Raw genomic sequence first — 57671 nt, forward strand, 5'->3', positions numbered from 1 at the left:
GCACGGACAGGTCAGCGTGGGCGCGTTCGTGGGCGGGGTGATGCTGGTCGCCAACACGCTGGGCTTGAGCTGGGTCAACTGCGCGGCCGACTACACCCGCTACCTGCCCCGCACCGCCGGCAAACGCGCGCTGGTCGGCTGGATCACGTTCGGTGGCACCGCTCCCGCCCTTGTTCTGATGGGACTCGGCACGGTGCTCGCGGCGGGGGATCCGGACATCGCGGCGACGGCGGCCACCGATCCGATCAGCGCGCTGTCGGCCCACTTGCCCACCTGGTTTCTGGTGCCCTACCTGATCCTGGCGCTGGTGGGCTTCGTGTCGGGCTCCATCATCGGCCTCTACTCCTCCGGGCTCGCGCTGCAGACGTTGGGCGTCCGGATATCCCGGCACTACACCGTTCTGGTCGACGCGGCCCTGATCGCCGCTGCCGGCGGCTATGTGGCATTCGCGGCCCCCGGGTTCTTCGCTCCGTTCCAGGCGTTCCTGACCACCACCGGTGTGGTGATGGCCGCATGGACCGGAATCTTCGTGGTCGACCTGTGGCAGCGTCGCCGCGTCGGCTACGACCGGACGGCCCTGTACAGCCCGGTCGGCGGCTACGGCAAGGTGAACCGCGTCGGAGTCGGCTGTCTGATCGTCGCGACCATCGCCGGGCTCGGCTTGGTCACCTCGCCCGATCCGCATGTCGGCCCGCTGCTCGGCTACCTGTTCACGCCTGCCGCCCGCGCGGGTGGCCTGGGCAGCAGCAACCTAGGGGTATTCGTCGCGCTGGTCTCGGCGAGCGTGGGATACGCGGCGCTGCATCGGGTAAGTCCGCTCGCGCAGGCGAGCGCGACCGAGCGGGTCGAGGACCGCGAACCGGAACCGGATCGAGTCCCGGTGTAGAAAGAACGCCGTATCGACTGGTGGTGCGGGCTTTTCGCCGCGACGGTCACACGTGCGCGGCGATCCGCCGATCGATCACCGACAGCGTGAACTCTCCCCATCGGATGTTCTCCTGCTCGAAGGAGATTCCGCGCAGCAGTGTGAGATAGGGGCCGACCCGCTCGGCCTCGGCCAGGTACGCCTGCTCGCTGCGGCCGTCCAGCAACCGGGAACGCAGGCGTTCGTAGCGGGCCAGTTTCGACTTGGACCACTCCAGCTTGTCCGCTACCGCGGCACGCACGGCGGGGGCGTCCTCGACGTCCATGCCCTGCACCTTCACCATCATCTCGTCGCGGATGGCGGTGGGCTTGGCCGGCTTCTCGACGAATTCGTGGAGAGCCGCGCGCCCGGCGGGGGTGATGGCGTGCAGGCGCTTGTTGGGCCTGCGTTCCTGCTGCACGACCCGGGTCTCGATGAGGCCATCGGCCGCCATCCGCTCCAGCTCCTTGTACAGCTGCTGGGGCGTGGCCATCCAGAAGTTGGCCACCGAGGCGTCGAAGCTCTTGGCCAGGTCGTAGCCGGAAGCCTCGCCCTCCAGCAGGGCGGCCAGCACCGCGTTACGTAGCGCCATCGGCTCAGGCTACCACTCGAGAAGATTAATCAAATATCTGTCCTTCGAGCTATGGACAGGTCGACTCGACCTGGATACGGTTCAAGTTACCTATTAAATTTCTTGAGTATAGGAGGTGGGAGATGCACCCCTTCCGCGTAGCCGTGGAAGCTCGTGACGAGGCCGCCATCGAGGCGCTGCTGGCCGACAACGTGGTGTTCACCAGTCCGGTGGCATTCCAGCCGTACCCGGGCAAGGCGATCACCGCGGCCATCCTGCGCGCGGTGATCCGCGTGTTCGGAGATTTCCGCTATGTGCGCGAGATCGCCGACGCGGACGGTCGTGATCACGCGTTCGTGTTCGAGGCCACCGTCGACGGCAAGCGGCTGACCGGCTGCGACTTCCTGCACTTCGACGAGGACGGCAAGATCGACGACTTCATGGTCATGGTGCGTCCGCTCTCGGCGGCACAGGCCCTCGCGGCGCGTATGGGTGAGCAGTTCGAGCGGATCAAGGCCGAGGCCGCCGCGCAGCTCGAGCGGGAAGCCGCCGGAGCGTGAGCGACTACGACGCCATCGTCATCGGCGCGGGCAATGCCGGGCTGACCGCCGCCGCGACCCTCCAGCGCGCGGGCGCGCGAACCCTCCTGCTCGAGCGGCACAATATTCCCGGGGGCTGCGGAACATCCTTCCGCCGTGGACGTTTCGAGTTCGAGGTCGCGTTGCACCAGCTGTCCGGCGTTGGCATCGATGGTCAGCCGATGTCGTTGCGAGAAGGGCTGTTCCAGCAACTCGGCATCGCCGACAAGCTGGAGTTCGTGCAAGAACACGACCTCTATCGTGCCGTGATTCCCGGCCGGCTGGATCTCACCTTGCCCGCGGACTGGGACGGCGCGGTCGCCGCCATCGAGGCCGAGTTCCCCGGCAACCGCGACCGGGCCGCGAAATTCTTCGACCTGATCCGGCAGGTGAGCTTCTGGCAGATCGCCGCCATGCGGAGGATGCCGGTCGAGCAGATCGACCCGGTGCTGTTCGAGTACGGATTGCGGCCGTTGAAGGACGTGCTCGACGAGTTCTTCGATGACGACCGCATCAAGGTCGCGCTTGGCATGTACTGGACCTATCTCGGGCAGCCGCCGTCGAGACTGCGATTCCAGGATCTGGCGCTGACACTGTTCGCCTACTTCGAGTTCAAGCCCTGGCATGTGCGCGGTGGGTCGCAGGCGATGTCCACCGCCATCCTCGACGCCTTCCTCGCCGCGGGGGGCGAAGTGCGGTTCAACACCGGCGTCGAGGCCGTTCTCACCGAATCCGGCCGGGTTCTGGGTGTGCGGCTGGAAGACGGTTCGGAGGTCACCGCTGCCGACGTTGTCTCCAACGCGTCGCTGCCGACCACCTACGGCATGCTCGAAGGCATCGACGTGCCCGCCGAGGTGCGCAACGATCTGGCCACCAGGCGAATCGGTGTCTCCGGCTTCGTGCTGCACATGGGTCTGGACGCGACTCCGGCCGAATTGGGTTTCACCACCAGCACGACGTTCGTCAACATGGACGCCGACGACGACCGCACCTACCGGGCGTGGAAATCGTTCGAGCCCGCGCGGGGCATCTGCGTCAGCTCCTACGATGTCGCGCCGATCGGATTCGCGCCCGCCGGCGCCACGCACGTCAGCCTGATGACGTTGCAGTACGCCGACATCTGGAAGAACATCGCCGCATCGGAGTACGCGCGCACCAAGTTCGCCTACGCCGAAACCCTGCTCGACCTGTGCGAAACCATCACCCCCGGCATCCGCGACGCCATCGAAGAGGTCGACGTCGCGACACCGTTGACCATGATGCGCTACCTGGGGCATCCGGGCGGCGCGATCTACGGCTACGACCAGGACGCCACCGAAGGCTGGCTGTTCCGCGACAGCGAACGCCGAACCCATGTTCCCGGACTCCATCTGGCCGGCTCCTGGGCCGGGATCGGCGGATTCCAGCCCACCCTGGAGGCCGGTGCGCGCGTCGCCCGCCGTCTCCTGCGCTCCAAAGCCGCCTGATCGGAGGACACTACGTGAAGCACCCACTCGCAGAACGGTTCGACGGGGCGGCGGAGATCCTCGCCGAGATCGATGCCCGCGTCCCCGATACGCGCGACTACTCCGCAGAAACACGCGCAACCATCGACGCCTACCACCCCAAGCGGCTGCGGTTGGTGGTCACCGCGATCATCGAGGAGACCGCCACCGCCAAGACCTTGCGACTCGAGCGCGCCGACCGGTTCGAGCTGCCGCCCTTCCTGGCGGGCCAGTACGTGAACGTCTTCATCGACGGCACCAGCCGCCCGTTCGCGATCTCCTCCAGCCCGTCCCGGCTGACCCACTACGACCTCACCGTCCGCCGTGTCCCCGGCGGACGCGTCAGCAACCTGCTCGTCGACACCGCCGAGATCGGGCAGGTGCTCACCACCACCGGCCCGATGGGCACCTTCCACCACAACCCGCTTTTTCACGGCAACGACGTGGTGTTTCTCGCGGGCGGTTCGGGCGTGGCTCCGGCCATGAGCATGATTCGTGAGATCGCCGATCTGGGTCTCGATCGCGCCTTCCACCTGATCTACGGCTCCCGCGACGCCTCCGACATCATCTTCGGCGCGGAACTGGACGAGATCGCCGCCACCCACCCCGGCATCGACGTGGACCATGTCATCGCCGAACCCGCCGCCGGCTGGACCGGAGCCACCGGCTTCCTCACCGCGGAAACCATCGACCGGCTGGTGGGCGAACTCGACGGCCGTATGGTCTACGTGTGCGGCCCGCAGGCGCTGTACCCCTACGCCCTCGGGCAGCTCACCGCGCTGGGCCACCCGCGCAAACGCATCCGTTTCGAGGCCAACGGCGCGCCCAGCGATCCCACCGCCCAATCGCACTGGCCCGCCGGTATCGATCCGGCGCAGGAGGTCACCGTCACCGTCGGCAACACCTCCTTCCGCACCCCGCGCAACCGTCCACTTCTGGACGCTCTGGAAGACAACGGTATTCGTCCCGAGGCCGCCTGCCGTTCCGGCGAATGCAGCCTGTGCCGGGTGCGGATTCTGAAGGGTGAGGTGCACAACGCCGAGGAGGCGAAACTCCGGCTCTCCGACGCTCGATTCGATTACACCCATTCGTGTGTGGCCTACCCGATCACCGATGTGGAGCTGGGCTTGTGACCTACCGAACCTATGTCGCGCTCGGTGACAGTCAGACCGAGGGCGTCGGCGACGGCGACGACCGGACCGGATTGCGCGGCCTGGCCGACCGGCTCGCCGAACGCCTCGCGCAGGCCGATCCCGGCCTGCTCTACGCCAATCTCGCGGTTCGGGGCAAACTCGCCCGGCAGATCCGCGCCGAGCAACTCGATGCCGCCCTGGCGCTGCGACCGGACCTCGCGACCGTGGTCGCCGGAGTCAACGACCTGCTGCGGCCGAATTTCGACGCCGACGAGGTCGCCGGACACTTGGACGCGATGTTCGCCGCCCTCACCGCCAACGGCGCGGTCGTGGCGACGTTGACCTTCCCCGACCTCGCGCGCATCACCCCGCTCGCGCGCCCGCTCGGCGGTCGCGTCACCGCGCTCAACCAGCGCATCCGCGCCTCGGCGGCACGGCACGGCGTCGTCCTCGCCGAAACCGCCCACCACGCCGCCGTCACCGATCCCCGCCTGTGGAGCACCGACCGGCTACACGCCAACTCGCTCGGACATCAGCGCATCGCCGACGCTCTCGCCCACGCCTTGGGTCTACCCGGCGCCGACGAAAGCTGGGCCGCGCCCTTGACGCCGCCGCTGCCCGCCGACACCCGAATGGCGACGGTGAGGAGCGAAATACGTTGGGCCGCAACCTTCCTAGGTCCTTGGCTCGGTAGGCGGCTCACCGGACGCTCCTCCGGCGACGGACGTACCGCCAAACGCCCGCACCTCCTCCCGGTGCACGGCCGCACGGCGACCGCCGCGCCCACGGAACGGTTCCAGCCGTGACCACAGTGTCGGGGCGCTCTGTGCGGGCTCGTATTGCCGCTCGTCGGTTCCCCAGCACTCTCCCGCGAGACGAGCGCCGCTTACCCGGCAGGTAATCGACTGTGGTCGATCGCCATGCCACGATCACGCTATGACCGCTTACGCCATAGCTCACCTGCAGGACGCCGCCGCGCACCCGGAGATCGCGGACTACATGGAACGTCTTTCGTCGACCCTCGAGCCGTATGGCGGCCACTACCTCGTGCACGCGACACCGCACGAGGTGAAAGAAGGCAGCTGGCCCGGCGCCGTGGTGATGCTGGGCTTCCCCGGGATCGCCGAGGCGCGAGCGTGGTGGGACTCGCCCGCGTACCGGGAGATCGCACCGCTGCGCACGCGGCACATCGAGGGTGACCTCATCCTCGTCGAAGGTGTCCCCCCCGGCTACGCCCCGACCGCCGCCGTGAAAGCCATCCGGGAGGCCGTGTCCGCCGACTAGCCGCTTCCCGCACCGGGCAGACGCACGGTGAATGCGGTGTGGCCGGGTTCGCTGGCCACCGAGATGTCACCGCCGTGCGCCTTGACGACCGCCGCGACGATCGCCAGACCGAGGCCGGTGCTGCCCGCCCGCCGTGAGCGCGACGAGTCGCCGCGCGCGAAACGCTGGAACACCGTCGGCTGCAAGGTTTCCGGGATTCCGGGTCCGTCGTCGGTCACCCGCAGCACGGCTCCTCCGTCGCCGTGGAATTCCAGCGAGGTGAGCACCGTTGTGCCAGGGCCGGTGTGGACCCGCGCGTTGGTCAGCAGGTTCGCCAGCACCTGATGCAGCCGGGCCGCGTCACCGGTGGTCACCACCGGCTCGTCGGGCAGCTCCAGATCCCAGTGATGTTCTGGTCCCGCGATGTGCGCGTCGCTCACCGCGTCCACCGTGAGCTGGGTCAGATCCACCGGTTCGTGTTCGAGCCCGCGCCCGGAATCCAGCCGGGCCAGCAGCAGCATGTCCTCGACCAGACCCGTCATCCGCCGGGACTCGGACTCCACCCGGGCCATCGCATTGGCCACCTCGCCGGGCACCTCGGCTCGTTTGCGTTGCGCCAGTTCGGCATAGCCGCGGATGGCGGCCAGCGGGGTGCGCAGCTCGTGGCTGGCGTCGGCGAGGAATTGCCGGACCCGGGTCTCGCTGTCGTGGCGTGCCGACAACGCACCCGTGATGTGATCGAGCATCCGGTTGACCGCCGCGCCGAGCTGTCCGACCTCGGTGCGCGGATCGGCGTCCGCTACCGGAACCCGGACGGGCACTACCACCTCGCCGCGCCGCAGTTCGAGTCCGGCCACCCGCGCGGCCGTCGCCGCGACCCGATCCAGCGGCGCGAGAGCGTGCCGGATGAGCCAGATGCCGACCAGTGTCGCGACGATCGAGACGACCGCCGTGACGATCGCCAAGATCAACAGAACACGCAACAGCGTCGCGTCGACGGCGGTCAACGGCAGGCCGGTGACGACGATGTCGCCCGACCAGGTGGTGTCCGCGACCACTCGATACCGGCCTTGGCCGCGGAGATCGACGTCGACCGGCTTCCCGTTGGCCGCCACCGCGGCGAGCTGCTCTTGCGCGGCCCGCGACAACGCTTCTTGAGTGCCGTCGGCCGCGTTGCGGCCCGCCTTGGCGACGTTACCTTCGTGGACGATGGCGCCGATCATGTCGGGCTGGATACCGCGCCGGTTGAGGAAGTCGGGTCCCGGGCCGTTGTTCGGCGGCGGTGGCGGGGGTGGAGGCAGCGGCGGCGGCTGCTCACCGCTGGGGCGGGGGCCCAGGCTCGGGCCACCGCCGACCTCGCCGAGCGAACGCTTCTGCACATCGATCAGTTCGGTGTCGAGTTGGTGTACCAGGAACTGGCGCAGCGCGAATTCGGTCGCGGCGCCGATACCGACGACCACGATCACCAGTAACAGCACCTGCCCGACCAACAGCCGTGCCCGCAGCGACCAGCGCCGTGGCATCAGCACCCGGCGCGCCGCCTCAGCCTGCGGGCTTGAGGACATACCCGGCACCGCGCAGGGTGTGGATCATCGGCGCGCGTCCACTATCGATCTTCTTCCGCAAGTAGGAGACATACAGCTCGACTATGTTGGACCGGCCGCCGAAGTCGTAACTCCACACCCGATCCAAGATCTGTGCCTTGCTCAGTACCCGTTTCGGGTTGCGCATGAAGAACCGGAGCAATTCGAACTCGGTGGAGGTCAAGACGATCACATCGCCCGCTCGGGTGACCTCGTGACTGTCTTCGTCCAGCACGAGATCACCGACCACCAGCTGCGCGTCACTGTTCTCGGTGGCGACGCCGGTTCGGCGCAGGAGCGAGCGCAGCCGCAGCACCACCTCCTCGATGCTGAAGGGCTTGGTGACGTAGTCGTCGCCGCCCGCGGTCAGCCCGGCGATGCGGTCCTCGACCGAGTCCTTGGCGGTCAGCAAGAGCACCGGCAGGTCCGGATATTGTGCGCGTAGTTTGCCCAGCACCTCCAGCCCGGTCATGTCCGGCAGCATCACATCGAGCACAACCACATCGGGGCGGGCCCCGCGGGTCTTGGCGACGGCGGTCCGGCCGTCACCCGCGGTAGTGACCTCCCATCCCTCGTAGCGCAACGCCATCGACATCATCTCGGCCAGAACGGGCTCGTCGTCGACCACGAGCACGGTGATCGGGCTGCCGTCGGCGCGGCGCATGACAATTCGTTCGGCCGGCCCGTTCCCGGTGGTCGTCGCGGACATCGTTTCACCATGGCGAGTAACGCTTGGGGTCCGCTGTGGTGCGGCTATGTGTTTGCTGTGAGGGTGCGACCAGCGGAAACGGGCTCGCGCGGCGGAGGTGCGGGTATGCGAAGCCGGTCGGTTCACAGCTGGCCCATAGCTTCCGCCAACGAGGGACAAATGTTGAGACTCAACGATTCTCGCGTCGGCCGCAGAGCAGTGGCCGACGGTTTCGGACCTGATCCGACAACAGGAGGAACGCAGATGAGTTTCACATCGAAGCTGGCAATGAGCGCCGTGGCCGGTGCGCTCGCGCTCGGCGCCCTCGGCATCGGAGCCGGTGTGGCCGGCGCTGATGCGCCCCAGGGCCAGGGACCGGTGCCCGGACAACAGTGCCCGCTTCCCGGCGATCACCAGGGTCCTCCGCCCGGTGATCACCAGGGCCCGCCTCCTGGCGATCACCAGGGTCCTCCGCCCGGTGATCACCAGGGCCCGCCGCCCGGTGACCGTCAGGGTCCTCCGCCCGGTGATCACCCGGACGGCCCGCCGCCGCAGTGCCAGCCCGGACAGTGATCCGCTGCACCTCACAACACATGAGCTGAACAACTGAACAGATCGAGCGCGGCGGCGGACCGAACGTCCACCGCCGCGCTCGCGGTCCACTGTGGCGCCCGCCTGCCCGGGACGAATGCGGCTCGGTGCACACCTGGTGGAGCAGTGCGTCCCGATCGCGGTGCACCGATGAGCGGGCAGAAGATCGCGGGTGCCGATCAGCGATGGTCATTCGAATGTTCAGCCGTTTGATCACATCGACTGCCAGGGCCTCTCGATTCGGCGGATAATCCTGCTGTGGGTTGGCATTGGGGGGTTGATGACCGCAAGCAGAGACGATGAGGCCGGTCGCGAGCCGGGTGGGACTCGCTCGGATCTGTCGGGCAGCGCCGGCGATGTGGTGCAGGCCCGAGACATCGCCGGTGGGATTCACTTTCATCCTCCTGGCCGAAGCGCGGGCGGTGAGACTGTGCCCGTTCCCGCCCAGTTGCCGGCGGATGTCCGCGGTTTCGTCAACCGACTCGGAGACATCGAGCAGCTGGACGGCCTGCTCGAGAATGGCTCAGAGAGGATTGGATCAGCCCGGGTGTGTGTGCTGACCGGGACTGCGGGGGTGGGGAAGACCTCGCTTGCCGTGCACTGGGGGCATCGAGTCCGGGGCCGGTTTCCCGACGGTCAACTGTATGTCAACCTCCGCGGATACGACCCTGGTGAACCGATCACCGCCGGCCAAGCGTTGGAACGATTTCTGACCGCATTGGGAGTTGCCCCGGCGGCGTTGCCACCGGATCTGGAGACGCGGAGCGCGTTGTTTCGCTCGCTGCTCGCGCAACGCCGGGTGCTGATCGTTCTCGACAATGCGGCCACGGTCACACAGGTTCGTCCCCTGCTTCCCGGTGCCGGGCGCTGTCTGGTCTTGGTTACCAGCCGTTCCCGGCTCTCGGGCCTGGTCGCCCGCGACGGCGCGCATCGACTGACCCTCGACCTTTTCGACGAATCCGCGGCCGTCGCACTCCTGTACGAGACCGTCGATGGATATCGTTCCGGCGATACCGAACAGGACATCGCCGAACTCGCCCAGCTGTGTGCCCGGCTGCCGCTGGCGCTGCGGATCGCCGCCGAGCGCGCGGCGGTGCGACCGCATATGCCGATGGGTGAACTGATCGGCAACCTTCGAGACGAGTCACATCTATGGTCCGCGCTGTCGGCCGAGGATGACGATGAGGCCGACGCGGTGCGGACGGTATTCGCCTGGTCGTATCGAGCATTGCCTGCCGAGGTCGCGCGCATGTTCCGGCTGCTCGGATTGCATCCCAGTCCAGAATTCTCGGTCCATGCCGCGGCGGCCATTGCCGCTGTCCCTGTCGCCGAGGCGAGCCGGCTCTTGGACGTACTTGTCGGAGCGCACCTACTCGATCAAATCGGCCACGACCGTTACCAGTGCCATGACCTTTTGCGCGCCTACGCAGTAGACCAGGTCGGGCACGAGGACACCACCGAGGGCCGTGACGCCGCCATCGAGCGAGTCCTGGCATGGTACGTGCACACGATCGCGAACTGCTTGACCAATCTACCGATCCGCCTCGTCGAACCGATTCAGGATATCCACCCCGACGCGCCGCCGGACAGTGTTCAACCGTTGGTATTCACAGACTCCGGCGTGGCGTCGGCCTGGTTCGATGCCGAACGCGCCAATTTCGTTGCTTGTGTGCGACTGGCCGTCAAGAGCGGCAAGAATCGAACGGCCTGGCAGATCCCGATCTTGCTTCATCGGCTGTTCCCTGTGATCAACGCCTTCGACGACTGGTTGCTCACCACGGAACTCGGGCTCGAAGGCGCGCGACGGCTGAACGACAGCGCGGCCGAAGCGCTACTTTTGGAGTCGTTGAGTATGGCGTATCGGCAGAGTCATCATCTGGACGAAGCCGAAGCGACGGGCCGGTCAGCGCTCGAGCTGTTCCGGCAGATCGGCCATCACCGGGGCGAAGCACTGACCTCGAATCTGCTGGCACTCGTGAGCATCTCCGCTCGGCGACCGAATCTCGCCTACGCGTATCTCGATCAAGCGGAGATGCTAGCCGAACAGTACGACCACTCCGACATCGTCGTGATCGTGCTGGCAAACCGACTGTGGGGTTACATAAATTTCGACCAGTTCCAGGAAGCCTACGATAGTTCGAAAGAACTCATCGGCTCAGGCCGTTTCTCAGACCACCCTACACATGAAATTGTCGCCCTGATAAGCGTCATGCGCGCCGCTCACAAATTGGGCCGATATGACGAGGCTGCTCGCTGGGCTGAGACAGTACTCACGAAGTCGCCTTCGAAACTGGGCGAAGCGACCATCCTTCTTTATCACGGCGACATCCAGAAGGACAGCGGTGACCTCGAGTCGGCGCTGGTCACGTATCACCGTGTGGTGGTCACCAGTCGGCAATTCGGCGATCGCAACCGGGAAGCGGATGCGCTCGATGCTACAGGCGTCACCTACGGGCTGCTCGGCCGGTGGGATGAAGCGGCGAGCTTCCACCTAGAGGCGATTGCGCTTTACCGCAGTATCCACAGTAGGTGGGGTACGGCAGTGGCGCTCGACCACCTCGCTCACGTGTCGGTCGAACTCGGGAAGCCGGATGATGCGGCGCGTTACTGGAGCGAAGCATTGTCATTGCTAGACGAATTCGACGATGCGGCTGCGGCATCATTGCTCGACTCGATCGAATCATCCCTTCGGGGGTCCCCTTCGCCGAATCATGGATCAGACGGTCCGGTCGACGCATAGACACAGGAACATGGCGCCCGATGCTCTGCATCTTCGAGCCCCGATACATGTAGGAGGACAGATGGACCCGATTTCCTTGAGCGTGTTGCTCGCATTGATCACGCAAGCGGCGGCGGGGGAGGCCGGTAAGAGTGCGTGGAACGGGCTGGCGCGTTTGACGCGGCGTGCGTTCGGTGACGAACATCGCGCGGATCGCGCACTGCAGCGAGCGCAGGACGATCGCGACGGTGCGATCGACTTGGCCGGGCATTTGATGAACGGTGCCGCTGCTGATCCGGTTCTCGCAGACCTCATTCGCACCTGGATCGATCACACTCAGCAAGCCGCTGCCGACGAGGCTGTGATCAACACGATCGGCGGGCAAGCCCAGGTCCACGGGCACGTCGTACAGGCGCGCGATATCGGAAACGTCCAGCTCGGCGGACGCGACAACCCCGCTGTGTAGATCCTCTCCTCGGCGTGATCGGTCGTTTTCTTCGAGATCCATATACCGCAGCCGAGTGCCGGACCGTCACTTACGCGGTGGATCGCGGCCTCCCCATAGGGTTGTGACCGACGGGCGGTCCGCCGAGAGGAGTTGCCGATGGACGCCGAACACTTCCTGCCTTTCCGTAAGAGCGCGGTGATATCGCTGTGTGCCGACGAACTCCCCGAAGCGGAGCGCGAGTCGTTCGTGGAGTTCGCGCGTCTGCTGGCGGCGTTGGTGCACAACGAGTTCCATGTGCGCGGTGAGGCTGTGCTCGATGCCTATCAAGTGGTCGATCCAGCGGAGGACGAACGGGCGATCCGTGTTGCCACCCCCGAGCACCGGGCCGCCGCGCGGGCGCGGGTGGAGAGCGAGCTGGTCGCGCTGGCCGAGTCGGCGGATTTCACGCGCATCGATGCCGCTGAGATCGATCGCGCGTTCGCCGAGCACTCGCTGGTGAAGGTGCGATTGGAAGTCGACGCGGACGACATCGAAACGGCGATGTTCTTCCGCCGCGGGGTCGCGCAGCGCACCGAGCAGGTGCGGTGGCTGTTCGGTCTACGGCGGCGCAGCATCGAATTCACCAGCTACGGCAAGGTTCTGGTGTACGTCGCGTTCACCGAGCGCGCGGAGGCGGTCGCGGATCGGCCCAACGGCGGTGTGCTGCTGAAGTTGTTCCAGAACGTCCCGAGAAACGACCTCGAGATGCTGTATCCGAGCGTTCGCGTGCGGATGCGGCCACTGGACAAACTGCTGATCGGTGTGCCCGCGGTGGTCTCGGGGATCGTCGTGGTCGCCACCAAGCTGGTCGCTTCGCTGGGGCCGCTGCTCTTGCTGCTGGCGTTCTGGGTGGGGTTGCGCGAGGAATCCGTGCGGCTGGATCAAGCCACGCTGGTGACCCTCGGCGCCGGGTTGGCTGCCTTCGGCGGCTATCTGGTGCGTCAGTTCTCCAAGTTCAAGAACCGCAAGATCAAGTTGATGAAGACGCTGTCGGAGCATCTCTATTTCCGCAACCTCGACAATGATGCGGGAGTGTTCCACCACCTGCTCGGTGCCGCCGAGGATTCGGAGGTGAAGGAAGCCGTGCTGGCATACCACTTCCTGCGCACCGCCGATCGGCCGCTCACCGCCACCGAACTCGATCGGCGCGTGGAGGACTGGTTCCGGCGGCAATGGGGGACGACCTTCGATTTCCAGATCCGCGACGGACTGCGCAGACTCCGGAGGTGGGAACTACTCGTCGAGGACGAGCACGGCACGCTGAGCGCCGTGCCGCCGACCGAGGCGAAACAGCGGCTCGACCATCACTGGGACAACCTTTTTTCCATGTCCGCCAACCGGCTGACGAAGGCGTGAGCCTGTGCAACCAGGCCGCCGAGCCGACGGTGTCGGCGGCGAGTTCGGCGAGCTTGTTCGAATGCTCAGTGAACTGCGGCTGACGCGAACACAGGCCTATTCAGGAAACCGGCGGCCAACCGACCGGCACAGTTCAACCACTGCTCACGGAGTGGCACGGTTGTCTCGACAACGTCGAGCCCGTCGAACATAGGTTTCGTCGATGCGTCTACCGGCGAGCGCATTTCGGGATCATGCCGTTATGGACGTGCCCTCGAGCGCGTCTACACGATGCGCGGCGAGGATGACGGCACCCAGTCGAGCGGAGTCAGGGCCGTTTGATCACCGCCGCGGGCAAGGGCTTGACATTGCCCCTGGGGCAGGGTTCGAGTATGGTGGCATGAACGAGATGAACACGGAATTGGCCGAATTCGTCGCGGCGTCGGCCGGAACGTTGGGCGTACCGGGTGTCGCGGTCGGGGTGACGGTCGGCGGTCGAGAAGACTTCGCTTGCCACGGGGTTACGAGTGTGGTCAATCCGCTTCCGGTCGACCGGGACACGATGTTCGTGGTCGGGTCGGTGAGCAAGACGCATACGGCGACCGCATTGCTGCGGTTGGTCGCCGAGGGACGGGTGGAGTTGGACGCGCCGGTGCGGCGGTACGTCCCGGAATTCGCCCCTGCCGATGCGGCCACGGACGAGATCACTGTGTTGCGGCTGCTCAACCATACGGCCGGGCTGGAATGGAAGCTCGGCGTCGACACGGGCGAAGGAGACGACGCTTTGGCACGGCACGCGGTGAAACTCGCCGAGGCGCGGCTGATCGCGGAACCGGGAGGGCGGGCGTCCTACAGTCAGGCGGGGTTCAATCTGGCAGGCCGGGTCGTCGAGAACGTCACCGGGTCGACCTTCGAACGGGCGGTCGCGTCGCTGTTGTTCGAACCGCTCGGGCTGACACACAGCTGTTATTCCGTCGACGACGTCATGACCCGGCGGTTCGCGGTGGGTCACAACGTCGACGCCGACGGTGTGCTCGCCGTCGCCCGGCAATGGAAGGACAACCGCGCGAACAATCCCGGCGGTGGCGTGGCGACGTCTGTCCGCGATCTGCTGCGCTGGGCGCGGTTCCACCTCGGCGACGGCCGGACCGAGGCAGGCGAGCGCATCCTGCCCGCCGAACTGCTGCACCGGATGCGGGAGCAGACCGTGGAGCTGCGCGGGAGCACCCTGGGTGACGCGCTCGGGATCTGCTGGTTCCTGCGCGAGGTGAACGGTGTCGCGACCATCGGGCACGGCGGGTCGGGCAACGGTCAGTTCGCCGACTTGCTCATCGTGCCGGAGCGCGATTTCGCCGTCGCGGTGACGTCGAACGCGGGCCCGGACGCGGGGCTGGCGTTCAACCGGACCGTGGTGAAATGGGTGCTCGAACACTACCTCGGTGTGGTCGAACGCGATCCGGAGCCGCTGCCCTACGACGTGGCGCGGGCAGGGGAGATCGTCGGGCATTACGAGAACGAGATGATGCGGCTGACGCTCGACACCGACGGGGCAAGGTTGACGATCGAATGCGCCATCAAACCCGAGATCCGTGCCGCCGCGGTGACCGATCTGCCGCCCGACCTGCCACCGGCTACCCTCGGCCTGCTGGCCGGCGACGCGGACGAGTACATCGTCACCGAAGGCGGTCTGCAAGGACAACGCGGGTTCTTCACCCGTGACGATTCCGCCGCCGTGACCGGAATCGATCTCGCCGGTCGCTTGTTCGCCCGGGTGCGATGACGGCGGCGGGCACCGAAGGGAGACAGGCGTGATCACGATCGGGCAGCTCGCGCGGTATGCGGGCGTGACGATCAAGGCCGTGCGCGTCTACCACGAACGCGGCCTGCTGCCCGAGCCGCCGCGCGACTCCTCCGGCTATCGCCGCTACAGCGCCGAGGACGCCATCGATCTGGTCAAGATCAAGACATTGGCGCGATCCGGCGTGCCCCTGGCGCGGATCAAGGAATTGCTGACCGCGAATTCCGACGAGTTCGCGGCGGCGATCGCCGAGATCGACCGCATGCTCGCCGAACGCGCCGAGGAGATCCGCCGCACCCGCGAGCAGATCGCCGAACTGGGCTCAGGCGATCGTCTGTTCGTGTCCGCCGATGTCGCCGAATACCTCGCGCGCCTGCGCGAACTCGGGTTGAGCGACCGGGCGGTCCGGATGGAGCGCGACATCTGGATTCTGCTGCAATCGGTCGCTCCGGAACAGGCGTCGGACTGGGTCGCCGACAAGCTCGACGCCATCGACGATCCGCGATTCCGGGCCATCTACCTCGACTACGACGCGGCATTCGACTGGTCCCCCGACGACCCGCGGCTGGTGGACCTCGCCGACCGCACCCGCCGGTGGATCATCGGCAGACGCACCGGAGCCGGCCGGACCACCCCGGCGCTGGATCCGAAACTGGTCCGCCTGGTGAACGAATCCGTCGGAGTCACCTCGCCCGCCTGGGAACGGCTGACGAAGATCGCGCAGAAGGCGACCACCGAGTAGCAACCGCCCGGATCGGCTCGGCAATCGCATTGCGGTACAGCTGTTTCGAGAGTGCGTTACTGTCCTGCGGACCCGTGCGCCGGCGATCCGGCTGCTCGGGCGGTCATGTCGTACTCCGGAATCGAGGCAAGCGTATGAACCACAAGCTCTGGTTGCTCGGACGGTCCGTCACGGTCGGTGCTCACATCATCGGCGAGAAAGTGTTCCGGCCGAAGGCGCGCGACGTCGAGGACGTCCCGGTGTCGGGTGAGACGCTGACCCCACAGTGGCTGACGGCCGTGCTGTGCCGCGATGTCCCCGGGGCCGAGGTGCTCTCGTTCGAAACCGCGAACGGCAGCCGCGGAACATCGACCCGCGTCGCGATTCGCGTCGACTACAACGACGCGGGACGGCAGGCGGGCTTGCCGACCGACCTCTTCGCGAAGACGACGACGGCCTTCTCGCAACGCATCCTGCTCGGTGGCGGGAAGATGATCGACGGCGAAACCCGTTTCTTCCGTGACTTCCGCCCCCAGGTCGACATCGAAGCGCCGATCGGCTACTGGGGTGCCGCCGATTCGGCGTCCTGGCGATCGATCGCCTTGATGGAAGACATCGCCTCGACCCGTGGTGCGCAGTTCGTCGAGCCGAACGCCCCGGTCGCCCGGGACCAGATCGAAGACCTGGTGCGCAATCTGGCTCGACTCCACCGGACGTTCTGGAATCACCCGTCGATCGCGGACCTCAAGACCACCACCGAGGCGCTGCGGGCATACCTCGCCGCCATCGACATGAAGAAGCGTTGCGAGGTCGGTCTGCGCCGCGCCGCGGCGGTGGTCCCGGAGGCCCTGCACGACCGAGCCGACCGGCTCTGGGCCGGTGTCGAGCGGGCGATCGACAACGCGACGAACGAGCTTCCGCAGACTCTGTTGCACGGTGACCCGCACATCGGGCAGACATATCGAACCGCCGCCGGGCGAATGGGATTCGTCGACTGGCAGGTGGTGATGCGGGGAGGCTGGGCACACGACTTCGCCTATACCGTGAATTCGGGATGCGAGCCCGAGGACCGGCGTGCTTGGGACCGTGAACTGCTGGCGGCCTACCTGGACGAACTCGGAGCCCTCGGCGGCCAGGCGCCGTCGTTCGAGGACGCGTGGCTGGCGTACCGGCAACAGTCCATGTTCGCGTACGCGGCGTGGGCGTTCACGATCGGCAGGGCGGCGTATCAACCCAAGATGCAGCCGGTGGAGACTTGCCTGACGCTGTTGAAGCGAATCACCACGGCCATCGACGACCACGACTCACTGGACGCTCTCGGCGTCTGACCCCGAGTTCGTCCACTGCCTCCGTGTTGTCGCGGCCGGGTCGATTCCGGCCGCGCAGCGGATCGGCAGGCATTCTGCGAAGCTGTTCTCGTCCGCGGTGAGGGTCACGGTCCACGCGCGCTATACCATCGCTTGGTTCCGGCACAGTCGCCGTGAGTTCGCTCCAGTGCAGTGTCCAGGCAGGGAGCGGTAGTTCAGCAGTCACGTTGTGCAACACCAATGTTTGGAGTTCGCTCTTTGAGTACGCCGCAATCTCATGCTCCGGCTGGGTCGTGCCCGGTCCTCCACGGCTCGCCGATCGAATCCGACGAACAGCGAGTGCCCATGTACTCGCCCGAGTTCGCGGCCGATCCGCACCGTGTGTACCGCGAGATGCGCAGGCGCTATGGGTCTTTGGCGCCGGTGGAGTTGGCCCCCGGCGTCCCGGCGACCTTGGTGATCGGCTACGGCACCGCGGTGCGGATCCTCAACGATCCCGACCATTTCCCGGCCGACCCGCGCGCCTGGCAGAAGAACATCCCCGCGGATTGCCCCATTCTTCCCCTGCTGGAGTGGCGGCCCATGGCCAGTCGCAGCGCCGGGACCGACTTCACCCGCTACCGTGGGGCGATCACCGCCAGCATCGATGAGGTCGACCTGTATGCCCTCCATTCCGTCGTGGAAGGACTGGCCACCCCGCTGATCAACTCGTTCTGCGAAGACGGGTCCGCCGAGCTGATCCGCCAGTACGTGTTCCCGCTCGTCTTCCAAGCGGTGAACTATCTGCTCGGCTGCCCGCCGGAGATCGGGGCGCAGGTCGCCGCCGGTACGGCCGCCCTCCTCGAGGGTGTCGACGCCGAGAAGGGCAATCAGATGCTCGGCGAGGCGCTGATGAGCCTCGTGACACTCAAACGCGCCGAACCCCAGCGCGACATCACCTCGGTACTGCTGCGGCATCCCGCCCGGCTCGACGACGTCGAGGCGTCGCACCACGTGTCCCAGGTGTACGGCAGCGGCATCGAATTCCAGCTGAACCTGATCACCAACACCCTGCTGCTGATCCTCACCGACGAGCGCTTCGGCGACAGTATCCTCGGCGGAAACCTGTCGTCCCGCGATGCCATCGACGAGGTCTTGTTCAACGACCCGCCACTGGCGAACCTGCTGATCACCTATCCCCGTCACCCGATCCTCATCGACGACGTCTGGTTGCCCGCGCATCAGCCCGTCGTCATCAGCATGGCCGCGTGCAACAACGACCCCGCGATCCGCACCGGCGACTTGACCGGCAACCGCTCCCACCTGGCCTGGGGTCTCGGCCCGCACGCCTGCCCCGCGCGTCCGCTGGCCTACCTGATCGCGCAAGAGGCCATCGACCAACTCCTCGACGCACTGCCGGAGATCGAACTGAACCTGCCGAACCGAACTCCCGAGTGGCGACCGGGCCCCTTCCACCGCGCCCTGACCGAATTGCCGGTCACCTTCCCCCCGACCTCTCCGCTGAACATCTGACAAGAATTCCTGGGCGCGGTGCCCAGAATTGTCGAGCATCCGCCCAGGCAAGGTCAGTCAGCCCCGAATCGGGAGTGCAACCGGCATATCGCTGTCCCGAGCCGGTGGCTGGTGCGACAGTGATAGAAAAGTATGAGAAGCCCGGCAGTCCAGTCGGCGCTGTCCTGGAGCCGCTTGCGTGCAGCGGATCGGAGGGGAAGCGGTCATTATGCTCGAGCGTGGTGACAGGTTGGCCGGATTCAAGATCGAGCGAACGCTGGGAGCGGGAGCCCAGGGCACGGTTTACCTGGCGTATGACGACGGATCGTCGCCTGTCGCACTGAAGGTTCTCGAGGCTGAGCCCGGCCGAACTCGCAAAGAACTGGATGAATTTCGTGTGGCTGTCGAGAGATTTCGGCTCGAAGCCGAGCTCGCGGCAACGCTGCATCATCCCAATATCGTCGATATTCTCGGCCATGGCGACGATGGCGGGCAGCTGTGGATAGCAATGCGGTTCATAGACGGCGTCAACTGTGAGGAACTCGCCAGCAACTCGGGATTGACTCCGGACCGGGCGGTCGGCCTGCTGATACAGGCATCCAGCGGTCTCGACTATGCGCACCGCGCGGGAATTCTGCATCGCGATATCAAGCCCGCTAATTTCCTCATACAGTCCGATTCCGGCGTAGAGCGGCTTTGGATTTCAGATTTCGGCATAGCGCGAAATCTGCTCAGTCCCACAAACCTCACGGCCACGGGGACGGTCCACGGCACTATGGCCTATATGGCACCGGAGCGGATCCTCGGGGGAGAGGTGGACAGCAGAGCGGACGTCTACTCTCTCGGCTGCAGCTTCTTCCGAATGATCACTGGAAAAGTTCCTTTTCCGCGAGACCATGATCCCGCGGTCATGCACGCTCACATCTACGAGCCGCCACCACGGCCGAGTCGAATCAATCCGGCGATCCCGCCGGCGCTGGACGGCATAATTGCGAAAGCAATGGCAAAAGAACCCGTTGACCGTTATCCGGATTGTCGATCCTTGGCCGACGCCGCACTACAAGTGCTCCGGGTCGCGTATGCGCCTACGCGAGTCGGCACTGTCGGCGGTCGTCCTCCAGTCGTCGTACACAACAGGCCCGCCCCGGCGTCACGCCGCGAACGGAGAGAGCATGCACGCCGAGTAGAAGTCAGGAATCGTCCTTCGGCCGAGTTCGGTCTGTTGGATGCATTTCGCCGCCGAAGGTCTGCAAAGATGATCGAACGTCTGAGTCACCTGGCCGATCAGGTCCTGGCTACTTCGCCGGAGATGGAAGCGCTTGCGGACGGCGAGCTCCGCGAAAAGACGGACGAATTCCGCGATCGGTACGACTCCGGAGAAACTCTCGATGAATTCTTGATGGAGACTTTCGCTGTCGGCCGCGAAGCGTCCAGCCGAGTTCTGTCTTACCGGCAGAGCAAGCTCCAGATCATGGGCGCGGCGGCCGCTTATATCGGAAATATGGTAGAGATGAAGCCGCGTGACAGTACTCCGGCTCTGATCTTGTCGGTGTATTTGAGGGCCATTGCTGACGAGGGAATTCATGTCGTGACGAAGAACGAGGAGATCGCCATTACTGCCGCGGCATGGGCCGGTCGGGTGTACCACTTTTTGGGTTCTAACGTGGGCGTCAACCTTGCCGGGCAGCCTCCCGAATCTCTACGTCGAGGATATGATTCCGAAATCACTTACGGCACTGTCAACTTCGGGTTCGACTACTTACGTGCCGGTATTGCGATCGGCTCCGCGCATCCGTTGAAATTCGGAACCCGAGCAGCGGTGTTCGTCGATGGCGCCGGATCTCTGCTTGCGAGTGAATCTACTGCGCGACTGGCCCTGCTGAGCCTCGGCAACGATCCGAGCAACCTCGAAGCATCTGTCCTCCAGGGGGGCCGCGTACCTGACAATCGACGTGAGGTAGCTGGAATCTCCGTCCTCGACTACTTTCGTATGTACGAGACGATCGGAGGCATCAGTTCCGAAAAGATGGACCCGGGGCTGCTGAAAAAGAATCTCAACATCGGGGTGATTTCTTTGAGTGATTCGCGATAGCGTCCGACCCACATGGTCACCGGGCTTCGCCGCGACCCCGCTCGAGTGCGGCGGGGTCGCACGTACGCGCACGTGATCATCAACTGGCGCTACCCCGCGATCGGCCGGACGTGAGGCGGCCGGTGGGGGCCGCCAGGAGTGCGGTCGGCGGGGATGCTGGTGGCGCTGGCCGCGTTGCCGGGGGTGAGGTTGGTCTGGCCGCCGGGAGTCAGGTTGGTTTGCGGCCCGCATGCCAGGTTGGGCCAGGAGCAGGTCGGTAGGTTGGGGTCCTGGCCGGCCTGGGCCACGCCGGCCGTCAGCAGCCCCATGCCCAGCAGGGCGGGTGCTGCGGCGATCGCCAGGGCGCGGGCGAAGCGGCGGGTGCGGTGGGTCGAGCGCTGGTCGATGGTCATATGGGTGCTCCTTCGTGTCGGTGTGGCGGGGAGGTCCCGCTGTCGTCATTTATGACGCTGTCCAGACTCATCGACGCTGGTCCGGGCCGAAAGGACACCCAGGGTGCGCGGCAGCGCACCCTTCTCGTGGTTCGATCCCACCAAGGTGTCGGGTTCCGGTTGCCCACGCGGACACCTTTGCGCGTCGTCCCCGGCATCGCGTTCTCGATCGGCACGGGCGGCGACATCGTCTGCGGCCGCGGAATCGGGACCGCCGAGGATGGCGTATCGGGATACAGCAGCCTGGCAATCGGCGGCGACCGCCGACTCCGCCGCATTGGCCGGGCGAGCGGAGTGGACCGACTACAAGGCGATCATCCTGCAGGCCACGCGCTGATCTCCGGATCGAAACGAATGCCGGTCACCCAGCGCGTGAACACGATGGCCCGCAACAGTTTTCGGCGATCGCTGCGGGCTCGCTCTGCCGACACGCCATCAAACGTGGGAGAGCTGCTCGCGCAGCACCGTACTCAAGGTGACGGGTTCGCGACCGAGCAGGGTGGCCAGTGTCGGGTCGACAGTGGCGAACTCGCCGACTCGGCTGGCGGCGAAGATGCCCAGCAACTGATCCGCCCGCTGCGCGGGAACGCCTTGGCCCACCAGCTCATCCCGGAACTTGTCGTCGGGTGTCGTGGTCCTCGTCACGGCGCGGCCCGTGATCTCGGTGGCGATACCGGCGATGTCGTCGAAGGTGAGCGCTTGCCCTCCGGTGAGCGGCGGCGTGGGGCCGTCGAAGCGGCCTTCGTCGGCCAGGATGGTGGCGGCGGCTTCGGCGAGGTCGGCGTGCGCGGTCCAGCTGAACGGCCCGTCCGCGGGGAGTTCGAGCTGACCGGATTCCACTGCGTGGCCGAGGAAGTGCGCCGCGCTGGTGGCGTAGAAGCCATTGCGCAGCGACGTGAACGGCACACCGCAGGCGCGTAGTGCGTCCTCGGTGGCGGCGTGATCACGGCACGCCTGGAAGTGCGACGAGGCACTGGCTCCCATCTGGCTGGTGTAGAGGATGCGCCGGGCGCCCGCGGCGACGGCCGCTTCGATCGCGGTGCGGTGTTGTTCGACGCACTCTTCGCCCATTTTGTCGACGGAGACGATGAGTACCTGAGAGGCGCCCTCGAAGGCGTTGGCGAGGCCGGCGGCGTCGGTGAAGCTTCCCTCGCGTACCCGTACCCCTCGCTCGGCGAACGCCCGCGCTTTTCGCGGGTCGCGGACGCTGACGCCGACTCGGTCCGCCGGTACGCGCGTCAGCAGTCTCTCGACGATCTGACGTCCCAGCTGTCCGGTGGCTCCGGTCACGATGATCACGATGCGCTCCTGTGTTACGGCGATGGTTCCAATGGAAACATTTGAACGGTATCACTGATACTAACAATGGAACCAGTGAAGCGGTATCGTTGATATATGACATCGCGCGCACGCGGCACCGATGACGCAACTACCGTCGAGTCCGGCACGGCCACGGGCCGCGAGCAGACCCGGCAGCGGGTCATCGAGGCCGCCATCGACCTGCTGACGCGTGGGGGTCGCGACGCGGTCACCACGCGCGCGGTCGCTGATGCGGCGGGCTTGCAGCCGCCGGCCATCTACCGGCTGTTCGGCGACAAGGACGGGCTGCTCGACGCGGTGGCCGAGCACGGCTTCGCCGCGTTTCTCGCCACCAAGCACGTCGACCCCGATCCGCCGGACCCCATCGAGGACCTCAGAGCCGGCTGGGACGTCGCGGTCGAATTCGGTTTGGCCAACCCCGCGCTGTACACGTTGATGTACACCGAACCCGTCGGTACCACCTCGGCTGCCTTCAAGGCCGGCATGGAGATCCTGATGGGCCGAATCCGGCGCCTCGCCGCCGGCGGCTGGCTGCGCGTCGACGAGGAACTCGCGGCCCAGATCATCCATGCCACGGCGCGCGGCGCAGTGCTCACCTGGCTCTCGCTGCGCGAGGAGCGGCGCAACCCGGCCTTGTTGACCACCCTGCGGGAGTCGATGGTCGCCGCCGTCACCAACCAACAACCGGCGGTGCGAGACGCGGGCCCGGCAGGCGCCGCCCGCGCCTTGCGCGCCGCACTGCCCGAGCAGACGACCCTCAGCAGCGCGGAGCAAGATCTACTGCGGGAGTGGCTGAACCGCCTTGCCGCCGACGGCTGATCGCCGACCCTCGATCTTCCCGGCGCCGACACCGTCGGATGCCGCGGCAATCGGGTGCCGAGCCGCGGCCAGCCGCGCGAGCGCGGTTTCGGTGAAGACCGACAACCCGAGGGCTGGGTTGTATCCGTGAATTTCCTTGACGTCGAGGTCGGCGAGGAAATAAAGGATCTCCGTCGAGACCACCTGCCCTGGAACCAGTATCGGGAAGCCGGGCGGGTAGGGCACCACGAAGGTGGCCGATACCAGGGGCTTCCCCTTGGCGAGCCGTCGCCCGGCATCGCCGAGCAGGACGTGTTCGCGGTCGGACTCCGCATACCCGGCGTAGAAGGCCGAACGCATATCGCCGAACGAGCTGGCGCCGTCGGGACGGAAAGCGCTGTCGAACTCGCTGAAATCGGGCAGTGCGGGCAGATCCTTGGTGATCTCCTCGACCCGGCGCTGTTGCAGGGCGCGATCGGCCCTGCCACCCGCGCTCCGGCTTCTCTCGAAGTCGGTGGCGACCCGGCGCAGCACGTCGAGCAGGTAGTGCACGCTCGACCAGGTGACGCCGATCGTGAAGATCAACAGCACACTGTTGATCGAGGTCTTGTTGATCTGGATGCCGAACCGGTCCATCAGGATCTTCTCGCGGAAGTCGTACCCGTTCATGCCGGTCTTGCCGATGAACAGGGTGACCCGGGTCGGGTCGAGCACGAACTGATCGGACCGCCACGCCTCGTTCCATTCCGCCAAGCCACCCTGTCTGACCTGCCGGTAGGAGATGACTTCGGAGGGGCGGAACTCGTCGGGCACCAGGTCGTCCTCGTCGAGGATGCGGAACCACTTCCCGATCAGCCGGTCCTTACGGACGCGGTGGCGGAACACGAGCGCCATGTCGTAGACGTTGCGGACCAGCTGGAAGCCCTCGATGTCGACCTGCCTGCGCGCCAGGTCCAACGACGCCAGGAGTTGCTGGTTCGGCGAGGTCGAGGTGTGGGTCAGGAACGCCTCGGCGAACGTCTCGCGGACGAGAGCTTTGAAATCCTGGTCGCGGACATGGATCATCGACGCCTGCCGAAGCGCGGACAGCGATTTGTGGGTGGAATGCGTCGCGTACACGCGCACCCGCGCACGCTCGGGGTCGGGAAGCAGCCTGCGCTCGCTCCACTCGGCACGGTCGACTCCCCGCATCGACGCACGCCACTCGCGGTACTCCTCGGCGTACCCGGGCGAGGACAACATCGATCGGAGTTGCTCGGCGGCAACCATCGCGGTGCGCTGTCGCGCCCACGGCACGGCGGTCGCGAACGCGTACCACGCTTCGTCCCACAGGAAGCAGATGTCCGGCTTGATCGCCAGAACCTCCTCCATCACGCGCTGGGGGTTGTAGACGATGCCGTCGAAAGTGCAGTTGGTCAGCAGCAGCATCCGCACCCGGTCCAGTTGTCCGGCCGCATCGAGGTCCAGCAGTGCCTTCTTGATGGTGTGCAGGGACACGGCTCCGTAGATCGCGAACGGCGCGAGCGGGTAGGCATCCAGGTACAGCGGGTACGCTCCGGCGAGCACCAAGCCGTAGTGGTGCGACTTGTGGCAATTGCGGTCGATCAGGACGATGTCGCCCGGCCGGGTCAGGGCCTGCACGACGATCTTGTTCGCGGTGGATGTGCCATTGGTGACGAAGTACGTCTGATCGGCGCACCACGTCTCGGCGGCTTTGTCCATCGCCGCCCTGATCGTGCCGTGTGGGTCCAGCAGTGAGTCCAGCCCGCCGGAGGTGGACGACGTCTCGGCCATGAAGATGTTGCGGCCGTAGAACTCGCCCATGTCCTGCAGCGACTTGGAGTTGAAGATGCTGGCGCCACGTGCGACGGGAAGCGCGTGGAATTGGCCGACCGGCGCGGCCGCGTAGGCACGCAAGGCATCGAAGAACGGTGTGGCGAACCGGCTGCGGACGCCCGCGAGCACCGTGCTGTACAGGTCGGTGACGTCGTTGAGGCGGTAGAACGTGCGATCGTAGACGTCCGTCTCGTCCTCGGTCTCCGCGGCGATCGACTCGTCGGTGAGCAGGTACAGGTCGATATGCGGTCGCAGCTTCCTGATCCACTCGCCGCATTCGACCCAGTCGTGGTTGCGGTCGGTCACGTTCACGTCTTCGTTGGCGCCGAGCAACGTGGTCATCAACGGCGCGCGGTCGCTGGAACGGAGGGGGAGGTCGTGCCGGATGATCGCCGCCTGAATCTCGCCGTTCAACGCGACGGCGGTGATGGCGTCCTCGATGCTCGCCACGACGAGCAGTTCGAACTGCACATCGTCCGATGGGTCGCGCAGTGCCCGCAGGCTCTCCGCCAGGCCTGCGGGAGCGTCGGGCGGAGCGTCGTCGCCGAGCAGGACGGTGTAGAACTGCTGCTCTTTGGCCCGCGCCACGAGTTCCTGATCTTCCATCGGCGCGGAGGTGTCGAACAAAGCCGCACGGTCGCCGTACTCGGAGAGCAGGCGCACGGCCAGCGACACTTCGTCGGTGAGCCGCGCCGTCGCGAGATCGGCGAGATAATCGCGAAACGCCGCCAATCTCGCCGGTCCCGGGTACAGCCAGTACCGCTCATAGGTGCCGAGTCGATCGAGAAGACGCCGCACCCGGGCGGCTTCGTGGGTGGCGTCCAGCCCGGCCCGATTGACATCGGCGAGCCGACGGCACGCGTCGTCGAGCAGATTCCAGGTGTCGATTCGCGAGTACGACGGGTTCGCCACCGCCGCCAGCGCGGAAACCGAAAGCCCTTTCGGGCGCTCGCCGTCTCGGTGCATGTCGTCAGTTCCTCCCCCTCGATGGGCGAAGTGATCTGTCGAACGCGATAGACCTAATTGTGCCTCGCGGCAGATCGAATTCCTAGCCGAGCGAAGAGAGCGCCTCGGCAGGTTCCTCGCCGCGGTTCTCGCTCGATGGCCGCCCGCGATATTTCCGTGGCGCCGAAGCGAGGTACCTACAATGATCGTGTGACGACTTTTCGTCGCGATAGCGAAGTCGAGCTCGGCGACTACGTCGGAGGGATCGCCGCCCGGATGAACGAGCGGGTGACGGAAATCGGCACGACCATCCGGCGCAAACTCGAGGAAGAAATAGCCGAACTGCGCGAGGACACGGATTCGCTGGAACTGCTCGGGGCCAGCGTGCACGCGAACGTCGAGACACTGTTGCAGGCGCTGCGCCACGATATTCCGGTCGCGCGCGTCCAGGCGCCGACGGCGGCGATCGAATACGCCAAACGGCTTGCTCAGCACGAGGTTTCGCTCAATGCTTTGATTCGCGCCTACTGGGTGGGGCAGCGACGGATGAGCGAACTGGTGTTCGCGGAGGTGCGGGCCGCCGATATCACGCCGCAGCAGCGTGTCGATGCCCTGCAGACCATCACTACGACGCTGTTCAACTACATCGACTCGATCACCCGGCAGGTCGTCGCCGCCTACCAGGGCGAGCGGGAACAGTGGTTGGAGAATCAGAACAGCATTCGCACACTCCAGGTCCGTGAAGTGCTGACCGAGACGAGCGCCGTCGACGTCGACGCGGCGACCGAGTCGATCCGCTACCCGCTGCGCTGGCATCACCTCGCGCTGGTGCTGTGGTATCCGGAGCTGAGCACCGCCGGTGACGAGCTGCCCCGAATACAGCGGTTCGTGCGGGAACTGGCCGAAGCGGCGAACGCGTCGGCGCGCCCGCTGTTCGCCGCCGTCGATCGGGTCAGCGCATGGGCCTGGCTGCCCTACCGGTCGGTTCCCGCCGACCCGGTCGGCGCCGTACGCAGGTTCGCACGCGACCGGGCCGACGCTCCCTGTTTCGCGATCGGCACGCTCGGCGCCGGCGTCGAGGGCTTCCAGCGGTCCCATCGGCACGCTCAGGCCGCGCGCGCGGTCGCGCTCGCCCGCGGCACGGACGATCCGACGGTCTTCTCCGCGACCGATCCGGGACTGTCCGCCGCGGCGCTGCTGGGTGGTGACATGGCGGAAGCGCGGGACTGGGTGAGCGAGGTACTCGGCGACCTGGCCTCCGACAACGACAACGACGAGCGGCTCCGCGAGACGTTGCGGGTCTTCCTGCGCACCGGATCGAGCTACAAGGCCGCGGCCGCGGAAATGAACCTGCACTTCAATTCCGTGAAGTACCGGATAACGCGAGCGATCGCGCGGCGGGGTCGACCGATAGACGACGACCGGCTCGAGGTCGAGATGGCGTTGCTGGTGTGCCAGTGGTACGGGGGCGCGGCATTGCGCCGAGGCCCGGCGTAGCGCAGATCGTTTTCACCTCCTGGCTTGAAACCCGTCACCCCAAAGCGAAGGAGAAGGCGATGTCCACCATCCACTTCAAGGAGACGACGAACTCGACACCGGAGCAGTTCGTAGCGGCGCTCACCGATTTCGGGCCGGGCCGCTCACAGGTGTTCGGCAACAGCGCCGACAAATACCTCGAAGTGCACAACCAGGGCCGCCGTGAGGCCGACGTCACGGAAGGCTCGCACGGCATCTGGGAACGCCTGCACTACGACTGGTCGAATCCCGAGCGGGTCGTCATGACGACCACCGACTCGAACGTATGGGGCGGCCACTCGGGCCACACCTACACCTTCAACCGCCGGTCGGACGGGAAGACCGATGTGGATGTCGTCATCGTGCGCGAGGGCAAGAACCTGAAAGGGCGAGTCCTCGAAGTCGTGGTCGGGACCGTCGGCAAACGCGTCCTGCGCCAGGCCCTGGACAAGACCGTGAAGGCCATCGAAACCCGCGACAACGGCGGAGGAACGGCCGAACGCCCGTAACGGGTCCTGCGTATCGGCGGTCAATCGCCGAGGTCGGGTGGGGTGGTGGCCAGCAGGCGCGGGTCCGGATCGGAGCCGGTCATGGCGAGGGCTCCGGCGGCGGCTCGGCCGAGCTTCCACAGGTCACGAGGATCGCGTTTGTTCAGTCCGCCCACCAGCTGTCGGAGAATGGTGAGCTGGTCGAAGTAGATCCGTTCGGTCACCAGGTTCTCGTGCTCGTCGAAGACGAAGTAGGCCGTCATCCTCGTGCGGTGCCGGGAGCCGGTCGGGGGAATCTTGCCGAGTGATCCGAGATGTGTTCCGAGCAGCCAGAATTCGACGATGACGGCGTCATGGCTGTGCCGGAGCGCGATGAGTTCGTGGTCCTGATCGGGGAAGGCGACGCGGGTGTCGTGATAGTAGCCGCGCACTTCGCCGTCGCCGTCGTGGACGAGCATCTGCGCGATGATCTCGTAGTGCGGGTGGGGGAATGTCGACAGGGTGGCGTCCCAGTCCTGGCGGACTTCGTCGCGGAAGTGGTCGAGAACCAGTTTCTCGCGGGCGCGCAGCACGTCTTCGGGCGGCAGGTGGAAGCGGGACGACATGGGAGTACTCCTTCGAAGCCGGGTCCATCAGTGCTGTGGCCGTGACTGCGCATGGGCCTGGCGCCCGGGTTGGTCCATGTGCCGGTGAGTTCGCTGGGGGAGGAAACCGCGGGTACGGAAAGCGCATGCCTCCGATATCCACAGTGTGGGTTAAGTGAGGACGAACTTATACCCACGCCGTGGATATAATCAAGGAGGTGTGCGGTCCGCACCTCGATCGTGCGAAAAATAGGTATACCCCCCGGTAATTTCACCGTCGCTCGACGTGGCTCAGCGGGGCAGTCTGGAGCGGAACTTGCCAGCACCGCCTCGGGGAGGCCCGTATGCACACGAACCAAGTCGAGCACACTTCGAACGTCGTCGGAGGTGGCAGTGAGCTGCGCGCGGACGACATGTTGATGATCTACCGCTGCATGCGGTGCGAGAAGTTGCTCGCGCCGATAACGTCCGGGTGCTCGTCCTGCGGATCCGACGACCTCGAAAGTGTGCCGTCGTCGGGTGCGGGTTCCGTCGTGTCATGGCGGGTAGTGGATCGGGCCCCGACCGACAGGCAGGGCGGGTTGGTGCCGCTGACGATCGCCATCGTGGAGCTCGACGAAGGCCCGTGGGTCTACACATCGCTCGAAGGCGAGATCCCCTCGTCCGCGGGCCCGTCGGTGCGCGTTCAATTCCAACCCCATCCCCCGGAAGGCAGGTTCCCGGTCTTCGCGGTCAGCACCCGTTTGCCCTGACAGTCCGACTGCGCGACCCGCTGGATAAGTCCCGGCGATATCCTGGGGATACGTCACCGGGAGGTGTGCAGTGGTGGGTTTGCCAATGGGCTCGGATGGGGTGAATCGGTGTAGTCGATGACCGATGCCGATCCCTTCGCGACGCAACGCGACGCGTCCGGTTCGGTCGCGGCGGAATTGGCGGCGGCTGGGCTGGAGGACGCCGCCGAGATCGGCCGGGGTGGTTTCGGTGCTGTGTATTGCTGCAGGCAGGCTTCGCTCGACCGAGTGGTCGCGGTCAAGGTCCTCACCGCCGATCTGGACGAGGACAACCGGGCCCGGTTCTTACGCGAGCAGCGGGCCGCGGGCAGGTTGACCGGCCATCCCAATATCGTGCATGTCCTGCACGCAGACGTCACCGACGACGGTCGCCCCTACATCGTCATGCCGTATTACCCGCACGGCTCTCTGGACGCACGGATCCGCGGCAGCGGGCCGCTGGGACTCGAGGAAGTGCTGCGGCTGGGGGTGAAGATGGCCGGGGCTCTCGAGACGGCGCATCGCGCCGGGGTGCTCCATCGCGACGTCAAGCCCGGAAATATTCTCTACACCGACTACGACGAGCCCACGCTGGTGGATTTCGGCATCGCTCATATCGGAGGCGGGTTCGTCACCGGCGCGGGCATCGTCACCGGGACGCCCGCCTTCACTGCTCCGGAAGTGATCGGCGGCGAGGCGGCAGGCCCGGCCGCGGACGTCTACGGCCTCGGCGCCACCTTGTTCGCCGCGATCACCGGCCATGCGGCCTTCGAGCGCCGCGACGGCGAGCAGTTGGTGGCCCAGTTCCTCAGAATCACCTCCGAGCCGGTACCGGACCTGCGCGAGCACGGCATTCCCGAGGCCGTGGGAGCCATCATCGAACGTGCCATGGCCGGTGACCCGAACAGCCGACCTTCCGCCGCGGAACTGGGTGAGCAACTCCGAGAAGCGCAGACCCGTCATGGTTTCCCTGTCGATGAAATGGCGTTGCACACTCCGCTCGCGGGGGAGCCCGAGGCCGAGTCACCAGGCCGGCAGTTGCCTGCGACGGGGTCGCGGCAGCATCGAGCGACGGAGGCTTCGTCGGGTTCGGGGAAGCTTCCGCTGGAACTGACCAGCTTCATCGATCGACGAACCGAGCTGACGCAAGCGACGAACTCGTTGTCGACCTCGCGGTTGGTGACCCTCACCGGGATCGGCGGAGTGGGCAAGACGCGGCTCGCGGTGCAAGTCGCCACCACTGCGCAACGCGACTTCGCCGACGGTGTGGTGTTCGTCGAGCTGGGTGAGCTGCGTGACGAATCGCTGTTGGCGAGCGTCATCGCGGGCGCGCTGAACTTGCAGGACCGATCGATGCGGCCGTTACGCGACGTACTCGCCGAGTTCCTCGCCGATCGCGAACTGCTGCTCGTGCTGGACAATTGCGAGCAACTGGTGGCCGCGGTGGCGGAACTCGCGGAGTCGCTGCTTCGCGCGTGTCAGCGAGTGCGCATTCTCGCGACGAGCCGCGAGCCGATCGGCCTCGCAGGGGAAGCGGTTCTGCCGATCCACCCGCTGGCCGTCCCCGATCCGGATCGGCTACCCAGGAACCCGGCCCGCAATGACGCGATGAGGTTGTTCAGCGACCGGGCCGCCACTGCCGTGCCGGGGTTCGAACTCACCGAGGACAACCAACGCCCCATCGCCCGGATCTGCCGGCAGCTGGACGGCTTGCCGTTGCCGATCGAGCTGGCGACAGCCTGGTTGCGGGTGATGTCGCCGGAACAGATATTGCGACGCTTGACCGATCGGTTCGCCTTGCTCACTCGCGGCAGCAGGAGCGCACCGCCGCGGCAACAGACACTGCGCATGTGCATCGACTGGAGCTACGACCTGTGTACACCGGTGCAACAACGAGTGTGGGCTCAGTTGTCGGTCTTCGCGGGCAGCTTCGACCTCGAGGCCGCGCAATACGTCTGCGGAGAGGATCTGGCAGCGGAGAACATTCTGGATACGGTCGCGTTCCTCGTCGACAAGTCGATCCTCATTCGCGAAGAGTCGGCGGGCGTGGTGCGGTTTCGGATGCTGGACACGGTGCGTGACTACGGCCGCGAAAAAGGGGAGCGGACCGGCGAATACCTCGAACTCTGCCGTCGCCACCGTGACTGGTACGAACAGCTGGCGCTCGATGCGAATGCCGACTTGATCAGTCCTCGGGACTTCGAGTGGGTCGGACGGTTGCGCCGGGAGCAGCCGAACATGCGGCAAGCGCTGGAATTCTGCGTGTCCGACAGCCCCGAAGCCGGAATCCGGATCGCCAACGCTCTGTTGCCCTTCCGGTTCTCCCACGGCTCCCTCGCCGAGGAGCGTCGCTGGCTGGAGCGTCTGCTGGCCCGCCGCACCGGCACAGTCACCGTCGACCAGGCCGCGGCGATATTCGCGACCTCCCTCATAGCCGCAGTACAGGGCGACGTCTCAGGGGTGGCCGATCTGGTACGCGAAGGGCACGCGTTCGCCGAGCGGTCGACCGACCCGCTGATCCGCGCACACATCGACTTCGCCGATGGACTCCTCGCACTGTTCAACGGAAACCTTTCCGACGCCCGCCTGTATCTCGAGAAGGCCGTCCGGGTGTATACCGAGCGAGGCGGCCCTCTCCTCTTCCGAGTCGACGCGCTGACCTTTCTCGGTCTCACGCACGGGCTGGGTGACGACAGCGCGCGGGCCATCGAATATTTCGAACGCTCTCTCGCGCTCATCGAAGAACACGGCGGGACGGTATATCAGGCCTACGCGATGTGGGCGCTGGCTATTTCGTTGTGGCGTCGAGGAGATTCCGTGCGGGCGACTCGACTCATCGTGCGAGCACTGCGGGTGAGCAGGAAGGTGGACGACCGCACGAACCTCAGCATGTGCCTGCAAGCACTGGCGTGGATCGCAGCCGACCACGAAGCTGCCGAGCGTGTGGTCGTCTTGTTCGCGGCCGCCGAACAGATCGGCCGGTCCGTGGGTACCGCGCCGACCCAATTCCCAGAGCTGCTCGCTTATCAGGAAGAGTGCGAGCGCCGAACTCGAGAAGCCATCAGCGAGCACGCCTACGCCGCGGCCCACCGGGAAGGCGCCGCGCTCGATCTCGACGCCGCGATCGCCTACGCCCTGGGTGAACCGGCCTCACCCTCGGCGCGAAATCCCCTGGGCAGCAAATTGACCAAACGCGAGCGGCAAGTCGCCGAACTGGTCGCCGAAGGCCTGACCAACAGGGAGATCGCCGCTCGCTTGGTGATCTCGCCCCGCACCGCACAAGGCCATGTCGAACACGTGCTGACCAAACTGGGCTTCACCTCGCGAACACAGGTCGCGGCGTGGATAGCGGCCTCACGGAACCCTTCGGGAACATGAGCGAACCGTCACGATCGACTACGCATTTCTCTGTCAGGCCGACTGGACGATGACCACGCGGCCGATCCGTCGAGTCGGTGCGAGAAAGCCTGCGCGACAAGCCGCGTCCGTGACGATGCTCGGTCGGCGGCTACGCTCATCGCGGTATCGGCATAGGTCACGTGATCGACAAGGGGAAGGCGTAATGGAGGATCTCGCCGCGCGATTCGAGGAGCTGGGTCGCCTGGTACCGATCCCCCACCCATGGGACGTAACGGAGTACATCGCGCGGGTGGCAGAGTACCGGGAACGGCCGATCACGTTGTGCCCGATCGATGTCGGCGCACTCTCGGAGAACGGATGCGGCACCGGAAGCGGCCTGTGGATCGCCCGTGCAGGCGACGACGTGATCATGTACGGAGCCGACACCGAATGGCATGCCGATCACATCATCGCCCACGAGATCGGTCATATGTTGCTCGGCCACGGAGGAACCGCGAGCGGTACCGATGGTGCCGCGGCCGATCTGCCGTTGCGCGAATTGATGCCCTCGCTGTCGCTGGAAACGATCCGCAGCGTACTGCGCCGCCAGGATTACGGAAGTGAGCGCGAGCGCGCCGCCGAAACCTTCGCCGACCTGTTGCTCGTCGAAGCGATGCTGCCGAAGCGGTCGGCGAGCCGGTTCCGCTCGACGTTCTTCCGAAACCGGCATCGGTGAGATGACTTCCCCGATCCCGGGTTCGATCACCTGGCCCGTCCTGACAGGTATCGCGTTGGCGCTCATCGGTCGGTGGTGGCTGTTGCCGGACAGCGTCGTCGACCGGCTCGTCAACCGCGCGCTCGCCGCGGCTCTCCTCGAACACCTGTTGCGGGAGTCGTGGTTCGAACAGTCACTGACCCGGCTGCTGCCCGGCGACAACAGCGACGTGGTGAACATCGCCCGGCAGCTCTCGCTGGGAGCAACCGTGCTGGCCGTCTCGAATATCTACGGCATCGCCAAGCTGTGGGCAGGCGCAGACCCCGCCCACACGTGGCACAGGCAGCGGCGCTACTACCTGCTCACCCTCACCGCCACCGTTGTCATCCTGATCGCAGGGACGCCCGCCCGCCGCGCCGACCAGTTGATCGACCAAGCCCTCGGCTGGCCTGCCGTCGTGATCTGGATCGCGTTTTCCCTGCCGCTCGGTGCGACGGCTGTGCTCGTCAGCCGGGCAAGCGTGCGCGAGATGCGCGCCGCGGGCGATAGCCCCTGGCAGGAACGCGCACTGTACACGGTGGTCCTGTGCACCGCGGTGGGCATGGGGATTGTCGCGGTCGCATACCCGATCGATTCGCTTGTCAGTGTCCTGACCGGCCAACCGCCATTCGATCCCGAAATGCGCTGGAAAGCATGGTGCGGGTTCCTTCTCTCGGCGGTCGGCGCTCCCGCCGTGGTCACGGTGCCGCTGATCAGCGCCTTGGTCTCCCATGTCGGATGGGACCGCACCAGCCGATATCGCCGCCGCTTGCAGCCCATGTGGGCCGATCTCACCGCAGCCGTACCGGAAATCGTCATGGAGACGCGGCGCGACCTCGACGGCCGAACAGACCCGGCCATCCGTCTGCACCGCATGACGGTCGAGATCCGCGACAGTCTGCTGCATCTCAAGCGCTACAGCGACTGCCCCGACGATCTGGCCGCCACCGGCGGCGACCCGCACATCTATGCCCGTCGCGTCGCCGAGGCCATCGCAACGAAAGCTGCCGGGCACGCCCCGCGCGCGAGCCGGCTCACGCCGCGGCACCAAATCCAACCGGGGGCAAGGGATCTCACCGCGGAGCTGCGCCAGCTCCTCGCACTCGCCAAGGCATGGCCACACGTCCGCGGCCTGACAAAATCGCCGTAGCCGTCGCGCGTCGGTGTATCCGCCGCCGTCGACTGCTCGAAATTCCTCATATCGACGGTGATGGTGTCGCGAAAATCGTCCCCACGCGAACGTCCGCCTCGTCAGGGCGCCGCAGGGTGGATGCCACCGGTGGTCACGGTAGGCCGGCGAGGGCCGCGACGACTGCCCATGCGTCGGCACGTGGTTCCGAAGTCCAAGGGGCCGTTGGTTTGTGGATCCGTAGCGAGACCACGCCGTGCAGGGCGCACCACGCGCGCAGCGCGAGGTCCGGGGACTTCTCGGCGGCCGGTAACAGGTCGGCCAGACGATCCAGCAGATCCAGTCCCGGCCCGGTACCGGGCTCGATCGAGGGATCGGGTCGTTCGAACAGCAACTGGTAGGCGCCGGGATGATTCTCGGCCCACGTCAGATAGGCATCGATCAGCGAACGAAGCCGGTCGACGCGGGTGCCGTCGGGCATGTCCGCGGCGTCGAGCGCATGCCGCAGCCGGCCGAACAATTCCTCGGTCACGGCATAGTTCAGCGCATCTTGAGACGGGAAGTGCATGTAGACCGCGCTGGGCGCGACACCGCAGGCCCGGGCGATGGCCCGCAGTGACGGCGTCGGCAACGACTGCGGTTCCAGCAGCAGCTCGATCGCGGCGGCAACCAACTCCGCGCGCAGCCGCTCGCCCTCTCCGCGCGCTCGTCGTTGGCGTGTATCGGTCATCGAGGCTCCCTTGACATAGATCACTGAACAGATGTTAAGTATAGCTAGCTGAACACCTGTTCACTTTCAGGAGGCGACATGAAGAACTGGGATGGCGCGACGGCGGTCGTGACCGGTGCGAGTAGCGGAATCGGCGCGGCATTCGCCACGGCCTTGGCGGAAAGACGGTGTGACCTGATCCTGGTCGCCAGGCGCGAGCATCGGCTGCGCGAGCTGGCGACAGACCTCGAACACACCTTCGGTATCCGGGCTCGGGTCGTCACCGCGGACCTTTCGATCCCCGCGGATGTCGAGCGCCTCGCCGCCCTGCTGAGCGCGGACGAGCACCCGATCGACGTGCTGGTCAACAACGCCGGTTTCGCGACCCACGGCCCGCTCGCCGACCACGACCGCGCGCGCGTGCGCGAGGAGATCGCGGTCAACATCACCGCCGTCGCGGAACTGACCCGGGCGGCACTGCCGGACATGATCCGGCGCGGCCGCGGAGCGGTGATCAACATCGCCTCCACCGCGGCGTTCCAACCGATCCCGTTCATGGCCGTCTACGGCGCGACGAAGGCGTTCGTGCTCTCGTTCACCGAGGCGTTGTGGGGCGAGCTGGAAGGTAGTGGCGTCACCGCGCTCGCCGTGTGCCCGGGCGCCACCGATACCGAGTTCTTCGAGGTGGCGGGCGAAGCCGCCAGTGTCGGACGACGGCAGACATCGGAGCAGGTGGTGGCGACGGCTCTGCGCGAACTGGACCGTCGCACGCCCCGGCCGAGCGTGGTATCCGGGCTGACGAACGCGGTGTCCACGCGTCTGCCGCGGTACCTGCCGCGCCGCACCACGATTCGCCTGACCCGTGGATTGGTCGCCGCGAAATGACCATGTACGCCCTGCGTCCCAGCAGCCTGTGCGATATCTCTTCGATGCGCCGCCACCTACTCAGCGAACGTATCGTGGACGCATCGGCGCAGCGAACCTTCGACATTCTCGCCACCGGGGAAGGCCAAGGGGAGTGGGCCGACGGGTACCGGGCCACCACCTGGTACGGAAATGCTGCGCATGACGTGGGAACGATCCGCGACATTCACTTGCGCTGGATCACGGTGCGCGAACGATTCCTGGCCTGGGAGCCCGCCGCCCGTTTCACGTTCTCCGCCGATGCCATGTCGATCCCGCTGGCGCGCCGAATGATCGAAGACATCACCTTCGAGCCGCTCGGCCCCGGCCGCTGCCGCATGGTCTGGCAGGTACACCTCGACCCGGCGCCGGCGCTGCGCCCGGTCGAATCACTGGTGATGCGGCGCCTTTTCGAGCCGATGTTCGACTCGTTCGCCGCCGGACTCGCCGGATTCGCTCGCACACATAGTACTCGCGGGATGGTTTGACCATGGCGGCTAGTGAAGTTGGCGATCCCAGTCTTGGGCCCATGCGGTGATCGGTTGCAAGCTGTGGATGAGTCGTTGTCCGATCGGTGTCAGCGAGTAGCCGTTCACGTGGTCGACGATGCCGGCCGCCGTGAGTTCATGGAGCCGACGGGTCAGCACGCTCGAGGAGATTTCGCCGCATGCCGTACGCAGTTCGCGGAAGGTCGGTGGGTGTGCGGCTCTGTCGAGTTCCCAGATCACTCGCAGGGTCCACCGCCGCCCGATCAGGTCGAACAGGGCCATGATCGGGCGGCCGGTCGAGGAGCCGCGGACGGGATGTCCGGGTCGTGGCGCGTCGGTCGGCATGGCTATCCGGCCTGGCTGGGCAGAGGTGAATCCTGCAGCCGCCGTGCCATTTCCGCGATCGCGATGCGCAGGGTTCCCAACGGACGCAGGAACAACGTGACGTGTGTGATCCGATCGGAGGCGTCGCGTTCCTCGCGCAGCATGCCCTGCAAGTGGTGATCCTCGACCTGTGCGGTGAACGCGAAAACCCCGTCCCGTTCGGCTCTCCACTGGTTCGTCTCGGTGATACCACCGAGCACTGTCGAGATCAGTCCCAGCACGTGTGTGGCGTCCTCGCGCCCGTGATAGTCGGCGACCGGGCTGGTGAAGATCGCGTCGTCCGCAAGATGCTGTGCGAGGTCCTGCGAGCGGTCGGCTTGCCAGAAGGAGAGAACCACACTGTCGCTCATGCCTCTATTTTAGAGGCATGAGCGACAGTGTGGTAGGCGCTGGTCCGGCGGCCGCAACCGCGGCAGACGAACTCAGCGGCTCGCGCGCAGTATGCGGATCGCGCGCAGTGCGGGGGGCGGTTCGCCCTCGAAATTTTCGGATCCGTCGAGGTAGCCGGCGATGAGGTCGGGGGCGGAGTGGTCTTCGAGGTCGGTGAAGCCGAGGGCGCGCAGCTGTGCGGCGAGGTCGTCGGGCGTGAAGTAGCTGAACACGGGTTCACCGAGGCCGGCCAGCCGATCGGCGCGGGCCTGCTGGTGCGCACGGTCCACATCGGTGTCCGCGGGCTGCAGGTAGTCGAAGACCACCTCGACCGGCTGGGCCTGACCGGCGATGTATTCGAGAGTGGCGTGGGCGGCGTCGGGAGTCAGATAGAAGACGACGCCGAGCCACACGAAGACGGCCGGGTCCGTCCGTTCGAATCCGGTGGATTCCAACGCCGCTGCCAGCGTCTGGGTTTCGAAATCGACCGGCACGAAGGTCAACGTCTCGGGGCGGTCGATTCCGGCGGTAGTAAGGCGTTCGCGTTTCCACGCTTGGGTGGCGGGGTGGTCGACCTCGAAGACACGCAAGTCCGGGCGCGGATTGCGGTAGGCGAAAGTGTCCAGACCGGCGCCGAGGATAACGACCTGCCGCACACCAGCGGCGATGGCCGCGGCCACGGCGTCCTCGGCGAAGCGCGCGCGGGCGGCGAAGAACAGTCGGCGGGGCCGATCGCTGACCCCGTCACCGAGGTGATCGGTTGTGGGTGTTCCCTTTTCGGCCAGGTCCTCTGCGGTGACGCCGAGTAGACGTGCCGCCAGGGGGTCGGTGAAGATTTGTGGTCGGTCAGCGATCTGGTGATAGGCGCGGGCGTACGCGGTGATGAGCGCTGTACGGCTGGGTCCGTCGTTATCCATGTTCGACAACCTAGTCACGAGTGTGGCGCACGCTCTATGAATTACTCACGCTCACTCCGATCTGCGCACCCGCAACCCGATGATCACCTCGCGACTGGTTATCGCGATGTCCGACAACCGCCGCCGGTAACGGCTGTGAACCCGCCAGGAGCACCCCGCAGCCGGAACACGCCACCGGATCCTCACCGGTAGCAGCCTCGATCCCCACTGCCGAACCCGCCGCGCGCACCACCTCGATCCGCGCATATCCCTACCGAGGGTCAGGAGCCGTCGGATACACGGTCCAGAACGCTACCGTCGGCTATCGGCTATCGGCTGGACTACTCCGACCCCATATTTCCCATTAGCTGGGATCGGTACGGATCGAGCCAACCGGCCACCGCCCTCCAGTCGGCTGGGGTCATTCGAGCAAGAGGATGTGCCTCCGACTCGAGACAGTATGTGTGCAGGCGTCGACGCTGATCCGCTGCCGATAGCAGCGCTCTTCTGCATCGTGAGCAGAATCTGTTCGTTGTTGTGTGGATGTTCTCGTCCATTGTTCTCCCGCCAGTAAATGCGCGAAGAGGATCGGAACCGGTTGTGTGTAGCGCTATCGAGACCGAGCCGATCAGTCGTCGGCTACGAGCACTGTGTCCAGGTCCACGTAGCTGCGAACAACCATGCGAATCGGTGACGTCCAGGCGAGCTGGATCGACACGCTCAGGATCCGGCGACGCTATCGCGCGTCGGCCATGCCATGTACGGCGAACTGTCGCGTGACGTGCGTGGCACGGCGACTCGCTGACGAGCCTGCCTGAGGGGTCATCGGTGCGAGATTGCTCGAGTTCGGAGCGGCCTCGACACTGCGCATGCGCAGTTCGCGTCGGCGATCTGACCTGAGGTGGAGCGTATTCCAGCATCGGCTGGTCGCGTCGGGTCGATTCTGTCGCACCATTGGCTGTGCAGTGTTCGCCAGCCTTCGGGGGCCGTGCGGGTCCACTTCTCTTGCAGCTCTGCCGCAGCCAAGGCGGGGTTCTCGCGCTCGACTTCGTTTTCCGCGTGTGCGGCCCGGTCGACCAGCGCGGTCCAGCGGTGGAAATCCTGATGGAGTGCCTGTTCGGCCTTCTTGTGCACTGTCAGCTCCTTAGGTGACGGTTGTCGTTGTTTTTCTGAACCTGCGCTTCTGGATGGTGCGCTCGGATCACCACAAGTCGGATCTGTATATCGCGAGCGTTGCTGTGGGCGGTGACTGGTTGTGACGTGTCACGGCTCCTGGCTCACCTTGGTAAAATTGATGCACCGCATCAGATTTCGATCTACCGGTACTCGAATGTGCCGATGCCCCTCGCTGTGCGTATTGAATAGCTACATGCTCGGTCGGCTGCATGTGCGGTAGGTGCGGCCACGGCTACCATGCCCGTGGCGCCGAGGACGACGCCGATGCGTTCGCGATTCGCGCCGCAGCGCTGGGTTAGATGTCGGCAGTCAGACATTGTGCATCGATCTCTTGTACGGAAGGATCGGATTCCGACAGCGCGTAGGGCTGCACGGACCCTTGGAGAGAGCCGCTGAGGCTCGCCGATGGAGCGGTCTTCTGTTGTCGGATGCTCAACTCTCCGGCGTCACGCATTCGCGCGGCTACCATCCCGTCATCACGGGGCTGCCGCGGTGTCGGGTGGCCAACGTTTGATGTCGGCTTGGTCACAATTTAAGCACAGACGGTTAACTATGCACAGGGCAAGTAGGGACTTTTCTATCAAAAGCCGCAGGTCTGCCATGGCTTCGTCGCCCAACCAGCGAATTTGCTGACTGCATGTGATGCATGTCACATGCGATATCTATTGACGGTTACCTGACCCTCTGTGTCCGACTTCCGGCTCGACGGAGCGGATATGAATTCGCCACCTGAGTGTGGTGGCGTGGGCCGGCGGCGAGGGCTGAGGGCTCTGCAACGAGTCGGTGCTACGTCGGCATGGTCTATTGCCGTGCGATGTTGTCGCAGTGCGGGATTCAGCCACCGCTGTATTTTTTGGGGAGGCGGAACGCGCCGCACTCGCGGCGCCAACTGCACATCCACGGAGCCAACGGGTCCGCACCCGAACACAACAAGCGCGCACTCGAATACATCTCCTCAGGACAAGTGCCGGTGAAAGACCTCATCACCCATCGCATCCGCCTCGAAAACGTGCTGGACGCCTTCTCGATCGTCAAGAACGGCGCGGCCATCAAGGTGACCGTGGAGCCTTGAGCTGTCGGCGGCCTTCCGTGCCCGGCCGCGGGCCGGGGACGGAAGAAGCCCTCTGCGGTCCGTGTCGCGTCACGGACCCAGATGGGCGACCGTGCACACGGGTGTGCAGAAGGTCGATCGGACGGTGAAGAACACCGCACCATCGCGAGTTGCGGTGCGCCGCGATCGGAGATCACCCGGACGCCGCCTCCTCGAATAGGTCAAGGGGTGACCGGCCACGCCCGGAGTTGTTCCTACAACGGCTGAGATCACTATCGAACCGGGAACGTCCGGCAGTCCTACCGGCTTGCAGTACCTGCGACGTGTCCGTGGCCTTGGCAGCAGATGTCGGGTGTGTGCCGATTCGTCGGCGGGTACCCGCAGGTTGCGCGAGCACTGAGGTTGTGGCGCTGGAATCAGGTGCCGAACAGCGAGCGAGGTTGTCAGAGATGCCGCGGGCTGGTGCGGAGCGTAAATGCAGTGTGGCCTGTCCAGGCCCTGTGGCTGACAGGGGGTTTTCCGCCGCGCCGGTCGGTTGAGGCGGGAAATAGGTATACCGCGGGTCATTCGACCGTCGCCGGGCGCGTCTTTCCATCGCAGGCTGGAGCGGAACCTGTCAGCACCCTCTCGTGGAGGCCCGTATGTACCCGCCTGACCTGGAGAAAACTGCGAAGTGCCTCGGCGACGACAGCGGGCTGTGCGCGGATGACGTGTTGATGATTCACCGTTGCGTGCGGTGCGCCAAGCTGCTCGCGCCGATCACGTCCGGGTGTTCGTCCTGCGGATCCGGCGAGCTCGAGCGTGTGCCGTCCTCAGGTGCGGGCTCGGTCGTGTCGTGGCGGGTTGTCGACCGAGCCTCGACCGATCGGCCAGGTAGGTTGGTGCCGCTGACGATCGCGATCGTGGCGCTCGACGAGGGCCCTTGGGTCTACACCTCCCTGGAAGGGGAGATCCCCTCGTCGCCGGGCCGGTCCGTGCGCGTTCGATTCCAGCCCCATCCATGGGAGGACCGGTTCCCAGTCTTCGCGGTCAGCGCCGATCCCCGAAATTCGGCGTAGTGGCCCGCGACGCGCCTATCCGATCGAGACTGATCGATGCACCGCTCACCAGATCAATCTGTCTACCGAGGCCACTTTGCCACGGGTACGTCGGTGTCCAACCAGTGCCGTAGCGGGTGGGCCTGCTAGATAGCGTGCGCTGCGGCTCGGACCAGCGCCGCGACAGTTGCCACGCCGGGCGAGTTTTCCGATTCCCGTCGGGCCAGCATGAGATCGACCGTTTCCGGCTGCCGGAGTGGTCGGTAGGTGACGCCGTCCAGTCCTAGGCTGCGGACGGGTTCGGGGGCGAGGGCGACGCCGAGGCCGGCGGCTACGGAGACGGCGAGGGTGGCGGTTTCGCTGACTTCCAGGACGGGAGGTCGGAATCCGGCGCGGGCGCATGCGTCGAGCACCAGGTGGTGCATGGTGGATCGGTCGCCGGAGGGGTGGGTGATGAATGTTTCGCCGTCCAGGGCGGCGAGATCGACCGGATCGGTGTGGGCGAGTGGGTGGTTGACGGGGAGGACGGCGAGAAGGTGTTCGGTGCGCAGTGTTTCGAGCACGATGTTCGGCGCGTCGGGGCTCCGTGCGAGGAGGTGGTGGAGTCCTCGTTGTGGTCCCGGTTCGGAGGTCGGTTGGGGCCGGACCAGTGCCAGGTCGTATTCGCCGGTGGCCAGGCCGTCGAGCAGTTGCGGGGACAGCAGTTCGCCGCGCACTCGCAGGTCGATGTCGGGGAGTTCGGTGCGGACCATCCGGGTCAGGCGGGGGAGGACGTCGTAGGTGGCGGTGCCGATGAAGCCGACCGAGACGCGGCCTGCGCTGCCGCGGGCGAATGCCGCCATGTCGTCGCCGGCGCGAGCGCATGCCGCCTCGATCCGCCGCGCGTGTTCGGTGAAGCGTTCGCCCGCGGGGGTGATCTCGACGCGGCGGGTCGAGCGGTCGAACAGCTGAACCCCGAGTTGGGTTTCGAGCTGTTTGATCTGCTGGGACAGGGCGGGTTGGGCGATGTGGACGCGAGCTGCGGCCCGGCCGAAATGACGCTCGTCGGCGAGGGCGAGGAAGTAGCGCAGGGTCCGCAGGTCGAAGTCCACACAGCAATCCTATCGCCGCTACTTATCAATGCGCGTTAAATGAGTATTGGACTGCATCAATAGGGGTGTTTACCGTCGAGGCGTGACCGCTTCCTTCGTCTATGCCGCGGCGCGTACGCCGTTCGGGCGTTTCGGGGGTGCGCTGGCCGATCAGCGCCCCGATGATTTGGCCGCCGCGGCCCTGTCGGCTGTGCTTGCCAAGGCACCGCACCTGTCTCCTGATGCGGTGGGGGATGTGATCTGGGGGTGTGCGAATCAGGCCGGGGAGGACAATCGCAACGTCGGCCGGATGGCGGTGCTGCTGGCCGGGCTGCCGACCGGGGTGCCGGCGACCACGGTGAATCGGCTGTGTGGCTCGTCTTTGGATGCGGTGATGAGCGCCTCGCGGGCCATCGAGGCCGGTGACGCGGAGGTGGTGGTGGCCGGGGGTGTGGAGTCGATGACGCGGGCGCCGTGGGTGTTGCCGAAGCCTTCGCGGGCCTTTCCTGCCGGGAACGTCACCGTGGTCTCGACCACGCTGGGCTGGCGGCTGGTCAACGACAGGATGCCTGCGGAGTGGACGGTGTCGCTGGGTGAGTGCAACGAACAGCTCGCGCAGTTTTTCGGGATTTCCCGTGCCCGCCAGGACGAGTTCGCTTCCCGCTCACACCTTTTGGCGGACGCGGCGTGGGATGCGGGTTTCTACGACGACCTCGTGATCGCGGTCGGTGGCCTGGCCCGCGACGAGGGCATCCGTCCCGGCTCCACTGCCGAGAAGCTGGCCGGATTGAAACCGGCGTTCCGGGAAGATGGGTCGATCACCGCCGGGAACGCTTCCCCGCTCAACGACGGCGCCGCTGCGGTCCTGCTCGCGAGCGACTCAGCCGAGTTGGGTATCGATCCGCTGGCGCGGATCGCGGGCCGGGGGACGTATGCGCTGGATCCGCAGGACTTCGGTTACGCACCGGTGGAGGCGGCCAATCGCGCGCTGGCTCGCGCGGGGATCGGCTGGGCTGATGTGTCGGCGGTGGAACTGAACGAGGCTTTCGCGGTGCAGTCGCTGGCTTGTGTCGATGCCTGGCTCGCGCAGGGGCTGGCCGATCCGGAGATCGTCAATGCCAAGGGCGGCGCCATCGCGATCGGGCATCCGCTGGGTGCTTCGGGCGCGCGGATCGTGGGCACTTTGGCGCACCGTCTCATCGAGTCCGGTGACCGGTGGGGTGTGGCCGCGATCTGCATCGGTGTCGGTCAGGGATTGGCGGTCGTGCTCGAGAACATGCGGGAGGTGTGGTGATGGTGGAGGTCTGTGCGACGACCGCGGCGGCGGTCACCGGAATCACCGACGGCAGCACTATTTTGGTCGGTGGTTTCGGTATGGCGGGCATGCCCGTGCAGCTCATCGAAGCGCTGATCGAGCAGGGCGCGACCGATCTGACGGTGGTGTCGAACAACGCGGGCAACGGCGACACCGGCCTCGCCGCGCTGCTGGCCGCCAAACGGGTGCGCAAGGTGATCTGCTCGTTTCCCCGTCAGTCCGACTCGTGGGTCTTCGACAGCCTCTACCGGGCCGGGCAGATCGAGCTCGAGGTCGTGCCGCAGGGCAACCTCGCCGAACGCATCCGGGCGGCGGGCGCGGGGATCGGCGCGTTCTTCTGCCCCACCGGCGTCGGCACCCAACTCGCCGCAGGTAAGGAGACCCGCGAGATCGACGGCCGCACTTACGTTCTGGAGTATCCCCTGAGCGGGGACATCGCCCTCATCGGCGCCTACCGATCGGATCGAATGGGCAACCTGGTCTACCGCAAGACCGCCCGCAACTTCGGTCCGGTCATGGCGACCGCCGCCACCACGACCATCGTCCAAGTCAAAGAGATCGTCGAAACCGGCGCCCTGGATCCCGAAGCGGTCGTCACCCCCAGCATCTACGTCGACAAGGTGGTCGCGGTATGAACACCGGCCCGCTCAGCAAGGATCAGATCGCGGCCCTGATCGCCGAGGACATCCCGCCCGGCGCGTATGTCAACCTCGGCATCGGCCAACCCACCACCGTCGCCGACCACCTCTCGTCCAGTTCCGGGGTGGTGCTGCACACCGAGAACGGCATGCTGAACATGGGCCCCGCAGCGGTAGGTGACGACATCGATCCAGACCTCACCAACGCGGGCAAGATCCCCGTCACCGAGCTCCCCGGAAGCGCCTACTTCCACCACGCCGACTCCTTCGCCATGATGCGCGGCGGACATTTGGATGTGTGCGTGCTCGGCGCCTTCCAGGTCTCCGCGACCGGTGACCTGGCGAACTGGCACACCGGCGCACCCGACGCCATCCCCGCGGTCGGCGGCGCGATGGACCTGGCCATCGGAGCCAAGCAGATCTTCGTGATGATGACGCTGTTCACCAAAGACGGCACCCCCAAACTCGTCCCGACCTGCACCTACCCCCTCACCGGAGTCGGCTGCGTATCCCGGGTCTACACCGACCTCGCGGTCTTCGACATCGAACCCGACGCAGTCGTCGTGCGCGACATCTTCGGCATCACACTCGAGGAGCTGGCGCGCCGCTTGGACGTGCCCCTGCGAGGCCGACGAGTAACGGCCTGACCGGAGTCACGTCCGGTCTTCCGGCTTCCCGAGTTGTGACCGCCGCAAGACAGCGTGTCACCGGTCGCCGGCCGACCACGCGCGCGGTCCTGGAACGAACGGTCGCATCAGCGTTCACCAGGCACCAGCTTCCGGTGGACCGTTCAGCACCGGGAAAGAGGTCAAGTCCGAATGCATGGTTTAGCGGATGGTGGTCCGCGTCAGGGCCAGGCATGGCACTGACCAGACGTGAACGCCAGGTCGCAGAGCTTATCGCCCAAGGCGGCACCAACAAACAGATCGCCGCTGAACTGGTGATCTCTCAACGCACCGCCCAGGGCCACGTCGAGCACATCCTCACCAAGCTCGGATTCACCTCCCGCGCTCAGATCGCGGCGTGGATCGCAGAAGGCGCCGATCGATAAAATCAGTGAGCGCCTCGACCAGTTGTCGGTGTGCTGTACCTAAAGCAAGGTCGATACTCGGACACGCCCCACGCTAGGGACGTGTTGAGCGCTAGTGTTCCGCGCCTGAAATCCGTTGATTGATTCTCGGATTGCCGCGATCGCGGTCCGCCACGGCGAACACCTCGTGCGGGCGCATGCCGGTGCCGGTCCATCGGGACGTCCTGGAACGCTGGGCCCGCGGCGACGAGGGCGAAAGTACGAGATTTTGACTGGCTCGGGTCGAATCCGGCCCCATGCCGATGAACGAGAAAACTCTTCCGACGCTGGTCGGAAAGGGTTTTCGCTGTCGAGGTTAGCGGACGGTATTTGAAACAGTGGGAGCCGGATTGGCTCAGCAAGGTGATCGCCAAGATCGAGGCTGCACCGCCCCGCCGGCCGAGAGCGACAGGTAGCAGCGTGATTCGACCGCGGCGGCTGGATCGTCGGCTGTCGGCCGACACTATCGCTGAGGTGGTCGAGGCGTATCGGGGTGGCGCATCGACGAACCAGCTGTGCGAGCAGTATGGCGTGTCGAAGGGCGGGCTGCTGAAAATCCTCCAGGGGCACGGGGTGCAGAGGCGGAACCAGCCGATGACCGAGGAGGAGATCGACTGGGCAGTAAGGCTTTACGGTGAGGGGCAGTCGCTCAATGCTGTTGCCCGAAGCTTGAGCAAGGCAAAAGGGAGCGTATGGAAGGCATTGCAAAGCCGAGGAATTGAAATGCGGCCATCAACACGGTAACAAGTCGAGCACCACTTCATGGAAGCGTCCGGACTTGAGCGACTATGCGAAAGTATCGTGAGGCGGATTCCGCGATCCAGCGCATAGCACATATAATAAAACAGAATCACACTGCACTAGTGCGGAACTTGCAGTACGTCTACCAAAACTTTTCCCAACACTCTAAAGTAGCTGCAATCCTCTTTCACTTTATCCGTGGCTGGAAATATGGTGCCTGCCGTTGGGTGTGCTAAGCCGTTTCGATCCTTCATGATTCCGTCCAGCCTACTAGTGGCGGTGGATCGGCACTGGGAGTCATCTCCTACGCCAAGATGGGACTTCAGTGGTGCTTGCTTGCCCAGCTCCCGCCAGATATCTTCCAAGTCCACCCTCTTGAACACATCGGCCAAAGTTCGACTGTTCATGTTGGATTCGGTAATTGCGAGTAAGTCGGATCTGATCTCTATCGAGCCGCTCTGATGCGTCAGATTACCTGCAAGTTGAATGACTATTTGCTCACCGTCGGAGCGCGAAAATCCGTAACGGCGCGGGCTTGAGGCAACTGAAAGCGCTTGATCGAACATCTGCGCTCTAAGCTTTTCTGGAAGGTCTCCATAGACGGATGCCTTTGAACTTAAATCGTCTGCGATTGCCACGACAAGCTCCCGAACAAAATTCTCAAATCGTCCGCAAATATAAAGTAATAGCGATCCCGAAATGATCGGAAGGTCTGTGCGAACCTTCGGACTGAGCGCGGAGAGGGACTGGGCTTCGGCCCAAACCACGCGCCTGTCCGACACCTCATCTGGGACTCTGGACGCGGCAAAATCTCGAAATGCTCCTACCAATTGAAGGAGATGTTCGGTGCGGTCGAGGTCTTGATCGAAGTCGGAAAGAATGGGCGCCAACCTAATTGCTGCGATCATTTCCGCAAACCTGCCATCAGGATTTCCCCCGCCAGCTCGACGCGGTCGTGCACTGCCTGGATAGTATTACCCCTACCTACTAGGACGTCATAGGTATCCTTGTTGGCAAGCGCCTCGTGCAATGCCGCGGTAATATCCTCCTTCCTATTCCTAGTTTCATAGTCCGCGGTTTGAGAAAACGCAATCATCAACGCGTCATACAAAGGTCGGCTAAGCCTTCCACTTTCCGGAAGACGGAAAGTTTCCGCGCCGAATATTGAATGCAACCCTGCCAGGCAACTGTGGAATTTCTCGGATAATTCCGATGCCTCAATCTCGTCGAGGTTGACGTTCGCCTCCATGTAACCGTCCAGAATGGACCGCAGGGACCCTACCACACCTCGATCAATTGCGTCCTTCAGGGCGAAGAACCTCAGGACCAGCTCAGAATCGGCCATCGTGGAGAATAGGCTGTTACGCAGGAGCTCGGCCGATGGTCCATCCTCTTCGCCTTCGGTATATCCAGGGATATTCCATATCTCAGTAAAGAGTGGCGCACGCGCCAACCTTATCAACAGAGTGTTAAGTCTTCCTGGATACAGCGCGTTCCGAAGTTCCTGCGGGTTGAGCTTAATCCCTCCAGTGTTCAACCGATCAAAAAGAATGCGGCGAACATCCAGTTCCCCAACTTCGTACCTTTGCGTCTCCGCCAAGAGCACCACTGCCGGCAGGCTTCGACGCAACAAACCTTTCTGCAGAACGTCCGGCAGATCCCGAAACCTCTTCCCGTTCAGCTCTGCCCAATATTCTAGACCGGATAATTTAAACCCATCGGCAAGGAAGGTGGTGATTGCATGGAGCCGCTGGCGGCCATCAATCGCCTCGTAAGAATTGTAGTCGCGCTCATACAGGAAGATTGGCGGCACCGGTATGTTGAGAAGTAGCGACTCAATAAGAAGTGACTTCTTCCGGTTCGGCCAACGCAACCGCCTCTGGTAGGTCGGAGATATGTCGATAAGCTCTTCGCCCGGACGAAGTGCATGCTTGAGATAGTCGAGTTGATAATCCTTCGTTTCGCGAACAACCCTCAACTGGCTGGTTGCATACTTCTTTGCGGGGTCGACTGCCTCTACGGGCAACGCCGGCGAATGGTCATCATCTTCGTCGTCGAACCAGTCAGCCACATCGAGGTCACTCACCGAAGTCCCAACATCTACCATAGCTGCAGCATAGCCAATGCCCGGCGTTTTGGCGCGCTGAATTATTCGGACAGTCGATTCACGGAGGCAGCACAATGCAGACCAGTCGGTACTGAATGGTCCGAATATCTCCAGGGCAGCCGAATCTGCTGTATACCCCACAGGGAATCGCGCTCTGACCTGCATAATTCTGCTTTTATGGGGATGAATTCCCTCGCAGCTCAAATCGGGAGCGCTACCGCAACCCCGCACTAGGCATCCCACAACCTCGCTACCGATACCCGCGCCACCGCCCTGGCTCTGCGCGTGATCAACCGGCCCCACCTGGTGCTCAGCGAGCACACCGGCGTCCCCGAACTCTGCATCACCCATCGAGCACCCTATCTTCAGGTGCCGGTACTTCGTGTCGCGTCACCGAAATGCCTGGAATGCCAGCGAATGTCGACCAACGGATAGCCGGACTCTGTTCATGCTGGACGCCGGTGGCTACGCGTTTGTGCGCGGTCTCTGCGGTGGCGAATCCAGTTTCTGCGGTGGGGCGGGAGGGTGAGACTCCCGCCCCGCACTGTGGTCCTATGCTGCTGCTCGCAGAAATTTCGCCAGTTTCTTGGCGTCTTTGGCGAGTTTCGCGTGGTCGGGGCGCAGATACAGTTCGGTGACCCGTTAGTCGGAGTGGCCGGCGATCTGCTGTAACCGGTGCAGGGGGGAGACCGGCGTCGGCGAGCCAGGTCAATCCGGTATGCCGCAGTGAATTATTCTGGGTCGGGCTTCTCGGAAAGTTCTCAAGTCACCCTCGAAGGATAAACCGTATGTCGATTAAGACTTGGTCGCTATCCAATTTCGAATCGCGGTATGAATGTGTGAGCGGAGTCGCTCAACAGCAGGTGAAGTAGGGGTCAGTTCGTCAAAACACACGCCATTGCCCTTCTTTGCTATTAATTTCATGATGTTGTCGGAGCCTTTTGCCGGGAATACGAGGTTGCACTTTTCCTTGGAAAGCTCGGCGCCCAGTCCCAAGAATCCCCGTCCCACGCCCAGCCCCGGTGATGCGCCGTAGTTCTTGGCTTCGATCGCCGCCACCAGCTTGGACTTACGTGGGTGCTTGCATCCGCGGCGGCTCCAGTCGGCTTCTTCGCTATCGAGCACAGCGATGTCACATTCGTGAGCGACGCCGGAGGTGCCAACGACCATCACCCCAAGGTGTATCTCAAGCTGCACTCGCTTACCAGGGAACCTAACAGTAATGAAAGTAAAATCACCCGTCCACAGGTTTCCTGGTGATCGCCGAAACCGGATCTGGGTCGTCGCTGAGCGGCCGTCATAGGTGATCATCGTTCTGCCACCAGCTTGGTGCGCGGCGTCCACAGCTATCGAGACCAATGCGGCCTCATAAAGATCGGATTCAGCGGCATAGTCCCGATAGGCTGCATGCAGAGATGCGAGGGAACGTTCGACGAACCGAATCAGTTCGTCCTTATTCACGCGCGCGTTCACCCTTGCCGCACCAGTTCCAGAGCCTGCTCCAAGCCTCTCAACACAGACTCAATTTCCTCCGTCTGAAGTATTTGTGCCATCGACATTGTCATGATATTTTCATCGGTGTCTGTATCGACGAAGGTGATGCGGTAATTTTCTTCGCCTTGGCCTACTGCGGCACCTAGCAGCTTAGCGATAGCCTGACGGGATTCAATCGCAGTCCTCGCAATGGTGGCCAAGGCAGCGAGAAGGATCTCCAGCCTTTCGTCGTCGGAGTACTTTCGCGTGGTTATCTCAGTTGGCTTTGGTTTGGGCTTCGAGTACCACCCCGAGTTCGGCTCCTCACCAGGTATATCTATTCCGCGGGAGACCTCTGCCCTAACCTGACGAGCGACTTCAGGGAATAACTGCATGACCTGTCCGATCAGGGTTTCATAAGCCTGCCCACTGCCTTCCACCGCATCCCTCACCGTCTTGACATCGTGTTGACGAGCTGGGCTTCCAGCTTACCGAGGAGGCAGGCCGGACTCCTCCGTCGGTCCGTCACCCGACATCGGGAGTCGTTGCTCGGCTTGGAAATTGATGGCGATCGCTAACGCCATGGGCGCCCTGAGCATGTTGCCGGCGACTGGGTGTGGCTATGGTTCGCGCGACCGAACGATGCCGCCGGGTGACGTACTACAGAGGGTTCAAGGCCGAGGTCGAGCGGCTGGCAGTCGAAACCCGCAAGGAGATCGGTCTCACCGAATACCAGCAGCTCAAGCCTCGGGCACTGGCTGAACACCTCGCTATTCCGGTGCTCACTCTCGGCGACCTCGACCCACGAACCCGGGATGGGCAAGGCACTCCGGGTGCTGCACGGCAACGAGGCATCCAGCTTCTCCGGCCTGACGATGTTCGTGGGTTCTCGGCGGGCTGCGATTGTTCACAACGAAGCCCATACCCTCGGTCGGCAGGCGAGCGACATCGGGCACGAACTCAGCCATGGACTGCTGATGCATCCCCCGGCTTCGCTCCACGACGGCCAGGGCTGCGGGAAGTGGAACAGTGACCATGAGGACGAAGCCAACTTTCTGGCCGGCGCCCTCCTCATTCCGGCCAAGGCTGCATGGGGACTGGCCAAGCGACGACCGGCTTGGAGGAGGCAGCCTGGCAGTTTGGGTGCAGCGTCGAGATGGTGCGGTGGCGGATCAATGTCACCGGGGCACGGCGGCTGCTGGCGAGGTGAGTTCACGTCGAAGGAGACACGCCGCAGACAGCCCCGACGCCTTCTCGCGTCTGGTCCGACGGAGCGGCCAGCCTCTTGCATAAAACACGCGTTGGTCGGACGGTTCAGGTACCGTCCTCCATCCCCTACTTCGGTCGGGGTTAGCGGACGGTATTTGAAACAGTGGGAACCGGAGTGGTTGGCCACGGTGATCCAGAAGATCGAGGCTGCTCCGCACCGCCGGCCTGCGACGACAGGCAGCAGCACGGTTCAAGCGCGGCGGTTGGATCGGCGGCTGTCGCAGGCCACAATCGCGGAGATGGTCGACGCCTACCGCTCTGGCACTTCCACGAACACGCTGTGCGAGCGGCATGGCTTGTCCAAAGGTGGGCTGCTCAAGATCCTCCAAGAGCATGGCGTCCAGATGCGGTACCAGCCGATGACTGACGAGGAGATTGACTGGGCGGTGCGGCTTTACGGCGAGGGGCAATCGCTCAATGCCGTGGCGCGGAAGCTCGGCAAGAGCAAAGGGAGTGTGTGGAACGCGCTGCGGCGGCGAGGGGTTGAGATGCGACCAGCAGCGAGATGATGAATACAAGTTAGCGAACTCGTCTACTTCATCCCGAAAGCGGATGACGCCCGAACGCCTCGATTGGCTGATCGGGCAACTGGATGAGTGGAAGTTGTTCTAGCGCTTCACGCGAGCACCGCTCGTACGGCCTCGGAAGATGGCCGTGTCGGTGGTGGTGCGCGGTTACAGAATCGCAAGTCGGCGTGTCGGGGGCTTTGATCGTCCCGGCCAGACCGCGGGGACTATCATGCGATCGTGAGTTCATGCACTGCCCCGGTCCGAGGCCATCGGACCGCCAGCGGAGCTGCGGCGTGCCCGGCATGCAGCGGCCGACGTTACGGGTACTCATCACCTCAGCCCTACTACTCGCCGCCGACCTATACGCCGCAGAGCAGCGGTGGAGGCGGCGCGGGCAGTCTGAGCGGGTCCAACAGCGGCAGGGTGCGCGCGCCTTGGTCGCCGAGCACCTCCTCCGTGATCTACACGCCTGCCGAGGTTCGGGCGTTGACTCCTGTTCGCCGCACGGTTGAGTTGCGGGCGAGTCAGGAGCCCGATCTTCGCGACGTTTTCCTTTGCCATGCGTGGGATGATCGGCTCGGCGCTCCGACGGAGTTGCGCGAATTGCTCGTAGCAAAGGGCGTGTCTGTCTGGTTCAGCGGGAAGGACATTGCGCTAGGCCTGCCGTTCATGCGAGAGATCGACAAGGGCCTGACAAAGTCTCGTACGGGTCTCGTTCTAGTCACCCCTGCTCTGCTGAAGCGTGTCGAAGGAGGGGGTGTCTCGGACAAGGAACTCTCGGAGTTGCTCGCACGCGATGTGCTGATTCCTGTCGTGCACGAGACGACCTTCGAGGATCTCCGAAAGGTCAGCCCCTTGCTTGCATCCCGAAACGGGTTGAGCACGGCGGATGATTCGATGGCGGAAATTGCCACCAAGATTGCCGAGTTGGTCGCCTATGAGGACAACTTAGTTAGCAACCTTCAATAGGAAATCGGGTTGCTGGATCGTGGAGTTCACAGAGAACTCAGCGTTTTGATCGCGGGGCGGGAGCTTGGATGACGAGCGATGCTACAGATGTGTCGTACGCTATGGATTTGGCGACCTCGTCGTACGAGTGGTATCGACGTGCTGCGATCAAGGCGCGGAGCTACCATCGGCTGACGGAAGTCCTCCAGCTGGTGTGCTCAGCCGCGATTCCGGTTTCTGCTGTGGTGATCGACGGAAACACCACCATACCCGCGGTGCTCGGCGCGGTGGTCGTCGTGATCACAGGCTTGCGGTCGTCGTTTCATTGGCATGATGACTATCTGCGCTTCAGCCAAGCTCGCGAGGCGGTGGAAGCACAGCGCCGCCTTTTCCGGACGGGTGCGTACCCCTACAGCAGCGACACACGCGAGGAGATTCTGGCCAAAGCGGTGACCGAGATCGAGCAGAACGAGATGGGTGCCTGGTTGAAGATCGCTCAACCGCAGGACGAATCACGTCCACAGCGGCGTGAGTGAATTGGACTCCCCGCAGCCTTCAAAGCCCTTGCCATCCGACAACGGCGAATCAAGCGTGGTCCTTCTGCCCGCCACCGATGAGGACCTTACCGCGATCGAGCCATGGTTCGACGACCCCGATACCCTGAAGCACCTTAGCTCATTCACGATCGTGGAGACCCCAGGCGCCCGGCGATATATTGCCTGGAACCACGACCGGGAGAGGGTCGCCTTCATCATGACGACTCCAGTAGAGATGGCGGGCAAGGTTCTGTATAACCAGGTCGCCGTGGGCTATACCGTTGCAGCTGGCCACCGGCGCAAAGGGTACGGCGCAGCGACTGTAAAGGCTTTATTAGATCATCCTGATACTCAGGACGTGAAGATTTTCGAGGCAGGAATTCATGCGGGAAACGATGGCAGTATCAAGGTCGTCGAACAATCCGGATTTGAACTTTCGTTGCTGACCTACAGGTTTCGACGGTAGAGAACTCGTATACCTGCTCCGAAATCCCTCCTTGCCAATAAGAACCTGCTGGCGCATACTGCGAATAGAATCTAATTGGAGCAACGGCAAATGAAATACTTCTACGTACCGGCGACGAGGAGCCTCTACTACTTGGATAGATCAGCACTTATGGCGATTCCCCATCTCTACACTGGAGTCATTGATACGGATGATGCTGTTCAGGTTGACGAAGATTTAGTCGGAGACGAAGTAATCGTTAGAGATGGCAAAGAGCTAATCTTGTCCGAAATCTATGCAGAAGCCCGACAGGTGTTGTCTCAACCGGTATCCGCAGACACGACCACCTAGGTTCCTGAGCCTCTGCTGCCGTCAATCAAAGGGCTGCCCACACGTCATCATGGATCTGTTCGGATAGCTCCGTCGCCCTTGGCCGGTATTCAGGATCACGAAAGCCCATAAGGCTTAGTCGGAAGACAAGCAAGATGTCCAGATAAGTCTTTTCACGAATATGCTCACATTGACGGCAGCGCATTGTTGCAGTGAAGAGGTGGCCCACCTGCGGCACATAGCCCACGATCATTATCTCTTCGATATACCACGATCGAGGATGCAGATGGAATCTCATGCCGCCGTTCCCTTCGATTGCTGTGGCGTCTGCTTCTTCGGTGTATCGGCAATCATCTGATCCAGCCAGGCCACGAGGTTTCTGGCATCGGTGTTGTCGTTGTCCTTCAGCGCATCTCGCAAGTGCCTGAATAGACCCTGGCGCTGGTAGTAGCGCAGTATCTGAAGACCGTTGTGTGTGTACCGTGGCGGCAGGTCATTCCAGCCAACGTCTTTGAGGTATTTGTAGCGCAACGTGTTGAGGGTTGGCCGCTTCTTGATCAGTTCCCATTCGCTCGGTGTTCGGTAGGCTTTCGATCCAGGTGCCGTGTCTCGCCGCTTGGGGAAATTGGCGGTCAGTAGCTGCCATTCAGCATCGGTGAGATCCGTGCTGGCCGGCGCCACAGCGTCGCTCCATGCTGCAAGCAGTTCCTTCGGAGACAGCACGCGCACCAAGTCATCTGGTGCCAACGAACGCTTTTGGTTCGACGCCAAAATCTCCCGTAGCTCACCGTGTTTGCTTGCTTCCGCCACCGCGCGCCACTCGCTTATAGTGGAGTGGGCCTCCAACCACACAATGGCGTCGGCCGACTCCTCCCCCGAGGGCCAGCTGTCGAGGTTGCCGATCAGCTCGCGAAGTGTAGGAACCGCAGTCACCGCGGCGTTGCGCACCTCGAAGGCCACTTCCCACGGTTCCAGTTGGAGCAGTCGATCGACTCGTTCCTCAACATTGACGTCAGTAGTGGCACCGTCTTTAGAGCGAAACAACCGATCCCGAACATCCGCCGGTAGATCGTGAAGGAGATACTGCCTTACCGCGGTGTGGAGTTCATCGGTCCATTCCTGGTAGTCCAGGGTGACTAGATTACCTTCGGCATCCTGACCTTCGGCAAAGCGGTACTCGTAGATGTTGCCGAACTCGGCATCGAGATATTTAGCCAGTAACTCGTAAGCGGGATAGTCTCTGCTCATGTATTTATATCTTGTATCTATTCTGGCAATCCGTCAAGCCATATCTACGACGACTCCTTCTGGACATGCCAAGAGCTACTTGCTTGCAGCGAGTTACAAACTGCACGACACATCGGTGATTCGCCCAGTGGTAGATGGCAAAGACGTGTAGTCTCGATCCGTGGAGAAGAAGGCTGTCCAGGCAGGTAGCGATACGATTCTGGAGCTCGCAGAGCGTACCAGTGCTGTCGATACCATCGCTGAGTTGATCTGGAATGCGATCGACGCCGAGGCGAGTCGGGTGGACGTGGCCATCAACCTCACCGAGTTCGAGGCCCCAGACACCATCGTCGTCAAGGACAATGGTCATGGTATGACGTATGACGAGGTGTCGGATTACTTCTTCATGCAGGGTGAGTCGTGGAAGAAAAAGAAGCGCTTCTCGCCTAACATCAAGCGCCCCCTTCACGGATGGCGAGGGCGGGGACGGCTGCTGGTCTACGGAATTGCGAGTCGAGCGGAATGGCGAACGATCGCCAAGATAGATGGAGAAAAATTTGAAACAACGATTTCCGGCTCGATTACGTCTCCGAACACCCTCTTTCAAGACGGGCCGTTCAGCACGTCGGATGAGGAAGGAACCACTGTCACCCTAACTGCACGGCAGACCTCGAAATCTAAGCGTCTCACCAGCGATGTCGCTCCGTTGACACTTATTGCTCGTCTCGCTTCTTCGCTTCTTGCTCTGAAGGACGTAAAAGTTTCATACTCGGGCAACGAGCTGAATCCCGACGCGTATATCATTCGCAATGAAGAGGTGCCGCTCGATCTTACCGAAGTGCCTCTTCACGGGAAGTCGGAACCTAAGCTACGAATCGTCGAATGGTCTGCTGACATGCGGTCCAAGGCTCTGTTCTTGTGCGACGAAAATGGCCATGTCATCACTCAAGTGGAGATGAAACGGCCGTCTTTGACGCCCATTCAATGGTCGGCATATTTGGAATGGGACGGGTTTAGTGATCCAGAACTGATGGGGCAAGCTGACCTCTTTGAGCCACGGATCAGACACGGCGCGCTTGTTGCAGCTGCGGACCGCGCAACTCAGGAATATCTCAATGGCCGCCTGCAAGAGCACAAGGGCGATGTTCTCGCGAAGTGGAAAGAGGAGAAGGTGTATCCATATCATGGAACACCGACCAGTGCGGCTGAAGAGGTTGAGCGTGAGATATTTGACATCGTTGCCGTTATAGCAAGCCCCGGTATCGGTCGTGACAAGAAACAGAAGAGTCTTTCACTTCGACTTCTCCAGGAGGCGACGCGTGCAGAACCATCACGCACCCGGCGTATCCTCGACGCCGTGCTGGATCTCAACGCTGAGGAGCAAGAGGTTCTGTCCGAATTGCTCGGGCGGACGAAACTGACGTCAATAATTCGTTCGGCTCAAACGGTGGCCGATCGTGCTGATTTCATCAACGGTCTCTCTGGACTACTTTTTTCTGATGAAACGCGAAAGGAATTTCGCGAAGTGGATCAGCTCCATCCACTACTGGTGCAGGAGCCCTGGGTCTTCGGAGACGAATGGTCCTTGGCTCTGTCCGAGTCTGGGCTCACGCGAGTGGTGAAGACGGTCGTAAATAAGCAGTCACCTGATGTCGAATTCGCGCCAGCGCCCGTCTTGCTGCCAGACGGGAAACGTGGGCGGGTTGACATGATGTTCTACCGATTTCTTCCAGAGAGCGAGAAGAACCGGAACCTTGTAGTCGAACTGAAGCGGCCGATGGACCTCACAATGGTCGAGTATTCGCAGGTTGCCAAATATGCCGCAGCCATCACGGGTCATCCGGAGGTCGCGAGCGATCGTAATATATGGGATTTTTGGTTGATCGGCACTAAGGTTGAAGATTCGCTGAATAACCTCCGCGGGGACGGGGGCCTTGTCAATGCGACAAGCAACTACCGATTGTGGGTCAAGACGTGGCCCGAGTTAATTGATCAAGCGCAGCGGCGAAACGAAGCTTTTCGGAAAGCGCTTGATCTCGTATCTAATGATCAATCGAGTCGCGCCTATTTGCAGAACAAGCACGCCGAATTCATCCCTCCGAGCGAACTACCTGACCAAATTTGTGAGTAACAGCCGAACGTAGCTTTACGCTAGTGCGATGATCGCCCCCTCGTTCAGGCAAGTGCCTGCCATCCCATCCAGGGCCGGCGTCCACGGTCGCCATGGATACAAGCCAGCCGATGCTCTGCCTGCTCCTGACAGGTCGGATTGGCCGTCGCGGCCTGTGCCGCCATCGTGGTCATCCGGAACTCTCGGATATCGCGAA

Annotated in this window: 54 protein-coding genes and 3 pseudogenes (2 of these 57 running past the window's edge); 37 read left to right on the forward strand and 20 right to left on the reverse strand. The window is 64.1% G+C overall.

Annotated elements, in window-relative coordinates; genetic code table 11:
* Positions 1–886: the 3' portion of a purine-cytosine permease family protein gene (locus ACWESM_RS13150; RefSeq protein ID WP_452491853.1), read on the forward strand. It extends 599 nt beyond the left edge of the window; 886 of the gene's 1485 nt are visible here — the last part of the coding sequence; its start codon lies beyond the left edge, outside the window; the stop codon is at positions 884–886.
* Positions 887–932: 46 nt separating this feature from the next.
* Here the strand turns inward: ACWESM_RS13150 and ACWESM_RS13155 are convergent, their stop codons facing one another.
* Complete coding sequence (locus tag ACWESM_RS13155; RefSeq protein ID WP_355080075.1) at positions 933–1496, reverse strand: PadR family transcriptional regulator; 564 nt, start codon at positions 1494–1496, stop codon at positions 933–935.
* A gap of 122 nt (positions 1497–1618) precedes the next feature.
* On the opposite strand from ACWESM_RS13155, the gene ACWESM_RS13160 reads away from it, so the two are divergent.
* The 5 genes from ACWESM_RS13160 (at position 1619) to ACWESM_RS13180 (ending at position 5954) form a co-directional block, all read left to right on the forward strand.
* A complete protein-coding gene (locus tag ACWESM_RS13160; protein ID WP_364436465.1) occupies positions 1619–2035 on the forward strand; it encodes a nuclear transport factor 2 family protein in 417 nt (138 codons plus the stop codon).
* On the forward strand, positions 2032–3519 hold the full coding sequence (locus ACWESM_RS13165) for a phytoene desaturase family protein (protein WP_452491855.1): 1488 nt from the start codon (positions 2032–2034) through the stop codon (positions 3517–3519). Before ACWESM_RS13160 ends, ACWESM_RS13165 begins: the two co-directional genes overlap by 4 nt.
* 14 nt (positions 3520–3533) lie before the next feature.
* Positions 3534–4670 carry a 2Fe-2S iron-sulfur cluster-binding protein gene (locus ACWESM_RS13170; protein ID WP_355081626.1) on the forward strand — a complete coding sequence of 379 codons (1137 nt, stop codon included), beginning with the start codon at positions 3534–3536 and terminating at the stop codon, positions 4668–4670.
* Positions 4667–5476 (forward strand): SGNH/GDSL hydrolase family protein, encoded by an 810-nt coding sequence (locus ACWESM_RS13175; protein WP_364436474.1) that lies wholly within the window; start codon positions 4667–4669, stop codon positions 5474–5476. Before ACWESM_RS13170 ends, ACWESM_RS13175 begins: the two co-directional genes overlap by 4 nt.
* 130 nt (positions 5477–5606) lie before the next feature.
* Positions 5607–5954: a DUF1330 domain-containing protein gene (locus tag ACWESM_RS13180; protein ID WP_355081382.1), complete on the forward strand. Its 348-nt coding sequence runs from the start codon at positions 5607–5609 to the stop codon at positions 5952–5954.
* On the opposite strand, the gene ACWESM_RS13185 is transcribed toward ACWESM_RS13180, so the two are convergent.
* Both ACWESM_RS13185 and ACWESM_RS13190 read right to left on the reverse strand, forming a co-directional pair.
* Positions 5951–7498, reverse strand: a complete 1548-nt coding sequence (locus tag ACWESM_RS13185) for a sensor histidine kinase (protein ID WP_397281216.1) — start codon at positions 7496–7498, stop codon at positions 5951–5953. The genes ACWESM_RS13180 and ACWESM_RS13185 overlap by 4 nt on opposite strands.
* Positions 7476–8180, reverse strand: a complete 705-nt coding sequence (locus ACWESM_RS13190) for a response regulator transcription factor (protein WP_364436537.1) — start codon at positions 8178–8180, stop codon at positions 7476–7478. Before ACWESM_RS13190 ends, ACWESM_RS13185 begins: the two co-directional genes overlap by 23 nt.
* Before the next feature lie 328 nt (positions 8181–8508).
* On the opposite strand from ACWESM_RS13190, the gene ACWESM_RS13195 reads away from it, so the two are divergent.
* The 9 genes from ACWESM_RS13195 to ACWESM_RS13235 all read left to right on the forward strand — a co-directional run bounded on the left by ACWESM_RS13195 (position 8509) and on the right by ACWESM_RS13235 (position 20745).
* Positions 8509–8814 (forward strand): hypothetical protein, encoded by a 306-nt coding sequence (locus tag ACWESM_RS13195; RefSeq protein WP_452491858.1) that lies wholly within the window; start codon positions 8509–8511, stop codon positions 8812–8814.
* 153 nt (positions 8815–8967) lie between these two features.
* A complete protein-coding gene (locus ACWESM_RS13200; RefSeq protein WP_452491859.1) occupies positions 8968–11535 on the forward strand; it encodes an ATP-binding protein in 2568 nt (855 codons plus the stop codon).
* Positions 11536–11596: 61 nt separating this feature from the next.
* On the forward strand, positions 11597–11980 hold the full coding sequence (locus tag ACWESM_RS13205) for a hypothetical protein (protein ID WP_397281220.1): 384 nt from the start codon (positions 11597–11599) through the stop codon (positions 11978–11980).
* Positions 11981–12118: 138 nt separating this feature from the next.
* A complete protein-coding gene (locus ACWESM_RS13210) occupies positions 12119–13357 on the forward strand; it encodes a TMEM143 family protein (RefSeq protein ID WP_452491862.1) in 1239 nt (412 codons plus the stop codon).
* Positions 13358–13736: 379 nt separating this feature from the next.
* Positions 13737–15116, forward strand: a complete 1380-nt coding sequence (locus ACWESM_RS13215; RefSeq protein WP_452491864.1) for a serine hydrolase domain-containing protein — start codon at positions 13737–13739, stop codon at positions 15114–15116.
* A 28-nt stretch (positions 15117–15144) separates the two neighbouring features.
* Entirely contained in the window at positions 15145–15876 is a 732-nt protein-coding gene (locus ACWESM_RS13220; RefSeq protein ID WP_452491865.1) for a MerR family transcriptional regulator, read from the forward strand.
* A gap of 134 nt (positions 15877–16010) precedes the next feature.
* Positions 16011–17183, forward strand: coding sequence for an aminoglycoside phosphotransferase family protein (locus ACWESM_RS13225; RefSeq protein WP_364436491.1), 1173 nt, complete (start codon positions 16011–16013; stop codon positions 17181–17183).
* Between the two features lie 324 nt (positions 17184–17507).
* Positions 17508–18674: a cytochrome P450 family protein gene (locus tag ACWESM_RS13230; protein ID WP_356965521.1), complete on the forward strand. Its 1167-nt coding sequence runs from the start codon at positions 17508–17510 to the stop codon at positions 18672–18674.
* A 178-nt stretch (positions 18675–18852) separates the two neighbouring features.
* Positions 18853–20745, forward strand: coding sequence for a protein kinase domain-containing protein (locus tag ACWESM_RS13235; RefSeq protein ID WP_452491867.1), 1893 nt, complete (start codon positions 18853–18855; stop codon positions 20743–20745).
* Positions 20746–20834: 89 nt separating this feature from the next.
* On the opposite strand, the gene ACWESM_RS13240 is transcribed toward ACWESM_RS13235, so the two are convergent.
* On the reverse strand, positions 20835–21137 hold the full coding sequence (locus ACWESM_RS13240) for a hypothetical protein (RefSeq protein WP_356965520.1): 303 nt from the start codon (positions 21135–21137) through the stop codon (positions 20835–20837).
* A gap of 474 nt (positions 21138–21611) precedes the next feature.
* A complete protein-coding gene (locus ACWESM_RS13245) occupies positions 21612–22475 on the reverse strand; it encodes an NmrA family NAD(P)-binding protein (protein WP_355076698.1) in 864 nt (287 codons plus the stop codon).
* A gap of 96 nt (positions 22476–22571) precedes the next feature.
* On the opposite strand from ACWESM_RS13245, the gene ACWESM_RS13250 reads away from it, so the two are divergent.
* Positions 22572–23315 (forward strand): TetR/AcrR family transcriptional regulator, encoded by a 744-nt coding sequence (locus tag ACWESM_RS13250; RefSeq protein ID WP_356965518.1) that lies wholly within the window; start codon positions 22572–22574, stop codon positions 23313–23315.
* Here the strand turns inward: ACWESM_RS13250 and ACWESM_RS13255 are convergent.
* Positions 23274–26096: an aminotransferase class I/II-fold pyridoxal phosphate-dependent enzyme gene (locus tag ACWESM_RS13255; protein WP_452491870.1), complete on the reverse strand. Its 2823-nt coding sequence runs from the start codon at positions 26094–26096 to the stop codon at positions 23274–23276. The genes ACWESM_RS13250 and ACWESM_RS13255 overlap by 42 nt on opposite strands.
* A gap of 255 nt (positions 26097–26351) precedes the next feature.
* Between ACWESM_RS13255 and ACWESM_RS13260 the strand changes: the two genes are divergently transcribed.
* Both ACWESM_RS13260 and ACWESM_RS13265 read left to right on the forward strand, forming a co-directional pair.
* Positions 26352–27572, forward strand: a complete 1221-nt coding sequence (locus ACWESM_RS13260) for a PucR family transcriptional regulator (protein WP_452492176.1) — start codon at positions 26352–26354, stop codon at positions 27570–27572.
* 59 nt (positions 27573–27631) lie between these two features.
* Positions 27632–28099: a hypothetical protein gene (locus tag ACWESM_RS13265; protein WP_364436508.1), complete on the forward strand. Its 468-nt coding sequence runs from the start codon at positions 27632–27634 to the stop codon at positions 28097–28099.
* A gap of 20 nt (positions 28100–28119) precedes the next feature.
* Here the strand turns inward: ACWESM_RS13265 and ACWESM_RS13270 are convergent, their stop codons facing one another.
* On the reverse strand, positions 28120–28683 hold the full coding sequence (locus ACWESM_RS13270; RefSeq protein ID WP_452491872.1) for an ester cyclase: 564 nt from the start codon (positions 28681–28683) through the stop codon (positions 28120–28122).
* Positions 28684–29006: 323 nt separating this feature from the next.
* Here ACWESM_RS13270 and ACWESM_RS13275 point away from each other — a divergent pair, with 323 nt between their 5' ends.
* From ACWESM_RS13275 to ACWESM_RS13290, 4 genes are all read left to right on the forward strand, one after another.
* Complete coding sequence (locus ACWESM_RS13275) at positions 29007–29414, forward strand: Zn-ribbon domain-containing OB-fold protein (RefSeq protein WP_364436511.1); 408 nt, start codon at positions 29007–29009, stop codon at positions 29412–29414.
* A gap of 117 nt (positions 29415–29531) precedes the next feature.
* Entirely contained in the window at positions 29532–32810 is a 3279-nt protein-coding gene (locus ACWESM_RS13280; RefSeq protein ID WP_452491874.1) for a protein kinase domain-containing protein, read from the forward strand.
* A 184-nt stretch (positions 32811–32994) separates the two neighbouring features.
* Positions 32995–33507 carry a zinc metalloprotease gene (locus ACWESM_RS13285; protein WP_355076685.1) on the forward strand — a complete coding sequence of 171 codons (513 nt, stop codon included), beginning with the start codon at positions 32995–32997 and terminating at the stop codon, positions 33505–33507.
* Between the two features lies 1 nt (position 33508).
* Positions 33509–34675 (forward strand): MAB_1171c family putative transporter, encoded by a 1167-nt coding sequence (locus ACWESM_RS13290; RefSeq protein WP_355076683.1) that lies wholly within the window; start codon positions 33509–33511, stop codon positions 34673–34675.
* A 133-nt stretch (positions 34676–34808) separates the two neighbouring features.
* On the opposite strand, the gene ACWESM_RS13295 is transcribed toward ACWESM_RS13290, so the two are convergent.
* Positions 34809–35384, reverse strand: a complete 576-nt coding sequence (locus tag ACWESM_RS13295) for a TetR/AcrR family transcriptional regulator (RefSeq protein WP_364435818.1) — start codon at positions 35382–35384, stop codon at positions 34809–34811.
* A gap of 78 nt (positions 35385–35462) precedes the next feature.
* On the opposite strand from ACWESM_RS13295, the gene ACWESM_RS13300 reads away from it, so the two are divergent.
* Both ACWESM_RS13300 and ACWESM_RS13305 read left to right on the forward strand, forming a co-directional pair.
* Entirely contained in the window at positions 35463–36248 is a 786-nt protein-coding gene (locus ACWESM_RS13300; RefSeq protein ID WP_355076679.1) for an SDR family NAD(P)-dependent oxidoreductase, read from the forward strand.
* Positions 36245–36754: an SRPBCC family protein gene (locus ACWESM_RS13305; protein ID WP_452491876.1), complete on the forward strand. Its 510-nt coding sequence runs from the start codon at positions 36245–36247 to the stop codon at positions 36752–36754. Before ACWESM_RS13300 ends, ACWESM_RS13305 begins: the two co-directional genes overlap by 4 nt.
* Positions 36755–36763: 9 nt before the next feature.
* On the opposite strand, the gene ACWESM_RS13310 is transcribed toward ACWESM_RS13305, so the two are convergent.
* The 4 genes from ACWESM_RS13310 to ACWESM_RS13325 all read right to left on the reverse strand — a co-directional run bounded on the left by ACWESM_RS13310 (position 36764) and on the right by ACWESM_RS13325 (position 39537).
* Positions 36764–37099: a winged helix-turn-helix transcriptional regulator gene (locus ACWESM_RS13310; protein ID WP_355076676.1), complete on the reverse strand. Its 336-nt coding sequence runs from the start codon at positions 37097–37099 to the stop codon at positions 36764–36766.
* Positions 37100–37101: 2 nt separating this feature from the next.
* Positions 37102–37488 carry a hypothetical protein gene (locus ACWESM_RS13315; RefSeq protein WP_355076674.1) on the reverse strand — a complete coding sequence of 129 codons (387 nt, stop codon included), beginning with the start codon at positions 37486–37488 and terminating at the stop codon, positions 37102–37104.
* Between the two features lie 72 nt (positions 37489–37560).
* A complete protein-coding gene (locus ACWESM_RS13320) occupies positions 37561–38424 on the reverse strand; it encodes a class I SAM-dependent methyltransferase (RefSeq protein ID WP_397281245.1) in 864 nt (287 codons plus the stop codon).
* A gap of 801 nt (positions 38425–39225) precedes the next feature.
* Positions 39226–39537, reverse strand: coding sequence for a hypothetical protein (locus ACWESM_RS13325; RefSeq protein WP_452491878.1), 312 nt, complete (start codon positions 39535–39537; stop codon positions 39226–39228).
* A gap of 925 nt (positions 39538–40462) precedes the next feature.
* Here ACWESM_RS13325 and ACWESM_RS13330 point away from each other — a divergent pair.
* Together ACWESM_RS13330 and ACWESM_RS13335 are read left to right on the forward strand one after the other, a co-directional pair.
* A pseudogene (locus tag ACWESM_RS13330) lies at positions 40463–40651 on the forward strand (alcohol dehydrogenase); the annotation flags it as partial.
* A 695-nt stretch (positions 40652–41346) separates the two neighbouring features.
* Positions 41347–41688 carry a Zn-ribbon domain-containing OB-fold protein gene (locus ACWESM_RS13335; protein ID WP_397281331.1) on the forward strand — a complete coding sequence of 114 codons (342 nt, stop codon included), beginning with the start codon at positions 41347–41349 and terminating at the stop codon, positions 41686–41688.
* Between the two features lie 125 nt (positions 41689–41813).
* Here the strand turns inward: ACWESM_RS13335 and ACWESM_RS13340 are convergent, their stop codons facing one another.
* Positions 41814–42758 (reverse strand): LysR substrate-binding domain-containing protein, encoded by a 945-nt coding sequence (locus ACWESM_RS13340; protein WP_452491880.1) that lies wholly within the window; start codon positions 42756–42758, stop codon positions 41814–41816.
* 82 nt (positions 42759–42840) lie between these two features.
* Between ACWESM_RS13340 and ACWESM_RS13345 the strand changes: the two genes are divergently transcribed.
* From ACWESM_RS13345 to ACWESM_RS13365, 5 genes and pseudogenes are all read left to right on the forward strand, one after another.
* Positions 42841–44031, forward strand: coding sequence for a thiolase family protein (locus ACWESM_RS13345; protein ID WP_452491882.1), 1191 nt, complete (start codon positions 42841–42843; stop codon positions 44029–44031).
* Entirely contained in the window at positions 44031–44687 is a 657-nt protein-coding gene (locus ACWESM_RS13350; RefSeq protein ID WP_452491884.1) for a 3-oxoacid CoA-transferase subunit A, read from the forward strand. Before ACWESM_RS13345 ends, ACWESM_RS13350 begins: the two co-directional genes overlap by 1 nt.
* Positions 44684–45337, forward strand: a complete 654-nt coding sequence (locus ACWESM_RS13355; protein WP_452491886.1) for a 3-oxoacid CoA-transferase subunit B — start codon at positions 44684–44686, stop codon at positions 45335–45337. The genes ACWESM_RS13350 and ACWESM_RS13355 overlap by 4 nt, the downstream gene beginning before the upstream one ends.
* 206 nt (positions 45338–45543) lie before the next feature.
* A pseudogene (locus tag ACWESM_RS13360) lies at positions 45544–45741 on the forward strand (response regulator transcription factor); the annotation flags it as partial.
* Positions 45742–46122: 381 nt separating this feature from the next.
* A complete protein-coding gene (locus ACWESM_RS13365; RefSeq protein WP_452491887.1) occupies positions 46123–46503 on the forward strand; it encodes a helix-turn-helix domain-containing protein in 381 nt (126 codons plus the stop codon).
* A gap of 116 nt (positions 46504–46619) precedes the next feature.
* Here ACWESM_RS13365 and ACWESM_RS13370 read toward each other — a convergent pair whose 3' ends face one another.
* The 4 genes from ACWESM_RS13370 to ACWESM_RS13385 form a co-directional block, all read right to left on the reverse strand.
* On the reverse strand, positions 46620–47408 hold the full coding sequence (locus tag ACWESM_RS13370; protein WP_452491889.1) for a HEPN domain-containing protein: 789 nt from the start codon (positions 47406–47408) through the stop codon (positions 46620–46622).
* On the reverse strand, positions 47405–48607 hold the full coding sequence (locus ACWESM_RS13375; RefSeq protein ID WP_452491890.1) for a DUF262 domain-containing protein: 1203 nt from the start codon (positions 48605–48607) through the stop codon (positions 47405–47407). The genes ACWESM_RS13370 and ACWESM_RS13375 overlap by 4 nt, the downstream gene beginning before the upstream one ends.
* A gap of 795 nt (positions 48608–49402) precedes the next feature.
* Positions 49403–50068, reverse strand: coding sequence for a hypothetical protein (locus ACWESM_RS13380; protein WP_452491892.1), 666 nt, complete (start codon positions 50066–50068; stop codon positions 49403–49405).
* 8 nt (positions 50069–50076) lie between these two features.
* On the reverse strand, positions 50077–50532 hold the full coding sequence (locus tag ACWESM_RS13385; RefSeq protein ID WP_452491893.1) for a hypothetical protein: 456 nt from the start codon (positions 50530–50532) through the stop codon (positions 50077–50079).
* 423 nt (positions 50533–50955) lie between these two features.
* Here ACWESM_RS13385 and ACWESM_RS13390 point away from each other — a divergent pair.
* The 5 genes and pseudogenes from ACWESM_RS13390 to ACWESM_RS13410 all read left to right on the forward strand — a co-directional run.
* A pseudogene (locus ACWESM_RS13390) lies at positions 50956–51156 on the forward strand (ImmA/IrrE family metallo-endopeptidase); the annotation flags it as partial.
* Between the two features lie 321 nt (positions 51157–51477).
* On the forward strand, positions 51478–51858 hold the full coding sequence (locus ACWESM_RS13395) for a helix-turn-helix domain-containing protein (protein WP_452492178.1): 381 nt from the start codon (positions 51478–51480) through the stop codon (positions 51856–51858).
* 456 nt (positions 51859–52314) lie between these two features.
* On the forward strand, positions 52315–52827 hold the full coding sequence (locus ACWESM_RS13400; RefSeq protein ID WP_452491895.1) for a toll/interleukin-1 receptor domain-containing protein: 513 nt from the start codon (positions 52315–52317) through the stop codon (positions 52825–52827).
* A 68-nt stretch (positions 52828–52895) separates the two neighbouring features.
* The gene (locus tag ACWESM_RS13405) at positions 52896–53342 is read left to right on the forward strand and encodes a DUF4231 domain-containing protein (RefSeq protein ID WP_452491897.1); all 447 of its coding nucleotides are present in this window, start codon (positions 52896–52898) and stop codon (positions 53340–53342) included.
* Complete coding sequence (locus tag ACWESM_RS13410) at positions 53335–53808, forward strand: GNAT family N-acetyltransferase (protein WP_452491899.1); 474 nt, start codon at positions 53335–53337, stop codon at positions 53806–53808. Before ACWESM_RS13405 ends, ACWESM_RS13410 begins: the two co-directional genes overlap by 8 nt.
* A 355-nt stretch (positions 53809–54163) precedes the next feature.
* Here the strand turns inward: ACWESM_RS13410 and ACWESM_RS13415 are convergent, their stop codons facing one another.
* Both ACWESM_RS13415 and ACWESM_RS13420 read right to left on the reverse strand, forming a co-directional pair.
* Positions 54164–54415: a hypothetical protein gene (locus tag ACWESM_RS13415; RefSeq protein WP_452491900.1), complete on the reverse strand. Its 252-nt coding sequence runs from the start codon at positions 54413–54415 to the stop codon at positions 54164–54166.
* Positions 54412–55365, reverse strand: coding sequence for a hypothetical protein (locus tag ACWESM_RS13420; protein WP_452491902.1), 954 nt, complete (start codon positions 55363–55365; stop codon positions 54412–54414). The genes ACWESM_RS13415 and ACWESM_RS13420 overlap by 4 nt, the downstream gene beginning before the upstream one ends.
* Before the next feature lie 160 nt (positions 55366–55525).
* Here ACWESM_RS13420 and ACWESM_RS13425 point away from each other — a divergent pair, with 160 nt between their 5' ends.
* The gene (locus ACWESM_RS13425) at positions 55526–57475 is read left to right on the forward strand and encodes an ATP-binding protein (RefSeq protein WP_452491904.1); all 1950 of its coding nucleotides are present in this window, start codon (positions 55526–55528) and stop codon (positions 57473–57475) included.
* A 44-nt stretch (positions 57476–57519) separates the two neighbouring features.
* Here the strand turns inward: ACWESM_RS13425 and ACWESM_RS13430 are convergent, their stop codons facing one another.
* Positions 57520–57671: the final stretch of a phosphotransferase family protein gene (locus ACWESM_RS13430; RefSeq protein ID WP_452491906.1), read on the reverse strand. The gene runs 745 nt beyond the window's last position; 152 of the gene's 897 nt are visible here — the last part of the coding sequence; its start codon lies off the right edge, out of view; its stop codon occupies positions 57520–57522.

The organism is Nocardia sp. NPDC003999, assembly GCF_053604885.1.

Excerpts from the sequence above, each read along its gene's own strand:
- ACWESM_RS13155 (WP_355080075.1), bottom strand. The coding sequence starts at position 1,496 with ATGGCGCTACGTAACGCGGTGCTGGCCGCCCTGCTGGAGGGCGAGGCT.
- ACWESM_RS13160 (WP_364436465.1), top strand. The coding sequence starts at position 1,619 with ATGCACCCCTTCCGCGTAGCCGTGGAAGCTCGTGACGAGGCCGCCATC.
- ACWESM_RS13180 (WP_355081382.1), top strand. The coding sequence starts at position 5,607 with ATGACCGCTTACGCCATAGCTCACCTGCAGGACGCCGCCGCGCACCCG.
- ACWESM_RS13185 (WP_397281216.1), bottom strand. The coding sequence starts at position 7,498 with ATGTCCTCAAGCCCGCAGGCTGAGGCGGCGCGCCGGGTGCTGATGCCA.
- ACWESM_RS13190 (WP_364436537.1), bottom strand. The coding sequence starts at position 8,180 with ATGCGCCGCGCCGACGGCAGCCCGATCACCGTGCTCGTGGTCGACGAC.
- ACWESM_RS13205 (WP_397281220.1), top strand. The coding sequence starts at position 11,597 with ATGGACCCGATTTCCTTGAGCGTGTTGCTCGCATTGATCACGCAAGCG.
- ACWESM_RS13210 (WP_452491862.1), top strand. The coding sequence starts at position 12,119 with ATGGACGCCGAACACTTCCTGCCTTTCCGTAAGAGCGCGGTGATATCG.
- ACWESM_RS13215 (WP_452491864.1), top strand. The coding sequence starts at position 13,737 with ATGAACGAGATGAACACGGAATTGGCCGAATTCGTCGCGGCGTCGGCC.
- ACWESM_RS13225 (WP_364436491.1), top strand. The coding sequence starts at position 16,011 with ATGAACCACAAGCTCTGGTTGCTCGGACGGTCCGTCACGGTCGGTGCT.
- ACWESM_RS13230 (WP_356965521.1), top strand. The coding sequence starts at position 17,508 with ATGTACTCGCCCGAGTTCGCGGCCGATCCGCACCGTGTGTACCGCGAG.
- ACWESM_RS13240 (WP_356965520.1), bottom strand. The coding sequence starts at position 21,137 with ATGACCATCGACCAGCGCTCGACCCACCGCACCCGCCGCTTCGCCCGC.
- ACWESM_RS13250 (WP_356965518.1), top strand. The coding sequence starts at position 22,572 with ATGACATCGCGCGCACGCGGCACCGATGACGCAACTACCGTCGAGTCC.
- ACWESM_RS13255 (WP_452491870.1), bottom strand. The coding sequence starts at position 26,096 with ATGCACCGAGACGGCGAGCGCCCGAAAGGGCTTTCGGTTTCCGCGCTG.
- ACWESM_RS13260 (WP_452492176.1), top strand. The coding sequence starts at position 26,352 with ATGAACGAGCGGGTGACGGAAATCGGCACGACCATCCGGCGCAAACTC.
- ACWESM_RS13265 (WP_364436508.1), top strand. The coding sequence starts at position 27,632 with ATGTCCACCATCCACTTCAAGGAGACGACGAACTCGACACCGGAGCAG.
- ACWESM_RS13270 (WP_452491872.1), bottom strand. The coding sequence starts at position 28,683 with ATGTCGTCCCGCTTCCACCTGCCGCCCGAAGACGTGCTGCGCGCCCGC.
- ACWESM_RS13275 (WP_364436511.1), top strand. The coding sequence starts at position 29,007 with ATGCACACGAACCAAGTCGAGCACACTTCGAACGTCGTCGGAGGTGGC.
- ACWESM_RS13280 (WP_452491874.1), top strand. The coding sequence starts at position 29,532 with ATGACCGATGCCGATCCCTTCGCGACGCAACGCGACGCGTCCGGTTCG.
- ACWESM_RS13285 (WP_355076685.1), top strand. The coding sequence starts at position 32,995 with ATGGAGGATCTCGCCGCGCGATTCGAGGAGCTGGGTCGCCTGGTACCG.
- ACWESM_RS13290 (WP_355076683.1), top strand. The coding sequence starts at position 33,509 with ATGACTTCCCCGATCCCGGGTTCGATCACCTGGCCCGTCCTGACAGGT.
- ACWESM_RS13295 (WP_364435818.1), bottom strand. The coding sequence starts at position 35,384 with ATGACCGATACACGCCAACGACGAGCGCGCGGAGAGGGCGAGCGGCTG.
- ACWESM_RS13300 (WP_355076679.1), top strand. The coding sequence starts at position 35,463 with ATGAAGAACTGGGATGGCGCGACGGCGGTCGTGACCGGTGCGAGTAGC.
- ACWESM_RS13305 (WP_452491876.1), top strand. The coding sequence starts at position 36,245 with ATGACCATGTACGCCCTGCGTCCCAGCAGCCTGTGCGATATCTCTTCG.
- ACWESM_RS13310 (WP_355076676.1), bottom strand. The coding sequence starts at position 37,099 with ATGCCGACCGACGCGCCACGACCCGGACATCCCGTCCGCGGCTCCTCG.
- ACWESM_RS13315 (WP_355076674.1), bottom strand. The coding sequence starts at position 37,488 with ATGAGCGACAGTGTGGTTCTCTCCTTCTGGCAAGCCGACCGCTCGCAG.
- ACWESM_RS13320 (WP_397281245.1), bottom strand. The coding sequence starts at position 38,424 with ATGGATAACGACGGACCCAGCCGTACAGCGCTCATCACCGCGTACGCC.
- ACWESM_RS13335 (WP_397281331.1), top strand. The coding sequence starts at position 41,347 with ATGATTCACCGTTGCGTGCGGTGCGCCAAGCTGCTCGCGCCGATCACG.
- ACWESM_RS13350 (WP_452491884.1), top strand. The coding sequence starts at position 44,031 with ATGGTGGAGGTCTGTGCGACGACCGCGGCGGCGGTCACCGGAATCACC.
- ACWESM_RS13355 (WP_452491886.1), top strand. The coding sequence starts at position 44,684 with ATGAACACCGGCCCGCTCAGCAAGGATCAGATCGCGGCCCTGATCGCC.
- ACWESM_RS13370 (WP_452491889.1), bottom strand. The coding sequence starts at position 47,408 with ATGATCGCAGCAATTAGGTTGGCGCCCATTCTTTCCGACTTCGATCAA.
- ACWESM_RS13375 (WP_452491890.1), bottom strand. The coding sequence starts at position 48,607 with ATGGTAGATGTTGGGACTTCGGTGAGTGACCTCGATGTGGCTGACTGG.
- ACWESM_RS13405 (WP_452491897.1), top strand. The coding sequence starts at position 52,896 with ATGACGAGCGATGCTACAGATGTGTCGTACGCTATGGATTTGGCGACC.
- ACWESM_RS13415 (WP_452491900.1), bottom strand. The coding sequence starts at position 54,415 with ATGAGATTCCATCTGCATCCTCGATCGTGGTATATCGAAGAGATAATG.
- ACWESM_RS13420 (WP_452491902.1), bottom strand. The coding sequence starts at position 55,365 with ATGAGCAGAGACTATCCCGCTTACGAGTTACTGGCTAAATATCTCGAT.